The 57,671-nt window shown below is 45.6% G+C and carries 47 protein-coding genes and 1 riboswitch (1 of these 48 running past the window's edge); of the genes, 42 read left to right on the forward strand and 5 right to left on the reverse strand.

The window, feature by feature from the left end; all coding sequences use genetic code 11:
- From MHH50_RS03285 to ilvA, 17 genes are all read left to right on the forward strand, one after another.
- Nucleotides 1-982, forward strand: partial view of an MFS transporter gene (locus MHH50_RS03285; protein WP_339281646.1) — the 3' portion only. It extends 242 nt beyond the left edge of the window; 982 of the gene's 1,224 nt are visible here — the last part of the coding sequence; the start codon falls outside the window, past its left edge; it ends in the stop codon at nt 980-982.
- A gap of 91 nt (nt 983-1,073) precedes the next feature.
- Entirely contained in the window at nt 1,074-1,337 is a 264-nt protein-coding gene (locus MHH50_RS03290) for a DUF1294 domain-containing protein (RefSeq protein ID WP_036680925.1), read from the forward strand.
- Nucleotides 1,338-1,377: 40 nt separating this feature from the next.
- Nucleotides 1,378-1,812 carry a universal stress protein gene (locus MHH50_RS03295; RefSeq protein ID WP_036680923.1) on the forward strand — a complete coding sequence of 145 codons (435 nt, stop codon included), beginning with the start codon at nt 1,378-1,380 and terminating at the stop codon, nt 1,810-1,812.
- 233 nt (nt 1,813-2,045) lie between these two features.
- Nucleotides 2,046-2,147: riboswitch (purine riboswitch) on the forward strand.
- A 305-nt stretch (nt 2,148-2,452) separates the two neighbouring features.
- Complete coding sequence (gene purE, locus MHH50_RS03300; RefSeq protein WP_036680920.1) at nt 2,453-2,938, forward strand: 5-(carboxyamino)imidazole ribonucleotide mutase; 486 nt, start codon at nt 2,453-2,455, stop codon at nt 2,936-2,938.
- On the forward strand, nt 2,935-4,167 hold the full coding sequence (purK, locus tag MHH50_RS03305; protein ID WP_076309277.1) for a 5-(carboxyamino)imidazole ribonucleotide synthase: 1,233 nt from the start codon (nt 2,935-2,937) through the stop codon (nt 4,165-4,167). The genes purE and purK overlap by 4 nt, the downstream gene beginning before the upstream one ends.
- A gap of 5 nt (nt 4,168-4,172) precedes the next feature.
- Nucleotides 4,173-5,468, forward strand: coding sequence for an adenylosuccinate lyase (purB, locus tag MHH50_RS03310; protein WP_036680917.1), 1,296 nt, complete (start codon nt 4,173-4,175; stop codon nt 5,466-5,468).
- Between the two features lie 488 nt (nt 5,469-5,956).
- A complete protein-coding gene (locus tag MHH50_RS03315; RefSeq protein WP_076279486.1) occupies nt 5,957-6,847 on the forward strand; it encodes a phosphoribosylaminoimidazolesuccinocarboxamide synthase in 891 nt (296 codons plus the stop codon).
- A 124-nt stretch (nt 6,848-6,971) separates the two neighbouring features.
- Complete coding sequence (purS, locus tag MHH50_RS03320; RefSeq protein ID WP_340033929.1) at nt 6,972-7,217, forward strand: phosphoribosylformylglycinamidine synthase subunit PurS; 246 nt, start codon at nt 6,972-6,974, stop codon at nt 7,215-7,217.
- 5 nt (nt 7,218-7,222) lie between these two features.
- Nucleotides 7,223-7,912, forward strand: coding sequence for a phosphoribosylformylglycinamidine synthase subunit PurQ (purQ, locus tag MHH50_RS03325; protein WP_036680909.1), 690 nt, complete (start codon nt 7,223-7,225; stop codon nt 7,910-7,912).
- Complete coding sequence (gene purL, locus MHH50_RS03330; protein WP_076282750.1) at nt 7,890-10,136, forward strand: phosphoribosylformylglycinamidine synthase subunit PurL; 2,247 nt, start codon at nt 7,890-7,892, stop codon at nt 10,134-10,136. The genes purQ and purL overlap by 23 nt, the downstream gene beginning before the upstream one ends.
- A complete protein-coding gene (purF, locus tag MHH50_RS03335; RefSeq protein WP_036680905.1) occupies nt 10,121-11,617 on the forward strand; it encodes an amidophosphoribosyltransferase in 1,497 nt (498 codons plus the stop codon). The genes purL and purF overlap by 16 nt, the downstream gene beginning before the upstream one ends.
- Before the next feature lie 552 nt (nt 11,618-12,169).
- On the forward strand, nt 12,170-13,210 hold the full coding sequence (purM, locus tag MHH50_RS03340) for a phosphoribosylformylglycinamidine cyclo-ligase (RefSeq protein WP_340034578.1): 1,041 nt from the start codon (nt 12,170-12,172) through the stop codon (nt 13,208-13,210).
- Nucleotides 13,210-13,827 carry a phosphoribosylglycinamide formyltransferase gene (purN, locus tag MHH50_RS03345; protein WP_076128467.1) on the forward strand — a complete coding sequence of 206 codons (618 nt, stop codon included), beginning with the start codon at nt 13,210-13,212 and terminating at the stop codon, nt 13,825-13,827. Before purM ends, purN begins: the two co-directional genes overlap by 1 nt.
- A 206-nt stretch (nt 13,828-14,033) precedes the next feature.
- On the forward strand, nt 14,034-15,581 hold the full coding sequence (gene purH / locus MHH50_RS03350) for a bifunctional phosphoribosylaminoimidazolecarboxamide formyltransferase/IMP cyclohydrolase (protein ID WP_340033930.1): 1,548 nt from the start codon (nt 14,034-14,036) through the stop codon (nt 15,579-15,581).
- 23 nt (nt 15,582-15,604) lie between these two features.
- Nucleotides 15,605-16,870 (forward strand): phosphoribosylamine--glycine ligase, encoded by a 1,266-nt coding sequence (gene purD / locus MHH50_RS03355; protein ID WP_340033931.1) that lies wholly within the window; start codon nt 15,605-15,607, stop codon nt 16,868-16,870.
- Between the two features lie 287 nt (nt 16,871-17,157).
- Nucleotides 17,158-18,453: an SEC-C metal-binding domain-containing protein gene (locus tag MHH50_RS03360; RefSeq protein ID WP_076279484.1), complete on the forward strand. Its 1,296-nt coding sequence runs from the start codon at nt 17,158-17,160 to the stop codon at nt 18,451-18,453.
- A gap of 158 nt (nt 18,454-18,611) precedes the next feature.
- The gene (gene ilvA / locus MHH50_RS03365; protein ID WP_076104158.1) at nt 18,612-19,874 is read left to right on the forward strand and encodes a threonine ammonia-lyase IlvA; all 1,263 of its coding nucleotides are present in this window, start codon (nt 18,612-18,614) and stop codon (nt 19,872-19,874) included.
- A gap of 87 nt (nt 19,875-19,961) precedes the next feature.
- On the opposite strand, the gene MHH50_RS03370 is transcribed toward ilvA, so the two are convergent.
- Together MHH50_RS03370 and MHH50_RS03375 are read right to left on the reverse strand one after the other, a co-directional pair.
- Nucleotides 19,962-20,900, reverse strand: a complete 939-nt coding sequence (locus MHH50_RS03370) for a hypothetical protein (RefSeq protein WP_081383423.1) — start codon at nt 20,898-20,900, stop codon at nt 19,962-19,964.
- Between the two features lie 50 nt (nt 20,901-20,950).
- Nucleotides 20,951-21,613 (reverse strand): DUF1129 family protein, encoded by a 663-nt coding sequence (locus MHH50_RS03375; RefSeq protein WP_340033932.1) that lies wholly within the window; start codon nt 21,611-21,613, stop codon nt 20,951-20,953.
- Between the two features lie 183 nt (nt 21,614-21,796).
- On the opposite strand from MHH50_RS03375, the gene MHH50_RS03380 reads away from it, so the two are divergent.
- The 9 genes from MHH50_RS03380 (at nt 21,797) to corA (ending at nt 30,171) form a co-directional block, all read left to right on the forward strand.
- The gene (locus MHH50_RS03380) at nt 21,797-21,997 is read left to right on the forward strand and encodes a hypothetical protein (protein ID WP_036680885.1); all 201 of its coding nucleotides are present in this window, start codon (nt 21,797-21,799) and stop codon (nt 21,995-21,997) included.
- A gap of 327 nt (nt 21,998-22,324) precedes the next feature.
- A complete protein-coding gene (locus tag MHH50_RS03385) occupies nt 22,325-22,798 on the forward strand; it encodes a hypothetical protein (protein ID WP_340033933.1) in 474 nt (157 codons plus the stop codon).
- An 88-nt stretch (nt 22,799-22,886) separates the two neighbouring features.
- Entirely contained in the window at nt 22,887-23,717 is an 831-nt protein-coding gene (locus MHH50_RS03390; RefSeq protein WP_076195105.1) for an alpha/beta fold hydrolase, read from the forward strand.
- 85 nt (nt 23,718-23,802) lie between these two features.
- Nucleotides 23,803-24,579 carry a class III extradiol ring-cleavage dioxygenase gene (locus tag MHH50_RS03395; protein WP_038568677.1) on the forward strand — a complete coding sequence of 259 codons (777 nt, stop codon included), beginning with the start codon at nt 23,803-23,805 and terminating at the stop codon, nt 24,577-24,579.
- Between the two features lie 204 nt (nt 24,580-24,783).
- Nucleotides 24,784-25,881: a DUF3048 domain-containing protein gene (locus MHH50_RS03400; protein WP_076305709.1), complete on the forward strand. Its 1,098-nt coding sequence runs from the start codon at nt 24,784-24,786 to the stop codon at nt 25,879-25,881.
- A 202-nt stretch (nt 25,882-26,083) separates the two neighbouring features.
- Entirely contained in the window at nt 26,084-26,701 is a 618-nt protein-coding gene (locus tag MHH50_RS03405; RefSeq protein WP_036686871.1) for a DUF47 family protein, read from the forward strand.
- Between the two features lie 13 nt (nt 26,702-26,714).
- Nucleotides 26,715-27,707, forward strand: a complete 993-nt coding sequence (locus MHH50_RS03410; protein WP_036686873.1) for an inorganic phosphate transporter — start codon at nt 26,715-26,717, stop codon at nt 27,705-27,707.
- A gap of 81 nt (nt 27,708-27,788) precedes the next feature.
- Nucleotides 27,789-28,283, forward strand: coding sequence for a hypothetical protein (locus MHH50_RS03415; RefSeq protein WP_340033934.1), 495 nt, complete (start codon nt 27,789-27,791; stop codon nt 28,281-28,283).
- A 928-nt stretch (nt 28,284-29,211) separates the two neighbouring features.
- Nucleotides 29,212-30,171 carry a magnesium/cobalt transporter CorA gene (gene corA, locus MHH50_RS03420; protein ID WP_340033935.1) on the forward strand — a complete coding sequence of 320 codons (960 nt, stop codon included), beginning with the start codon at nt 29,212-29,214 and terminating at the stop codon, nt 30,169-30,171.
- A gap of 82 nt (nt 30,172-30,253) precedes the next feature.
- On the opposite strand, the gene MHH50_RS03425 is transcribed toward corA, so the two are convergent.
- The gene (locus MHH50_RS03425) at nt 30,254-30,814 is read right to left on the reverse strand and encodes a hypothetical protein (RefSeq protein WP_038568686.1); all 561 of its coding nucleotides are present in this window, start codon (nt 30,812-30,814) and stop codon (nt 30,254-30,256) included.
- A gap of 429 nt (nt 30,815-31,243) precedes the next feature.
- Here MHH50_RS03425 and MHH50_RS03430 point away from each other — a divergent pair, with 429 nt between their 5' ends.
- The 4 genes from MHH50_RS03430 to rlmD all read left to right on the forward strand — a co-directional run bounded on the left by MHH50_RS03430 (nt 31,244) and on the right by rlmD (nt 35,059).
- Entirely contained in the window at nt 31,244-31,534 is a 291-nt protein-coding gene (locus MHH50_RS03430) for a YerC/YecD family TrpR-related protein (RefSeq protein WP_019913624.1), read from the forward strand.
- A gap of 3 nt (nt 31,535-31,537) precedes the next feature.
- Complete coding sequence (locus tag MHH50_RS03435) at nt 31,538-32,308, forward strand: CbiX/SirB N-terminal domain-containing protein (RefSeq protein WP_076306661.1); 771 nt, start codon at nt 31,538-31,540, stop codon at nt 32,306-32,308.
- Between the two features lie 230 nt (nt 32,309-32,538).
- A complete protein-coding gene (locus MHH50_RS03440) occupies nt 32,539-33,429 on the forward strand; it encodes a diacylglycerol kinase (protein ID WP_036680719.1) in 891 nt (296 codons plus the stop codon).
- A 64-nt stretch (nt 33,430-33,493) separates the two neighbouring features.
- On the forward strand, nt 33,494-35,059 hold the full coding sequence (rlmD, locus tag MHH50_RS03445; RefSeq protein WP_340033936.1) for a 23S rRNA (uracil(1939)-C(5))-methyltransferase RlmD: 1,566 nt from the start codon (nt 33,494-33,496) through the stop codon (nt 35,057-35,059).
- An 834-nt stretch (nt 35,060-35,893) separates the two neighbouring features.
- On the opposite strand, the gene MHH50_RS03450 is transcribed toward rlmD, so the two are convergent.
- Entirely contained in the window at nt 35,894-37,684 is a 1,791-nt protein-coding gene (locus MHH50_RS03450; RefSeq protein ID WP_340033937.1) for a flavocytochrome c, read from the reverse strand.
- Between the two features lie 272 nt (nt 37,685-37,956).
- Between MHH50_RS03450 and MHH50_RS03455 the strand changes: the two genes are divergently transcribed.
- From MHH50_RS03455 to MHH50_RS03475, 5 genes are all read left to right on the forward strand, one after another.
- Nucleotides 37,957-39,543, forward strand: a complete 1,587-nt coding sequence (locus tag MHH50_RS03455; protein WP_340033938.1) for a histidine kinase — start codon at nt 37,957-37,959, stop codon at nt 39,541-39,543.
- Nucleotides 39,518-40,300: a response regulator gene (locus MHH50_RS03460; RefSeq protein ID WP_036684791.1), complete on the forward strand. Its 783-nt coding sequence runs from the start codon at nt 39,518-39,520 to the stop codon at nt 40,298-40,300. The genes MHH50_RS03455 and MHH50_RS03460 overlap by 26 nt, the downstream gene beginning before the upstream one ends.
- A 601-nt stretch (nt 40,301-40,901) precedes the next feature.
- The gene (scfA, locus tag MHH50_RS03465; protein WP_076098734.1) at nt 40,902-41,051 is read left to right on the forward strand and encodes a six-cysteine ranthipeptide SCIFF; all 150 of its coding nucleotides are present in this window, start codon (nt 40,902-40,904) and stop codon (nt 41,049-41,051) included.
- 122 nt (nt 41,052-41,173) lie between these two features.
- Nucleotides 41,174-42,568: a thioether cross-link-forming SCIFF peptide maturase gene (scfB, locus tag MHH50_RS03470; protein WP_340033939.1), complete on the forward strand. Its 1,395-nt coding sequence runs from the start codon at nt 41,174-41,176 to the stop codon at nt 42,566-42,568.
- Nucleotides 42,569-43,113: 545 nt separating this feature from the next.
- Entirely contained in the window at nt 43,114-44,616 is a 1,503-nt protein-coding gene (locus MHH50_RS03475; protein ID WP_340033940.1) for a limonene hydroxylase, read from the forward strand.
- Between the two features lie 419 nt (nt 44,617-45,035).
- On the opposite strand, the gene MHH50_RS03480 is transcribed toward MHH50_RS03475, so the two are convergent.
- Nucleotides 45,036-48,014 (reverse strand): AAA domain-containing protein, encoded by a 2,979-nt coding sequence (locus MHH50_RS03480; protein WP_340033941.1) that lies wholly within the window; start codon nt 48,012-48,014, stop codon nt 45,036-45,038.
- Between the two features lie 484 nt (nt 48,015-48,498).
- Between MHH50_RS03480 and MHH50_RS03485 the strand changes: the two genes are divergently transcribed.
- The 7 genes from MHH50_RS03485 (at nt 48,499) to MHH50_RS03515 (ending at nt 57,508) form a co-directional block, all read left to right on the forward strand.
- Complete coding sequence (locus MHH50_RS03485) at nt 48,499-49,650, forward strand: DNA cytosine methyltransferase (RefSeq protein WP_060626947.1); 1,152 nt, start codon at nt 48,499-48,501, stop codon at nt 49,648-49,650.
- The gene (locus MHH50_RS03490) at nt 49,628-50,716 is read left to right on the forward strand and encodes a hypothetical protein (protein WP_060626948.1); all 1,089 of its coding nucleotides are present in this window, start codon (nt 49,628-49,630) and stop codon (nt 50,714-50,716) included. The genes MHH50_RS03485 and MHH50_RS03490 overlap by 23 nt, the downstream gene beginning before the upstream one ends.
- Nucleotides 50,717-50,799: 83 nt before the next feature.
- A complete protein-coding gene (locus MHH50_RS03495) occupies nt 50,800-51,228 on the forward strand; it encodes a very short patch repair endonuclease (protein WP_060626949.1) in 429 nt (142 codons plus the stop codon).
- Nucleotides 51,229-51,433: 205 nt separating this feature from the next.
- Complete coding sequence (locus tag MHH50_RS03500; RefSeq protein WP_340033942.1) at nt 51,434-52,534, forward strand: DNA cytosine methyltransferase; 1,101 nt, start codon at nt 51,434-51,436, stop codon at nt 52,532-52,534.
- A complete protein-coding gene (locus MHH50_RS03505) occupies nt 52,531-55,068 on the forward strand; it encodes an ATP-binding protein (RefSeq protein ID WP_340033943.1) in 2,538 nt (845 codons plus the stop codon). Before MHH50_RS03500 ends, MHH50_RS03505 begins: the two co-directional genes overlap by 4 nt.
- The gene (locus tag MHH50_RS03510; protein WP_340033944.1) at nt 55,065-56,801 is read left to right on the forward strand and encodes a DEAD/DEAH box helicase family protein; all 1,737 of its coding nucleotides are present in this window, start codon (nt 55,065-55,067) and stop codon (nt 56,799-56,801) included. The genes MHH50_RS03505 and MHH50_RS03510 overlap by 4 nt, the downstream gene beginning before the upstream one ends.
- On the forward strand, nt 56,798-57,508 hold the full coding sequence (locus tag MHH50_RS03515; protein WP_340033945.1) for a hypothetical protein: 711 nt from the start codon (nt 56,798-56,800) through the stop codon (nt 57,506-57,508). Before MHH50_RS03510 ends, MHH50_RS03515 begins: the two co-directional genes overlap by 4 nt.
- The last annotated feature ends 163 nt before the right edge of the window (nt 57,509-57,671 follow it).

The following is a 57,671-nucleotide window of genomic DNA, read 5'->3' on the forward strand; positions in this document are numbered from 1 at the left end:
TTATTTAAATAGGCGGCGGCCGTTTATCTATCTGGGATTGATTGCGAGTGGAGTCAGCTGTTTTCTTTTTATGTGGGGAGCACAGCCGGGTTGGGCGTTGGCAGCACGTGCGGTATCCGGGATAGCAGCATCGGCATGGGTTGTGTACTCTGTGATGTTCGCAGGATATTTTCCAAAAGAGGAAGCTGGAAAAGCGATGGGCATGCTGCAATTCACTACAGTAATCGCCCAATTGACCAGCATGATGATCAGCGGCTATATGGTAGAGCATTGGGGCTGGAATGCCCCCTTCCTGATTGGTGGAATTGTAGCTATTGCGGCACTAATACTTGCGCTTCGGTTACCGGAACAAAAGCAGGAAAAACGGCAAAATGCCATACAGATCAAGGAGCTGGCTGGTGTCGTAAAGGAACCTTTGCTGGTAAAAGTATCACTGTTGTCTGTGCTGGCACACTGTGTGCTATTTATAACGATGTTCGGATATACTCCGAACCAGGCGCTGAATATCGGAGCAAGTAAAGAAAGCTTGGGCTGGCTAACACTCGCTTTTATGATTCCGCATGCCATCGCAACGCTCTACGGCTCACGTCTGTTTGGAGGGCTGCTGGGTGATAGAGGGAAGCTTATGCTAGGCTTTGCGGGAAGCGCACTGTTTACGCTGCTCATTCCTTCTATGCCGACGTTAGCGGCGCTTTGTCTGACTCAGGTGGGGAATGGTTTTATGCAGGGACTTATTTTTCCGCTGCTGTTGAGTAAATCCGTATCAGAAATAGATCCCTTTAAACGGGCTACAGCTATGGGTTTCTATCAGGCCGTTTATGCGATAGGGATGTCAGCAGGGCCATTCGTAGCAGGTTGGATGAGCTCTGTATATGGCTTGACCGGAGGATTCTGGTTAGGTGGGATTGCGGCGGCGTTGGCTACAATTTTATCCTGGGTATGGATGAAGGATACGAAGCAGAAGCAGCTAAAAGAAACTTAACAGACTCGGCAGAGCGTGTAAGGATGATTGGTTTTTTGTGCAAAAGGGGAATATAATAGAGATAGGAAGCAAGGAGGAGGAGCCCGGGAGAATGGTCAAGGTTGTAATGTTGTGGTTTGTGGTAATTAATATTATCGGGTATGTAGTGATGTCCGAGGACAAGAACAAAGCCCGCAAAAGGCGGGAACGTGTACCTGAGAAAACACTTTTTCTGCTGGCAGCCATGGGCGGTGCACTAGGTGTGCTGATTGCCATGTACCGTAAGCGCCACAAGACGCGTCATACATCCTTCAGGATCGGAATTCCGCTTCTGCTGCTGCTGAATATTTTTTTGTACAGCTATTTTTTAAGATAATAGTCTTTAGGATTACAAACTAGAAAAAGAGGTGGCGTACATGTTATTCTCTAAAATTTTGCTAGCCTATGACGGTTCAAAGGCTTCTAATCAAGCATTGGAGCGCGCAATTGAACTCGCTAAAGTCACACCAGGTTCTATATTGCATGTCGTACACGCATTTGAATTCCCAAGATTTTTTATCGGAGAAGCTCTTGCACCACTACCAGCTTCAGTAAATAAAGAATATTATGATTTGGCAGTGCAGACAACCGAGGAAGTGAAGGGACGCCTTGAGGCTGAAGGCCTGAATGCTGAGGTTGAGCTTTTACAAGGATCTCCTGCGGAAGTGATTTTGAAATATGCTAAGGAAAATGCTATAGACATCATAGTTATCGGCAGCCGCGGGCTTGGCGGTATACGTGAATTTGTTCTGGGCAGTGTCAGCCATAATGTAGTACAAAGCGCTCGTATTCCAGTGCTGGTTGTAAAATAATATAGAGTTCAAAGGGACGCTGATAGCGTTCCTTTTTTTCAATTTAAGGCTGTACAGGTCTTAATCTGGAGCTTAAACACCATAGAGCGCTAGAGGTAGGAGCGTACGGAAAGAAGTACTTCTTCACAAAATATAAGGTTATTGAGAATTTAAATTCGCCCAAAAGCGAACATTTATTATGGTGATTTTACCAATGTTCGTGTTTGAGTTGACATCATGTGTAGGGGATTGTTAAACTGATGTCATGAAGAGCTCGTATAAAACCGGGAATATGGCCCGGAAGTTTCTACCCGGGAACCGTAAATTACCGGACTACGAGGAAATAGGATGCTAGAATGCGATAATGCAGTCCAGATAATGGAGTGATGCATTGTGCAGCTTTCCGCGCTTAATGCCAGTTTGGTGAGAGGCAAGCGGGAGTGTTTTTTCCTAATTCCTTTACTAGTCCGATCCTCCCGCAGCAAAATGCGTCTGGACATCGGGCTTTTTTAATATAAGGAATAAGTTACACGTAATACATCAACCTTATATTATTAAGGAAAACGATAGTCATCCCTGAAGGACGAGAATGTAGTCTCTGCTTGTTCGGATTTACAAGATAAAGATATCTCATACTAGTGATTGGAAGGTAGGTCGAATCATGTCTGTGCAGGTAGCTGTCATCATGGGTAGTAAGTCGGATTGGGATACGATGGAGCACGCTTGTGGGGTGCTGGAAGAGCTGGGATTGTCTTATGAGAAGAAGGTAGTATCCGCGCACCGTACACCGGACTTGATGTTCCGCTATGCGGAGGAAGCCGCAGGCCGCGGCATTCGCGTGATTATTGCAGGAGCAGGCGGCGCCGCGCATTTGCCGGGTATGGTGGCTGCAAAGACAATCCTGCCAGTGATTGGAGTGCCCGTGCAGTCGAAAGCACTTAATGGGCTGGACTCGCTGCTCTCCATCGTGCAGATGCCTGGAGGCATACCGGTAGCAACGGTAGCTATTGGTAAAGCAGGCGCTGTAAATGCGGGCCTGCTGGCCGCACAGATCATCGGAGCGTTCGACCCTGAAGTGCAGCAGCGTGTGCAGCTGCGTCGGGATGCGATCCGCGATGAAGTATTGGAAAGCAGCGACAGCTTATGAGGCCGGAGGAGCTGAAGCTGCAGGAGGCTGGCGGCGCAGCTTCGCCAGCTGCACAAGCGTCCGGTGCGGACACCGTCCGGACGCTGCTGCCCGGCTCGACCGTCGGCGTGCTCGGCGGCGGGCAGCTCGGGCGCATGATGGCGCTGGCCGGCAGCGCCATGGGGTACCGCTTCGTGGCGCTGGATCCTGCGCCGGATGCGCCTAGCGGTCAAGTTACGCCGCAGATTACGGCGGCGTATAACGACCGGGACGCGGCGCGGGAGCTGGCCCGCCGCTCGGACGTCATCACGTACGAGTTCGAGAACGTCGACGCGGGCGTAGCAGCGCTGCTGGCGGAAGAATCGTACGTGCCGCAGGGCAGCGCGTTGCTGTATACCACGCAGCATCGGCTGCGCGAAAAAGCCGCTATCGAGGCGGCGGGCGTTCCGGTCGCCCCGTACCGGAAGGTGGACAGCCTTGCGGAGCTAAAAGAGGCGGCGGCTGAACTTGGACTACCTTGTGTGCTCAAGACAGCCACAGGCGGTTATGACGGCAAGGGTCAAGCTGTGATTCGTCAGGAAGAAGAGCTGGAAGAAGCTTTTCGGCAGGTTGCACCCGGTGAGGTGATTCCGGAGCTAGTGCTTGAGAAGTTTGTAGCTTTTCAATGCGAAATATCCGTTGTTGCTGCACGTAGTGCATCTGGGGAGGTCAAAAGCTTCCCGCCTTCTGAGAACATTCATGTAAACAATATTTTGCATCTGTCCATTGTGCCTGCAAGAGTGTCAGCGGACATTCAGCGCAGAGCTTGCGAGCTGGCTGAGACTTTAATCGCAGGCCTGAATGCGGTTGGACTGCTTGCCGTGGAAATGTTCGTCACAGCGGACGGTGAATTGTTCGTCAATGAGCTGGCACCAAGACCGCATAATTCCGGCCATTACACCATGGATGCTTGCGTGACCTCACAGTTCGAGCAGCATGTCCGGGCGATTTGTAATCTGCCGCTGGGCGATACAACGCTTTTGACACCTGTAGTTATGGTAAATGTATTAGGTCAGCATTTGGATGGTGCGATTAAAGCGACCTGTACACATGAGGAAAAAGATAATAAGCTGGGTATTGTACCTAAGCTTCATATATATGGCAAGACTGAGAGTAAGACTGGTCGTAAGATGGGTCATATCAATCTGCTGTGCAAGGATACCGGAGACGGCCTATCCTGGGTGGAGCAATCTAAACTTTGGAGGAACTAAAGAATATGATCGAACGTTACAGCAGACCCGAGATGCGGGCCATTTGGACTGAGGAGAATAAATTCAAAGCGTGGCTGGAAGTGGAAATTTGCGCTTGTGAAGCATGGGCGGAGCTGGGAGTCATCCCACATGAAGACGCTGCTAAGCTGCGTAAGGATGCTAAATTCGACATCGCACGTATTGATGAAATCGAACAGGAAACACGTCATGACGTAATCGCCTTTACTCGTGCGGTTTCCGAAAGCCTTGGCGCAGAACGCAAATGGGTACACTACGGCCTTACTTCCACAGATGTGGTGGATACAGCACTGGGTTACTTGTTGCGTCAAGCGAATGAGATTCTAGAGAAGGATATTATTAACTTCATTGAGATCCTTAAAGATAAAGCTATTGCTTATAAAGATACACCGATGATGGGCCGTACACATGGGGTTCATGCTGAGCCAACTACTTTTGGTCTGAAAATGGCATTGTGGTACGAAGAAATGAAACGTAACCTGGAGCGTTTCCGCCATGCTGCGAACGGTGTGCAATTTGGCAAAATCTCCGGAGCCGTGGGTACGTATGCCAACATCGATCCATTCGTAGAAGAATTTGTCTGCCGTAAGCTGGGTACAAGCCCTGCACCGATCTCGACACAAACTCTACAGCGCGACCGTCACGCTGAATATATGGCAGCTCTTGCTCTGGTAGCAACCTCGCTAGACAAATTCGCTACCGAAATCCGCGCTCTGCAAAAGAGTGAGATTCGCGAAGTAGAAGAAGCTTTTGCCAAAGGTCAAAAGGGTTCATCTGCTATGCCGCATAAACGGAATCCTATTGGCTGCGAGAATATTTCCGGTCTGTCCCGCGTGATTCGCGGACATATGGTTACAGCTTACGAGAACGTGCCGCTCTGGCATGAACGCGATATCTCGCACTCTTCAGTGGAGCGTATCATCCTTCCGGATGCAACAATGCTATTGAACTACATGCTGAACCGTTTCGGAAACATCGTGAAGAACCTGACTGTATTCCCAGAGAATATGAAGCGTAACATGAACCGTACCTTCGGCGTTCCTTTCTCTGGCCGGATCTTAACCAAGCTGATTGATAAAGGCTTCAGCCGCGAGCAAGCGTACGATACCGTCCAACCACGTGCGATGCAAGCTTGGGAAGAGCAAAAGCAGTTCCGTGATATCGTGGAAGCTACACCTGAAATCACTAATGTCCTCACCCCAGAAGAGATTGAAGATGCATTTAACCCTTCTTGGCACCTTAAGCATGTGGATACCATCTTCCGCAAGCTAGAACTTATCTAAGAAAAGATAAGTTAGTGGTGAACTAAGGAGCTAGGAATAGTACGAGCGGTTAAGGTTGTGCAGAATTGAAATGCAACTGGTCGATAAGGAACGGAGAGAAATTTTGGAACTGTAGAAGCGTTAGCGTTCGCCTTTATTCTCGGATTTCTACCACTGGCAGTGGTTCAATCAGGAAATCTGAGGATAACAGCGATCGGAATTCCAAACATTCCTCGGAGTTACGCCTTTGAGACTCTAAAAAAGATAAGTTAGTGGTGAACTAAGGAACGCTGTAATAAATGCAAAGCTGGATGGGGGAGCACTGTAGAGGAAGTTTGGAACTGTAGAAGCGTAGCGTTCGCCTTTATCCTCGGATTTCTACCGCGAGAAGCGGTTCAAATCAAGAAATCTGAGGATAACAGCGATCGGAAGTCCAAACATTCCTCGGAAGTGCTTCCTCCTAGACCAGCCCAACTTAGGAAGATCATTAGTTCAAGGGAGGAAAGGTCATGACATCATCGGCCGTATCCACAGCCGTGGAACTCATCAATGCGCCGCTGCTCTACAAAGGGAAGGTTCGTGAGCTATACGATTTAGGGGAAAATGTACTGATCGTAGTTACAGATCGGATATCTGCTTTTGACTATGTGCTGGACCCGGCAGTCCCTGAAAAGGGCAATGTGCTTAACCGTCTGAGCGCGTTCTGGTTCGGACAGACTAAAGAGCTGATGGAGAATCATGTCGTTCATATCGATGTGGATCTGCTCGGCGACGTAGTTAAGGACAAAGAGGCTCTCAGAAACCGTGTCATGGTGGTACGCAAAGCTGAGCGTATTGATATCGAATGCGTAGTGCGTGGATGCATCACTGGCGGCGGCTGGAGACAGTATCAAGAAACCGGCAAGGTAAATGGTATTGAACTTCCTGCTAACCTCCGCAAAAACGCGCTGCTGGCAGAACCGATTTTTACTCCTGCGGCTAAAAATGATGTAGGTCACGATGAGGATATTCCGTTTGAGAAAATGCAGGAATTAATCGGAGCTGATCTGGCGCTTGAGCTGCAGGAAAAGAGCTTAAAGCTGTTCGCTTTTGCTAGAGAGTATTGTGCTGAGCGTGGGATCATTCTTGCGGACTGCAAATTCGAATTCGGCTTGTTGGACGGTAAGGTGATTCTGATCGATGAGATTTTTACACCGGATGCTTCCCGCTTCTGGGCTAAGGATAAATACGCGCTTGATATTGAAATTGATAGTATGGATAAAGAGCCTGTTCGTACGTATCTATCTGCATCTTCCTGGGACAAGAATAGTAAACCTGATCCGCTCCCACTGGAAGTAGTAGAAGAAACTACACGGCGTTATCTGGACATTTATCATCGTCTTACTGGCAAGTCTTTATAGTTCAACATAGTGTGTGCACTCATGGGAATAAATTCAGTATATATTTTTGAAGCTAAATGTACTCATTGTAGAATTTCAGTTTCAGAGGGTATGCTCATTAAAATTTAGGAGGAACTACAAGCATATGTTAAAAGCGAAGGTATATGTCACCATAAAGAAAAGCGTTCTTGATCCACAAGGGGTAGCAGTACAAGGAGCACTTCATTCGGTAGGCTTCCAAGAAGTTGAAAGCTTGCGTATCGGGAAATATATGGAGCTGACTTTGGATACGGATAACCGTGCTGAAGCGGAAGTTCGTCTCAAGGAAATGTGCGAAAAGCTACTTGCCAACACGGTGATCGAGGATTACCGCTACGAATTGGAGGACTAAACGACATGAAATTTGCTGTACTTGTCTTCCCAGGCTCCAACTGTGATATTGATTGCTACAAGGCGGTAGAGGACAGTCTCGGCGAACCAGTCGATTATGTGTGGCATACAGCGACGGATTTGTCGGCGTATGATTGCATTTTGGTTCCAGGCGGATTCTCATATGGTGATTACCTGCGCTGTGGCGCGATTTCGAGATTTGCTCCTGTTATGGCGGAAGTTGCTAAAGCAGCAGAGCAAGGGAAATATGTGCTAGGCATTTGCAATGGGTTCCAAATTCTTACTGAGGCTGGTTTGCTGCCAGGTGCGCTTCGCCGCAACATGTCGATGAAGTTCCGCTGTCACGATACAGTGCTTAAGGTTGTTAATAATGAAACCCCATTTACTATTGACTATGCTAAAGATGAAGAAATCATCATCCCAATCGCACACGGTGAAGGCAACTACTACTGTGATGACGAGACTTTAGCAGAGCTGAAAGCTAACAATCAGATCGTGTTTACCTATAGCGATAATCCTAACGGCTCCGTAGCCGATATTGCGGGTGTTAGTAACGTACAAGGGAACGTGGTTGGCATGATGCCTCACCCTGAGCGTGCGGCTAATAGTTTACTTGGTTCAGAAGACGGCAAAAGAATGTTTACATCCATACTGAAGACTTGGAGGGATCGTCATGACGCAGCAAGTATCCGTTAAGGAACCGACCGCAGAACAGATTGCGGAGCAGAAAATTTACAGCCAGTTCGGTGTGTCGGACAGCGAATATGAGCTGATCAAGTCTTTTATGGGACGTTTGCCGAACTACACTGAAATCGGCGTATTCAGCGTAATGTGGTCCGAGCACTGTGCCTATAAGAACTCCAAACCCCTCCTGAAACGTTTCCCAATTTCCGGACCACGTGTCCTGATGGGACCTGGCGAGGGTGCAGGGATTGTAGATATCGGTGACAACCAAGCGGTTGTTTTCAAAATCGAAAGTCATAACCACCCTTCAGCGGTAGAACCTTTCCAAGGTGCGGCAACGGGTGTGGGCGGGATCATTCGTGATATTTTCTCCATGGGCTCCAGACCTATCGCAATCCTCAATTCACTACGTTTCGGGAAGCTGGAAAGTGATCGAGTGAAGTATTTGTTCGAGCATGTTGTGTCTGGTATTGCCGGTTATGGTAACTGTATCGGGATTCCAACGGTTGGCGGCGAAATCATGTTCGATGATAGCTATGACGGTAACCCGCTTGTTAACGCAATGTGTGTCGGTCTAATTGATCATGACAAAATCCAACGTGGTGTAGCTAAGGGTGTTGGCAACCCAGTCTTCTATGTAGGTCCTCCTACAGGTCGTGATGGAATTCATGGTGCCACTTTTGCATCGGTAGAGCTTAGTGAGGAATCAGAAGCTAAACGTACCGCTGTACAGGTCGGCGATCCATTTATGGAAAAGCTCGTAATGGAATCTTGTCTAGAACTGATCGACAGCGGCATCGTTATCGGGATTCAGGATATGGGTGCAGCGGGTCTTACATGCTCTAGTGCGGAGATGGCAAGTAAAGCAGGCAACGGTCTGGAGCTGTATCTTGATCAGGTGCCACAACGTGAAGAGGGCATGACGCCTTACGAAATGATGCTTTCAGAATCACAAGAACGGATGTTGTTCGTCGTTGAGCCGAAGGATGAGGCCCAGGCACAAGAGATTTTTGACCGCTGGGGTGTTATCTGCTGTAAAGTCGGTAAAGTTACGGATGATGGTCGCTTGAAATTGTATCATCACGGCGAGGTTGTTGGTGACATGCCAGTAACGGCGCTTGTGGATGAGTGTCCAGTATATAACAAACCTTCTGAGGTTCCTGCTTATTATATTGCGAATGAAAAGGTAGATACCCTTCGTTATGAGGAAGTTACGGATCTGGGCGGTGCATTGCGTACAGTACTTGGATCACCAACCGTAGCAAGTAAAGCATGGGTATACAATCAATACGATTACATGGTGCGGACGAGCACAGCTGTACGTCCTGGATCTGACGCGGCTGTAGTTACCATTCATGGTACTCGTAAAGGACTTGCGATGACTACAGACTGTAATGGCCGTTATGTTCATCTTGATCCTGAAGTGGGCGGACGTATTGCAGTCAGCGAAGCGGCACGTAACATCGTTTGTTCCGGTGCTGAACCGCTGGCTATCACGGATAATCTGAACTTTGGAAATCCTGAGAAGCCTGATGTGTTCTGGCAAATGGAGCGTGCGGTTGATGGTATGGCTGAAGCATGTCGTGTGCTGGATACTCCGGTTATCGGTGGTAATGTCAGTCTTTATAACGAAAATACTACGGGTTCCATCTATCCAACGCCGGTTGTCGGCATGGTTGGTTTAGTAGCGGACACGGATCATATTACGACTCAAGGGTTCAAGCAAGAAGGAGATTCTATTCTTCTGCTGGGAGTGACCAAGGCTGAGCTGGGCGGCAGTGAATTCCAATATGCTGTTCATGGTGTGACCGAGGGTCGTCCTCCGGCTTTGGATTTGGCTACTGAGAAAAAACTGCTGAACGCAGTCCTTACCTCAATTCGTGGCGGTCTGGTTCGTTCCGCACATGACTTGTCCGAAGGTGGACTTGCCGTAGCGCTTGCAGAGAGCTGTATCAGCGGCGGAATCGGAGCGAACGTTGAGCTTTCAGCTAACGCTCTTAGATCTGATGTAGCATTGTTCAGCGAAAGCCAATCACGCATTGTGCTGACAGCCGCTCCTGAACGTGCGGAAGAGCTGAAAGCAGCGATTGCAGCCAGCGGTGTTCCCGTGGAGATCATCGGAACTGTAGGTGGAGACAGACTGCGCGTAAATCTGGACGGTGTGTCCGCACTAGATGAAGCTGTAGCAGAATTGAAATTCGTTTGGGAGGATGCTATTCCATGTCTTATGAAATAAAGACCGGGAAAGAGCAGGAGACTCCTATCCTGTGGACTGGTGACTTTTACAATGAAGGAACGGGCTCGGGAGATATTTTTGACACATTAAAAGAAGAATGCGGCGTTTTCGGGGTCTTCGGACACCCGGAAGCGGCGTCCATGTCTTATTACGGCTTACACGCCTTACAACACCGTGGAGAAGAAAGTGCGGGAATCTGCGTAGCAGACGGTCGCGATTTCAACTATCACCGCGGGATGGGGTTAGTAAAAGAAGTATTCGACAAGGACAAAATTGCCTCATTGGTTGGAGACATGTCCATTGGGCATGTACGTTATTCCACTAGTGGAGACAGTCGCTTAACCAATGCGCAGCCACTGGTATTTAAATATCGTGACGGCGATTTGGCGATTGCTACGAACGGCAACATAGTAAATGAACCGTTGATCCGCAAACAGCTGGAGCAAAGCGGATCGATCTTTCAAACTACGAGTGATACAGAAGTGCTGGCGCATCTGATTGCCCGTTCGCCAAAGGATTTTGTTGAGGCGGCAAAAGATGCGCTGCAGCAGCTCGTTGGCGGGTTTGCTTTTCTGCTTATGACAAATGATAAGTTAATTGTCGCTTCAGATTCCCATGGCTTGCGTCCGCTAGTGATGGGACGGATTGGTGAAGCGTATATTTTTGCTTCCGAGTCCTGCGCATTAGAGGTCATTGGGGCACAGCTGGTTCGTGATATTGAGCCGGGCGAACTGCTAGTCCTCGACAAAAACGGTCTCTTGGAGGACCGTTTTACCGAACCCAAACGTAAAGCGCTGTGCGCGATGGAGTATATTTACTTCTCACGCCCAGACAGTGATATGAACGGCTCTAACCTGCACTCCGCCCGTAAGCGGATGGGTAGCCGCATGGCACTGGAAGCTTTTGTCGATGCTGATCTTGTAACCGGGGTGCCGGATTCCAGTATTTCAGCAGCCATCGGGTATGCCGAGCAAACGGGAATTCCTTATGAGCTTGGGCTCATTAAGAATAAGTACACTGGACGGACCTTCATCCAGCCGAGCCAAGAACTGCGTGAGCAAGGTGTGAAGATGAAGCTGAGCGCCGTGCGCAGCGTAGTTGATGGCAAACGTGTCGTTATGATCGATGATTCTATCGTTCGTGGCACGACCTCACGCCGAATCGTCAATCTGCTTAGGGAAGCGGGAGCTGTTGAAGTGCATGTGCGGATTACTTCGCCACCGTTCAAGAATCCTTGCTTCTACGGCATTGATACACCAGACCGCCGCGACCTCATCGCGTCCTACAAGACCATTGAGGAAATGTGCGAAGAGATCAACGCCGATTCCTTGGCATTTTTGTCGCCGGAAGGCTTAATCTCTTCCATTGGTGGACACAACAAAGATGACTATAAAGGCGGACTTTGCCTTTCTTGCTTTGATAATGATTACCCGACGCAGGTGGATTTTGGCGGGGCAGAGAAAGATGGCTGCTCGTGTTGACATCCCCCTAAGTCCCCCTTTCAAAGGGGGATTCCGAAGGGCTCTGCCCTCCGGCCACCCGAAAGCTCGGCGGTAGGAGTTAGGTTATAACTTGCTAAGAAGACTTGGGTACGAGTGCTCGCTTTGTCCCTGTGTGCTGCGCACGGACGGGACACGGCTCCGCCCCCCGCTGCATCCGCCGCCGGGACTGGCTCGCCAAGCTTCCCTCTGTTTGCTTCGCAAATACGAGGGCCGCTTGTCTCGCTTAAGGAGGTGCATGGCGCAGCTCATGCACCGAGGTCTTGAGGTCCGTGTGCAAGGCGCGCACTGCGGCTTGCAATAGGGACAAACCGGTGGTTGGAGGGAGTTATGGAGAGGAAGTTTGGAACTGTAGAAGCGTAGCGTTCGCCTTTATGGTTGGATTTCTACCGCGAAGAGCGGTTCGAATCAGGAAATCCAACCATAACAGCGATCGGAAGTCCAAACATTCCTCGCAGTAACTCCCCTACAACCACCCAAAAGCCGAATGCGCCCAAACGCGCTCTAAACTATTAAAAGATGAGGTGTCCAATAGTGTCGGAAGCTTATAAAAACGCCGGAGTGGATATTGCGGCTGGTAATGAAGCGGTAGAACGCATGAAAAAGCACGTAAAACGTACTTACCGTCCAGAAGTAATGACGGATCTTGGTGGGTTCGGAGCGCTGTTTGGCCTCAATAAAGATAAATATGAAGAGCCAGTGCTTGTATCGGGAACCGATGGTGTAGGCACAAAGCTCAAAATCGCGTTCGCGGCGGATCGCCATGATACGATTGGCATCGATGCTGTAGCTATGTGCGTGAACGACATTGTAGTGCAAGGCGCAGAGCCACTCTTTTTCCTCGACTATCTGGCTTGCGACAAAGTGGTGCCGGAGAAAATCGAGGCTATCGTAGCCGGAATCGCTGAAGGCTGTCACCAAGCGGGTTGTGCACTGATTGGCGGCGAAACGGCTGAGATGCCGGGTATGTATTCAGCAGGTGAATATGATATTGCTGGATTCACAGTGGGCGTAGCTGACAAAGCGAAGCTGGTAACAGGCGCTAACATCGCTGCTGGAGACACAGTGATTGGTCTGGCTTCCAGTGGTGTGCACAGCAATGGCTTCTCGCTGGTGCGCAAGCTTTTGCTTGAGCAAGAGGGTTATAGCCTGAATGACGTGCTTCCTGAGCTTGGTGCTCCGCTGGCGGATGTACTCCTTGCACCAACTAAGATTTATGTGAAGCCTTTGCTGGCACTGCTGGAGCAGCTTCCGGTAAAAGGTATGGCTCATATTACGGGTGGCGGATTCATCGAGAATATCCCACGCGTATTGCCTGATAATGTAGATGTGGAGATCAATTACGGATCGTGGCCGATTCTGCCAATCTTCGGGTTGATGCAGAACAAAGGTAACGTAAGCAACCGTGATATGTTCACTACTTTTAATATGGGAATTGGTCTTGTTCTGGTAGTTAGCGCTGCTGATGGAGAACGCGCTCTTGAACTGCTTAAAGCTAGCGGAGAAGAGGCGTATATCATTGGTAAAGTAACAGAAGGGGAACGCAAAGTAACCTTTACTGGAGCTGAAGTGTGATGCAATCAAGTCGAATCGCTGTTTTTGCTTCGGGGCAGGGCAGCAATTTTGCAGCACTGATCGAGGCACAGAAAGCAGGTTTGCTTGGAGACGGCAGGATTGAATTGCTTGTCTCGGACAAGCCGGAAGCGCCTGTAGCACAACGTGCGGAGGATGCGGGAATTCCCGCCCTCTTGCTGCGGCCAAAAGACTTCGCCAGCCGTGAACTCTACGAAGCAGAGATTGTAGCAGAGCTTCAGCGGCGGGAAATCGGGCTGGTTGTGTTGGCAGGGTATATGCGCCTCATTACACCAGTGCTTTTAACGCCGTATGCGGGTCGGATTATTAACATTCACCCATCGCTGCTGCCTGCTTTTGCTGGAAAGGATGCGATCGGACAAGCGCTGGATTATGGCGTGAAGCTGACGGGAGTCACTGTGCATTTTGTCGATGGAGGTATGGATACCGGGCCGGTTATTGCTCAGCGTAGCGTAGTTGTGTTGGATAACGACACGGCAGATTCATTGGCGGAACGGATTCATAAGGTTGAGTATGAGTTGTACCCTGAAGTGGTTGGCGCTTTTGCCAGCGGGAAAGTGGAACTGAGTGGAAGAAAGACGATTATCCGCGAAAAGTAAGCCACACTGTAGCCATTCGAAGTTTTGGATCGACATTTGGTGACAGGCGGAGAGATTTCAGGGTATTTCTCGGGAAATATTGCATAAGCGGCATTATGTGTCGTGTAGTAGGTAATAGAGTCAGATTCTTTCTTATAGTAATTTCCCAAGCTTTTAGATGTCATCACATTAAATCGCACGTACAACCCGAAGGAGGACTATTCAAAGTGAGTATCAAAAGAGCGCTAGTTAGCGTATCGGATAAACAAGGTATCGTGGATTTTTGCCGCGAGTTGTCTGCATTAGGCGTAGAGATTATTTCCACAGGTGGAACAAGCACGCTTTTGGCTAAGGAAGGTGTTCCAGTCATCGGTATTTCCGATGTTACAGGATTCCCGGAAATCATGGATGGACGTGTCAAAACCTTGCACCCGGCTGTACACAGCGGATTGCTAGCGGTTCGTGACAATGAGGAACACACGCGTCAAATGAAAGAGCTTGGTCTGGACTACATTGATCTGGTAGTAGTAAATCTGTATCCGTTCGCGGAAACCATTGTTAAACCGGATGTATCGTATGAAGAAGCCATCGAGAATATCGATATCGGCGGACCGACGATGCTGCGTTCTGCGGCGAAGAACCATGCTTTTGTAAGTGTAGTGGTAGATGCTAACGACTATGCTACAGTGCTTGAAGAGGTTCGCGCAGGTGGAGATACAACGCTGGAAACACGCAAACGTCTTGCGGCAAAAGTGTTCCGTCATACGGCGGCTTACGATGCCTTAATTTCCGATTATTTGGCTAATGTTACTGGCGAACCGCTTCCTGAGCGCTACACCGTGACTTATGAGAAAATTCAGGATCTGCGCTATGGCGAGAATCCGCATCAAAAAGCGGCTTTCTATCGCAAGCCTTTGGCTGCGGGGGATACTCTTACAGCAGCTGAGCAATTGCATGGCAAAGAATTATCCTACAACAATATCAACGATGCTAACGCAGCGCTGCAAATCGTGAAAGAATTTGAAGAACCTGCTGTCGTAGCCATTAAACATATGAATCCTTGTGGTGTAGGTGTCGGTGAAAGTGTATACGAAGCTTATCAAAAAGCTTACAACGCAGACCCAACCTCTATCTTTGGCGGAATTGTAGCCGCTAACCGGATTATCGATGCAGACACTGCTAATCTGCTGAAAGAGATTTTCCTCGAAATCGTATTGGCGCCAGGGTTTACGGATGAAGCACTGGAAATCCTTACGAAGAAAAAGAACCTGCGTTTGCTCAAAATCGGCAATCTTAGCACGGCTAGCGCGCGTAAGAGCAGCTTCGTAGTCACCTCTATTGATGGAGGAATGGTTGTACAGGAGAGCGATGTGCATTCTGTGAACCCGGATGATCTGCAAGTTGTTACGGACCGTAAGCCAACCGAAGAAGAATTGAAACAGCTGTTGTTCGGCTGGAAGGTAGTTAAGCATGTGAAATCTAATGCGATTGTATTAGCGGCGGATGATATGACAGTTGGCGTAGGTGCAGGGCAAATGAACCGCGTTGGCGCGGCAAAAATTGCGATTGAACAAGCTGGCGAGAAGTCCAAAGGATCAGTCCTTGCCTCTGACGCCTTCTTCCCAATGGGAGATACACTTGAAATGGCAGCTAAAGCAGGCATTACCGCAGTTATTCAGCCAGGCGGCTCCATTAAAGATGAAGAATCGATCAAGGTCGCGAATGAGTATGGAATTGCTATGGTCTTCACAGGCGTCCGTCATTTCAAACACTAGAACGCTGGGAGGATTTTATTCTAATGGATATTTTAGTGGTTGGCGGCGGCGGCCGGGAGCATGCGATTATTTGGAGCCTGTCCCAAAGCCCCAAGGTTGGTAAAATCTATTGCGCACCCGGCAACGCCGGGATCGCGCAGCTAGCAGAATGTGTGCCTATCGGTGTGTTTGAGTTCGACCGTCTGACGGCTTTTGCCAAAGAGAAGGAAGTAGGTCTTGTTGTAATCGGACCGGATGATCCGTTAGCAGGGGGCATTGTGGATGCTTTTGAAACACAGGCTATTCCTGTGTTTGGTCCACGTAAGAATGCAGCTGAGATCGAAGGCAGCAAAACCTTTATGAAGGATCTTTTGCACAAATATAATATTCCGACAGCAGCCTATGAAAAATTTGATGGCTATGAAGCTGCACTGGCTTACTTACGCGAGCAACCGCTGCCGATCGTAATCAAGGCAGATGGGCTTGCCGCAGGAAAAGGCGTGACCGTTGCCTATTCACGGGAAGAGGCAGAGCAGGCACTAGCTGATATTATGGTAACCAAAGTGTTTGGTGAGGCTGGTGCTCAGGTTGTCATTGAAGAGTTCCTAGCGGGTCAGGAAATGTCGATTTTGGCTTTTGTTGATGGAGAGACAGTTCGTCCGATGGCTGCCGCTCAGGATCATAAGCCCGCTTACGATGGAGATAAAGGTCCTAATACCGGTGGAATGGGTACCTATTCGCCTCTGCCGCATATCGACGAGGCGATTATCCAAGAAGCGATTGAGACCATCATTAAGCCAACAGCCAAGGCTATGGTAGCTGAAGGCCGTTCTTTCAGCGGCGTTTTGTTCGCAGGGCTGATGATTTCTCCAGAAGGTAAACCAAAGACCATCGAATTTAATGCCCGGTTTGGGGATCCGGAGACACAGGTCGTGCTGCCTAGATTGAAGAGCGACTTGTTAGAAATCTTTTTGGCAGTAACCGAGGGCAGACTTGCGGATATCGACATTGAATGGAGCGACGAAGCAGCGGTGTGCGTGGTTCTCGCTTCTGGAGGATATCCAGGCTCTTATCCTAAGGGAGTGCCGATCGAAGGGCTTGAGGACAGCCAAGGAGGGCTGATCTTCCATGCCGGTACAGCACGGGGGGCAGATGGCAGCTGGGTAACGAACGGCGGACGGGTCTTAGGCGTGGTAGGCCTGGGTGCTACGATTGCCGAAGCTCGTTCAGCAGCCTATGCTAGGGCTGAAGGAGTCTCTTTTTCCGGGAAACAGAATCGCAGCGACATCGCTATGAAGGCTCTGGTATAAGGATAAAGCACTGTATCTAGCAATTTTTTGCGCTTTAAGTCCTAAAAAAGGACTGACAAGTGATAGAAGAAGTGCTATAATACTACACGTACGGGGGAAAATGTGCGGATATATACAGATAAGGGCCTTTCCGATCATGGGAAGGCCCTTTTAAATCGGAGTCCTTCAGACTTTGTGCAGTAACCTTATAAAGGATGCCTCGTGCCTGAAAATGTTGATACTTATAGTGCATACTAGCGATACGCTTATGGCGAATGGCTACTCACAGATTTAAGGGGGAATTCGTTTTGAGTAAGATTGGAAGAAATGATATGTGTCCTTGCGGAAGCGGGAAAAAATATAAGAAATGCTGCCTAGGGAAAGAAACTTCTGCAGTGGAATCCATCATGCGACTGGTAACAACGGAAGAATCCGCTGCTACTGTGGCTGTGGCCGAGAAACCAGAAGCGGCAGCAATTCCTGAAGCTAAGCTTACCCTAACTACGCTCAAAAAAAAGGTGTCACGTGATCTGAAATGGGAGCATCCGGCGCATGAACAATTGGCTCTGCATCTTATTGAGACCATGAGAGACAGCTATGACCGGGAGCTAATCTGGGAAGGTCTGGTTCTATGGAATGGTTATTCCCGTCACATCAAGCCTGCAGTGAAGAAAATGGGCTCCTTCTGTGCAGCTATCGAGTTTATCTTGTCTGAGGAATATGGATTCCTTCAAACTCAAGCTGATCTAGCGATCAAACATGAGGTTACTGCACCTACCATCTCCAGAAAAGTTAAAGAGATGCTTAATTATATCGAACAGTACGGCATGGGCGGGGCAGAGGAAGAATTACTTTTGCTCAACGCTTCAGGCACTCCGAAGGATCAGGAACAGGCTTTGCTGCAAAAAGCAATGGAAACTAAAGCATCCAATCGCCGGATCCAGCTAGCAGAAGCGGCATTGGAAGTTTATCCGGACAGTCCGGACGCCTATCTCATTTTGGCTGAGGAAGCCGAGAATGAAGCAGATGCCCGTGCTTATCTGAAAGCAGGGATGGAAGCGGGTGCGCGTGAGCTTGGAGAAGCCTTTTTCACTGAGAACAAAGGACATTTCTGGGGTCTTTACGAGACACGTTCGTACATTCGAATCTGCAAAAGCTACGCTGACTCCTGCTGGTTTAGCGGAAACGCAGAAGAAGCTCAAAAGACGCTGGAGCACATTCTAGAATTGAACCCAGAAGATAACACAGGTGCACGTTACCTTCTAACGGCAACGTACCTTTACACTAATAAGCTTAAGAAGACCGAGAAGGTACTGGAGAAGTTCGGCAAGGATGCAGCAGCAACAGTAGCATATGACCGTATGGTTTTAGAATATAAGAAGAACGGGATTACTTCCCAGCTCAAAATGCTATACCGCGTGGCGAAGAATGTGAACAAGCATGTGCCAGATTATCTGTTAGGTATCAAAAGATTGCCGCATAACCTGCCTGATTTTGTAGGCGTGGGTGACGCTAACGAGGCTATCGAATATGTTATTGTACATTCACGTTTGTGGACAAGCTTACCAGACCTGGTGAAGTGGATGCTGAAGCAACAGGACTAGTAGGTTTCATAGCGTAGGGATAGCAAATATTAGTAAGAGACTATAGGGTTCCTTTAGTCTCTTTTTCTTTATCACTGATTAGGATGCTTGAAAAAATGTCCTCGGGAGAGTATGTTACAAGAAGTAGAATAACAGATAGATAGTGAGGCGAGAGGGTTATGAGAGAAGAGGAAGACCGAATCGTAGGAATGGAAGATATTGTGCGGGCTCATCACGTACTGCGTGAAGTCATAATCCGGACACCTCTACAACGTGATGCTGTATTGTCAGCCAAGTATGATTGTGATGTGTATTTGAAGCGCGAGGATTTGCAGATTGTACGTTCTTTCAAAATCCGCGGAGCTTATAATATGATTCGTAGTTTGTCAGCAGAAGATAGAGCAAAAGGGATTGTCTGTGCGAGTGCGGGCAACCATGCACAAGGCGTAGCCTATTCCTGTAAAGCGCTTGGAATTAAAGGCAAGGTCTATATGCCAAGCACTACGCCTAACCAGAAGGTTAAGCAGGTTCGGCGGTTCGGCGGTGAGTTTGTTGAGGTCATTCTGAAGGGCGATACCTTTGATGACGCTTATGATGAAGCACTGCAAGCTTGTATAGATCATGGGATGACGTTGATCCATCCCTTTGATGAGCCACGAATCATTGCGGGCAACGGCACCATTGCAATGGAAGTGATGGAGAGTCTGGACAACCCTGCAGACTTTATGTTCGTAACCATTGGTGGAGGCGGCCTGGCAGCGGGCATAGCCACCTATGTGAAGACAGTTAGTCCTTCTACCAAGTTGATTGGTGTGGAGCCACTCGGAGCAGCTTCTATGACGGAAGCGATTAAGCTTGGAGAAGTGGTGACTCTAAAGGAAATTAATAAGTTCGTGGACGGAGCGGCTGTAAAACGTGTTGGCGGATTGACGTACGATATTTGTTCCCGTCATCTGGATGACATCGTGATGGTGCCTGAAGGTAAAGCTTGTACCACGATTCTGGAACTATATAACGAGAATGCCATAGTGGTTGAGCCAGCAGGTTCGCTGCCTATCGCAGCGCTTGATCAATATCGTGATCAAATCCGCGGCAAAACAGTTGTCTGTATCATAAGCGGCGGCAACAACGATATTGACCGGATGCAGGAGATCAAAGAGCGTTCATTGATTTACGAAGGCTTAAAACACTATTTCATGGTGAACTTCCCGCAACGGGCAGGTGCGCTGCGTGAGTTCTTGGGCGAAATCCTTGGACCTCACGATGATATTACCCGTTTCGAGTATATCAAGAAGCATGATAAAGAAAATGGTCCCGCGCTTGTTGGCATTGAATTATTGTCAACGGATGCCTACGAACCTCTCATCGAACGGATGCAGCAGAAGGGCGTCGATTATGTAGAGATCAATAAGGATTCTAATCTCTTTAACATCCTTATTTAATTCTCGCATCCACTTCATAATCACGTTAATGAACATAAACAAGCCCGTCCCTATTCATTTCAGGGACGGGCTTTTGTGATTTCTTTATTAGAGAGGTAACGAAGTCTTACGATATTGCTCGACCTCATCGGTCAATTTATAGCTATTATCTTTCATTAATTTCATGAAGCTATCCAGCTTTTGTAGAAATGGGCTGTTGTCATTATTTTTGGTCAGAATACTGGAGTAAGCCTTTTGCGCCTCCAAATCCATTTCCAGATTGTCATAATGGAAGAGAGGAGTGTTATTCTGGCCGTAAAACGTATTATTCACGTACTTAGTATACAAGGCTTTTACAGCAGAAATTCGGTTTGATTTCGGATGATTTTGAATGAATTGCTCTTGAGATAAAGCTCTGGCTGCTACCTCAGTCCAGGCGATAACTAGCCCGTTGTCCTTGGAAGAGGGCAGGTCCGATTCGGTGGCCATAATGGTTATATAAGCGCTGATATCATTGGTGACGTATAGCTTATACTTGCGGTAAGCCCCATAATCGATCACCGGGAAAAAAGTACCCTCTGCGGTCTCCAGCTTATATCCGCTTTCGCTGGCACTTTTCAGCAGTGTACGCAGCTGGAGATCATCGGTAATAGCGGCAAGAGAAGACATGCTGGCGCCTGCTTTATAAATGGCGGTGAGCTTCCGCTGGACAGTGCTGGTACTGAATTTACTTTCCCAGGCTTGCAGCGCAGCTTTATGCAGATTCTCAAGCTTCAGCGTCATCATTGTTGCACGATACGAACCTACCGCATACATATTGGAGTTCAAATATTTTATGGCTTCGGGTAACTTGTCAGAGGTAGATAACAGCGGTAACGCAGCTTTATAGACAGCCTCTGCATGATTATTGCTAGCTGCTTGGGTTATTGCCTTAGCGCCTTCCCCAGGAGGGCTGGTAGCACCTTCGGCGTGAATAGCACTGGGCACTATGCCTAGCCCTAAGGCTATAGCTAGAACGGAGTAGAGAATATAATGCTTCTTAATCATGGAAGTTTCCCCCTATCTATCGGATGGAATAAAATTTTCAGCCTAGAACTTTATTTTTTGAAAAATATAAACTTCAGTCCCAACCCCCCAATGATGCACAGAATTAAGCTTACCCACGGGGATATTGTAATGACCGGAAATAACCGATCGAGGAACATACCGATAAATACAGCAGCTACTGCGATGCCAATATAGATGCCAAGGCTTTTTATATCAAAAGGTTTGGCACTGGGTGCATCGCTTTCCGACAAGGAAGACATCCATTTCATAATAAGTTCAATTAAGATAATAGAGCCTACTCCCACAGCGAGCAGGGTGAAAAGGCTGATCTGTCCGAACATTCCCGATGAACCGTCAGTCCATTGGAAGAAGAGTCCACCGATTGCCAATATCCCAAAAAGACAGGTCAGAGCTGCGCAGGGAATCATCAAGTAATAGTTCCATTTACTGCGCACCGGGCGCCCGGGAACACTGTCTATGATTTCTTTAAAATAATCGTGCGGATTCTCGCCGAATACTTGCTTGGCATTTTTCCCTTTACGTTGTTCCTTCAACATCAGCTTGGCCGCATCCAGCAAAAGTTCTTCTCCGCGCAGGGGTTCAATTCGACTGGCCCGCACCGCAAGAATCATATCTTCTAAATAGGAGCGATTGAAAGGCGTCAACTGCTCACGCAGGGCGTTATTTTCCTTAATCATATCTTTCACTTTCATAATTTGGATGTAAACCTCCAGTGTTGTTAATCGGTATAGTCTTTAACCTAGAGTATACGTTTGCATGACAGGTCTACGCAAGGACAACCATTTCTATGGCGATATGCATAATCCTTTTAGAAGAGTGAACACTGATAATGTTGTTGCTTGATCAATATAGCATTGGGAAAGGTTGGGAGCTTTATGGAACATGAGAACAAGAAAGAACAGGGAAGATCCATGGGCAACGGTTTCGAGCCTACGCCCAATAATTCAATGGGGGATTGGGGCGGCTCCGATGGATTCAGCATGTGGGATTCCGCGGAAGATGCTCCCGAGGGCTTGCTTAAGGATTGGGAAGGCAGCCATGAAACCCATGAGATGTTTAACGACAGCTACGATTGATTAACAACCCTGGTCATTCATCTCGAAAAAACAACAGAGCAGCGATCCTCCGATACTGGGGATCGCTGCTCTTTGTTTTTTGGTGGGGTTCTGAAACCCCGGAACCCAAACCCAAACCCAAACCCAAACCCAAACCCAAACCTCAAGCACCCCCAGACCCCCGGTTGTCGTAGCATCCATCTTTCGGACTCAGATGACGTTATTAGCCAAATTATCGCCTTTTCAGTACAGTTTCGGACCCCAGTGACGCTATTGCTCGAAAAGTAGCTCTTATTTGCTGTTTTACAGGGTGATAGCGACTATGGGGTCCGATAGAATTCAAAAAGTGTGCTAAATCTGCGAATAGGGTCTTCTGAGTCCGCTGGAGCTACTGAGTCCGCTGGAGCTACTGAGTCCGAAGGAGCTACTGAGTCCGCTGGAGCTACTGAGTCCGCTGGAGCTACTGAGTCCGAAGGAGCTACTGAGTCCGAAGGAGCTACTGAGTCCGATGAAGCTACTGAGTCCGAAGGAGCTGCTGAGTCCGATGTAGTTACTGAGTCCGAAGGAGCTACTGAGTCCGATGTAGTTTCTGAGTCCGAAGTAGCCGCTGAGTCCGATGAAGCTACTGAACTAGAGGGAGCTGCTGAATCCCGGATTGGCGGTTTCAATCCACTCGACGTGGGAGCCCTAGAGTCATGTTCATATCTTACGGGACACCCTGATTGTCGCGCAGACTCTAATGCCCAAATACTCCGTGCGTTTATTAAGAATTGTCCCCTTGCTGTTGACAATATGAACGAAATCTTTATAATTAGATTATAATTCATACTAAGTTAATCGGAATTCTAATAAATTAAAATAAATTAAATTATAAATATAAATATAAATATAATTATAGGAGGATGCGGCAATGGAACGGAATATTGTAATCCGGCATAACGGAGAAGAATTGACGGCGAGCATACATTACCCGAACAAAGAGAAGGGAACCTCTTCGCGTTGCAAGGATAGACTGCCATTAGCCGTGATCTGCCACGGATTTGTGGGGAATCGTATTGGCGTAGACCGGATTTTTGTGAAGGCTGCTCGTGAGCTGGCACAAGAGGGATATATGGTTATTCGTTTTGATTATGTGGGCTGCGGCGAGAGCAGCGGGAATTATGGCGGCGAAGACATGGAATCGATGATCGCTCAGACTAGAGCGGTGCTTGATTACGGAATTAGCTCTGCTGATGTGGACCCACAGCGCGTGACGCTGATTGGCCATAGCCTGGGTGGCGCGGTGGCGTTGCTGACAAGTATTCGCGATCGCCGCGTGAAGAATCTCGTGTTATGGGCCTCTGTTGGTTATCCTTTCAATGATATTGTGAAAATTGTAGGGCGGGAGGCGTATGATCGTGCTGTGAAGAATGGGTCAGCGGATTATGTGGGCTATTCGTTTACACCGGTATATTTTAATTCTTTGGCGGCTTTTCAGCCCTTCCAAGAAGCGAGCAAATTTAGCGGCGATGTACTCGTCATTCATGGCACCTCTGATGATGTCATTCCGGTGGATTACGCTTTTCTTTACCAGAAGCTGTTCTGGACACGTCCCGAAGGACGTTGCGACAAAGAGATCATTTTTCAAGGGGATCACACCTTTTCTTCTGGACCGGCGCAGCAGCAGCTGCTTAAGCGGACTATAGAATGGATGAACGAACAAGAGCATCTGCAGACAGAGTGGCAGAATTGGATGATTTAGGAGAAGGTTTTTATTCGCATTAACTTGCAATAAGCGGTAAAATAAAGATGCACACCATATACTGGGTTATGGAGGTTGGCATCCTATGAAATTACCGTCATTTTTTATTGCGCACGGTTCTCCGCTCCTCGCACTGGAGGATAACGAGTATACCCGTTTTCTGGAGCGGCTTGGTCAAGAACTTGAAGCGCCACGCGGTATAGTAGTTTTCTCAGCGCATTGGGATAGCCCTGAACAGCTACTTACCGTTGATGAACTGCACGAGACACAGCATGACTTCTACGGATTCCCTGAAGAAGTTTACACGCTGACCTATCCGGCCCCGGGCGATCCGGCCCTAACAAGACGGATTTCTGAGCTCTTCAAGGATAACAATCTATCACATCAGCCCGTTCTGGGGCGAGGACTCGATCATGGAGTCTGGGTGATACTGAAAAAAATGTTCCCGAACGCCGACATTCCGGTAGTTGCTTTATCCGTCGATTCCCTGCGCTCTCCCAAGGAGCAGTACAATATCGGGCGGATGTTAGCACCGCTTCGTGACGAAGGCATACTGCTGATTGGAAGCGGTGGACTTGTTCACAACTTGCGGATGCTAAGTGAAAGTGAGCAGCCTGAGGATTGGGCACTTGAATTCGATGCCTGGATTGCCAAGGGACTAGAAGCCTGGGATTTGCCTTCACTTTTTGCGTATGAGAAAAAAGCTCCACATGTACGCGATGCGGTTCCTTCTTATGGAAGAGAGCATTTTGCACCTCTCTTTTACGCGATGGGAACAGCGGATGGCAGCAGGAAGGCAGAGCGGATTTTTCAGGCTTATCAGTATGGGACATTAAGTCTTAATTGCTGGAAGCTAGACTAACTGAATGAATAAGAGACCCGCAGGGTGCAGCCCCAATGGCTGTACCCTTTTTTTTATATAAGAATTTATCTATTCCATGATATAAAATTTCCTTATGCTTGCTATGAAAAAAGGGAGAAGGTGATCAAGACAAATGGGACTGACTGTGATTAAATGGAAGGAATCAGTGAGTTTCATAAAACGTTTAGGAGGAACTACAAGCTTATGAAAGTAAATTGCTCTTCTTCCCGTCTATTATCTGCCATTGTATTGACCACCCTATTGCTCTCCGCTTGCGGAACACAGAGTGCAAATAATGAGATCACCCCGACACAGCAGCCTACCGCAGAGCCCACGCCTATCGAAACGATTCAACCCTCACCTACTATTGATCCCGCTGCTGAGCTCGTATCCGGATTAACAGGTCTTCCAGTTTCTGAAGACAGTCTTCCACGTCCCTTGGCCGTAATGATAAATAATGCTCCTGCCGCCCGGCCGCAATCGGGGGTTAGTGAAGCAGATATTTTGTATGAGATTCTTGCCGAAGGTGGCATCACACGTTTGATTGGTATTTTTCAGAGCCATACAGGTGTGGTGAAAATCGGACCGATTCGCAGCATCCGCCCCTATCTGCTGGATATTGGCGAGAGCTACGGCGGTGTGACGGTGCATGCCGGAGGGAGTCCGGCGGCTTATGCCATTTTGCAAAAAGAGAAAAAAGAAGATATGGACGAGATCGGCCGTGCCGGAGCTTATTTTTGGCGGGATAAAGCGCGAAAAGCACCACATAACCTGTACAGCAACGCAGCCAAACTGCGGGAAGGTGCCGAGAAGCTTGGGTTTGCGCAAAGTGTGAAGGTACCTGGGTATCTTTTTAACAATCCAGATTACATACCGGCGGACGGAGAGAAAGCCGCTGAATTTAGCATAAACTATCTGCTCAAAAGTTATAAAGTTGACTATAAATATGATCCTAAACGTCAGACCTATCAGCGTTATGTGAATGACAAACCTCATTTGGATCTAAATAACGATAATCCGGTGGAAGCGGCCAATGTGATGGTTATAGGAGCCGATCACAAAGTGCTTGATGATGTCGGAAGACTTCAGATTGATGTGGAGCTTGGCGGGGAAGCGTTGCTTTTTCAGCGGGGACAGGTCACCAAAGGCAGATGGTCGCGTGAACCAGAGGATGTGATCCGCTTTGTGAGGGATGGAAAAGAAGAGCTGATGTATCAAGGAATTACCCATATTTTGGTGGTCCCTAATGCGCCTTCATTTAGCAGTCATGTGGTATATGGCGGGGCGGATGGTACAACATAAGAAAGTCGGAATATCCAGTGTTATACAGATTTGTGTTCGGAATAATGGGTATGTGTTAATAGAGTGTAAAAAAGTTCATTTCTATAGCTTCTATACCTTGTACGGATATGATAAGATAACAAGGGTTGTCATTCATTTTCATGCTTTTTACATATGAATGGCTCTGTATTCACGGTAATTTTATGTAAAGGGGTTTAAAACAATGAAGTTGAGAAAAAAGGACATATTCTTTGAGACGCTGGAAAATATGGCCGATACTATTGTCCAAGCTGCAGATTATTTTGCTCAGAATATCACTGATCTCCGGAATAATGTCGATAATTTCGCTGCAGAGATGAAAAAGTACGAATCCCAATGTGATACTTACACGCACACCGTCATCAAAGAATTGAACAAGACGTTTATTACGCCGCTTGAACGTGACGACATTATGGACTTGATCACAAGCATGGATGATGTCATCGATGGTCTGGAGGCATCCGCCTCACGTTTCTATATGTACAACCTTCTTGACCCGGATGAATACATTGTGCAATTCGCCGAAATTCTTCGCCAGTGTGCTTATGAAATCCAAAAAGCGGTTCATTTGCTCTCCCAGAAGAAATTGTTGGCGATCCGTGAATATACAATCCGTCTGAATGACCTTGAGAATCAAGGGGACGAAGTGCTGCGTATTTGTACTAAGGTCCTGTTCGAAACTGTAAAAGACCCGATTGAGCTGATTAAACGCAAGGAACTGTATGAGCGGCTCGAGACCACTACAGACAAATGTGAAGATGTAGCCAACATGTTGGAATCGATCATCATGCGCAACTCATAAGGGGTACTAGAATATGGAAACATCTATATGGATTCTTGGAATTGTTATATTTCTCGCGCTTGCGTTTGACTTTATCAATGGATTCCATGATACGGCCAACGCAATTGCTACCTCTGTCTCAACACGTGCCTTAAAACCGCGAACAGCAATTATTATGGCAGCACTGATGAACTTTGTTGGGGCCTTGATGTTTACAGGTGTGGCCAAAAAAATCGGCGGAAGTATCACCGACCCGACCTTGCTTGAAAATGGGTTGGATATCATAATAGCCACGCTGATTGCTTCGATTATTTGGAATTTGATCACTTGGTGGCTCGGGATTCCATCCTCATCGTCTCATGCACTGATCGGCGCTTTAGCGGGTGCAGTATACGTGGGGGCAGGCTCAGCACACATCAATTGGGGCGGGTTTGTGGAAATTGTCGAAGGACTGATTTTCTCCCCAATCATTGCGTTTGTTATCGGTTATATTATCATGACCATCCTGAAATGGATCTTTGCTAAGCGTAGTCCGCATACGGTCAACAAGGGCTTCCGCTCTATGCAGGTCCTTACGGCAGCGTTACAGTCGTTCACACATGGTACGAATGATGCGCAAAAAGCGATGGGGATCATTACTTTTGCACTCGTTACCTCAGGACGTCAAGAAACTATGGATGTTATCCCTTTGTGGGTTAAGATAGCTGCAGCTACGGCTATGGCGCTCGGTACCTCCATCGGTGGTTGGAAGATTATTAAGACTATGGGTACGAAGATTTTCAAAATCGAACCTATTAACGGTTTCGCGGCTGATATTTCCGCGGCATCTGTTATTTTCTCAGCAACGCTGCTGCATTTGCCAGTAAGCTCAACGCATGCGATCACATCAGCGATCCTTGGGGTAGGCTCTGCCAAACGTTTCTCTGCAGTGAAATGGGGAGTAGCCGGACGTATTGTGGTCACTTGGTTCATCACGATTCCAATCAGTGCGGTATTAGCAGGTCTGATTTTCAAAATCATTTTTTAAACACCCTTTAATAAAGATGTCAGTTAGCCATTGGGCTGCGGACATCTTTTTTTGTTGTGTGGACATGAGGATGGGTGAAGAATGTACGGTATAAATCCCGTAGAAATGACGAAGTTTGGCGCTAGAGGGGGAATGTACGGTATAAATCCCGTAGAAATGATGGAGTTTGGCGCTGGAGGGGGAATGTACGTTATAAATCCCGTAGAAATGACGAAGTTTGGCGCTGGAGGGGGAATGTACGGTATAAATCCCGTAGAAGTGACGAAGTTTGGCGTCGGAGGGAGAATGTGCGGTATAAATCCCGCAGAAGTGGCGGAGTTTGGCGTTGGAGGGGGAATGTACGGTATAAATCCCGTAGAAGTGACGAAGTTTGGCTATGGATGGGGATTGTGCGGTATATATCCCGTAGAAATGACGAAGTTTGGCGTTGGAGGGGGAATGTACGGTATAAATCCCGTAGAATTTACGAAATTCGAGGATGGTGACAAAAAGAAGAGCATAATTGCCCTAGAATTGGAGACACTTCGTCGAAGAAGCAGAAAGAAAGGCATAAATGCCTTAGAATTGGTGAACTAACGTCGAAGAAGCAAAAATAAAGACATAAATGCCTTAGAATTAGTAGAATAGGGTCGAAGAAGTAAAAGGAAGGGCATATATGTCTTAGAACGATGGAACCTGACTTGTATGAGGTTGGACCAGCCCAACTTAACACATTTCAAGGGAACCCAGCGCACCTAAATCCAGTCCATCGTAACGTAACCTAGCCCAAATTAAATCAGCACTGTCCAACTTGTCTCATTTCAGCAGAATCGAGCACATCGAAGTCCAGCCCTGCACAAAGTAACCTAACACAAATTAACTCAACAGCCTAACGTAATACATTTCAACGGAATCCAGTGCACCCAACCCAACCCAACCCAACCCAACCCAACCCAACCCAACCCAACCCAACCCAACCCAACCCAACCCAACCCAACCCAACCCAACCCTTACCTTTCTCCCTGCTTTTCTGCCGTCGAAGAATATCGCCTTATTTCCATTATCCCGCCCGCACTCAACTTGAACTTTACAGTCAAGAATTGCATCCCTATCCCACGGTCACTATCAGCCCAAAGTAAAACATATGTTACTTACGGTAAATGAACGCGAGGCGATGAACTTAATCTTTTGCGAAATCAAGGTCCGTCTGCTTACGATCGAAGGGTTGTTTACCATTCCTAATGAGCACCTTTTCACCAACTAATTAGTGAAAATAGCGATAGTAATTCACAGCTATGAATTCATCTCACTCATAAACCCGATACCGACAGCAGAGAATAAGGATAGCTCGCCCCCCGCACAACTAACCTTACACAAATGAATGGAGCATTAACGAACGACGAAGCACCAAATGTTTCTTAGTCTAGCTTGAGCGGTGCTGCTGGCTATGTTTTTTGCTTTTTGGAAGAGTTGTCTTCTTGCTGTACAATAGAGGCGTGGAAGAAGATGAAGCGGAGGAACATTTATGATACGTACACTTGTTGTCACACATAAAGGTGAGGTGCTGACAGAGATCCCTCTGCAAAATATCCGGCTGGAGGATTATGCTTGGATATGGGCAGACTTTGCTACGCCTACGCCAGAAGAGACGCTTTTGCTGGATCAATATTTTCATTTTCACCCCTTGGCGATAGAGGACTGTATGCATGTATTGCAGCGGCCAAAGCTGGATCATTATGAGAATGTGCAGTTTTTTGTGCTGCATGCGCTGAATGAGCGGACGTTGGATGCTGAGGAGGTTGACCTATTTTTAAGCGCGAACTTTCTTGTCTCCTATCACCATCAGGAAAAAGCAGAGATGAATGAAGCGTGGGAACAAGTGAAAAGCGAAATACATAGTCGAAAAGGCTGGTCGGGTGGGCCGATGGCAGCTGCATATACGGTGATGGACAAGCTGGTGGACAAGTATTTTCCATGTCTCTACAGTTTAGAGGACGAGCTTGCGGATCTGGAGAGCAGCGGCAGCAGTGAGTCGGTGGAGGAATTGATGAGCCAGGTGTTTGGCGTGCGCGGAAGGCTGCTCAAAATGCGGCGGACGATTGTGCCGATGCGCGACTTGATGTACCGGATCGTGAATTCACAGCATGTCCAGAGCAACGGCGAGGAACGGATTTATTTTGGCGACATTTATGACCATCTGCTAAAACTCTCCGATATGATTGAGGCTGATCGGGAAATGACAGCGGATTTGCGTGACAGCTACATTTCACTCAATTCCAACCGGATGAATTCGATTATGAAAACACTAACGGTAATCACCACTGTATTCATGCCGCTGACGCTTATCGCCGGGATCTACGGGATGAACTTTGTGAAGATGCCTGAACTAGAGTGGAAGTATGGTTATTTTGGTGTGCTGCTGTTTATGGTGGTGGTTGGTTTTGGGATGTTCCGATGGTTCCGACGGAGTGGCTGGTTTAAGTGAAAATAGAGCAGAAGCGCCAACAGCAAATCTCTTTCCCGCGAGAATTGCTGTTTTTCTGATACATAGCTAGAAAACGTCACCGCTATTTGCGGCGACGTTTTCCGGTGGAAGAAGTAGAGCGCCGGCGAGTAGTTGTAGTAGATTTGCGACGGGGTGAGGTGGAGCGCTTTTTTTTGCGGCGATTAGGACTGTACAGGGCGGCATCCTCTTCGGCGGCTAGTGCGCCTGCTGCGCCTTTGTTTTTACCGAAGCTACCCATGAACAGCTTAACCATTGGAGCCATCTGCTGGAAGCCGGACATCACCTTTTGTACTTTACCCATAGAGTTTACGATCCCGTCAATGCCGCCCATACGATCGATGATACCTTTGATTTGCTCCATATTCCCACCAATTCCGCCACCGCCGCCTAAGCCGCTGAGCAGTCCGGCAAGCCCGCCGCTTGCCTTTGTTGCAGCTTCAGCTGCAGGGAGCGCTAGCGCAGTTTCGGTGGCAGCTTCTGCTCCTAAAGCAGGAAGGATTCCGGTCTCACCTGGGAGAGCTGAGGGCGCATATGAGCTGAGGCCAGGATAGGCAGAGGCATTATACGAATCGCTCAGTGAACGCTGATTCCGGCGGGAATGATTATAGTAATGATCAGGCATAATATCACATTCCTTTGTTAGTGGTCTGCTATACTGTATGTCATGGGCGAACATACGGTATAGACGAATGCCCGGGTAATAGGGATAGGAGCGGAAAAGGGCGTATGCCTATAAACAGGTTAAAGTAGTGAAGAAACCGTGTACGAGCTTGATTTTCGGCGCTTTTGTAGTACTATAGTGTAGGCGATAATTCTTATGTAGAGAAAAATACTTGTATTGGGGTACATAAATGGTGTGCGCGTGGGGTGGACGTTTGTCCATCATTTTCGTTCTTTACAGCGTGAAATCGTTAATGCTTGAAAAATGCGCTCCAGTGCAATATAGTAAAGGCAGGATAGTGACATTAGGTTGATGTTTCCGGAGCTAGTTTTGTACGGAGCTTAATCAGAGAAACTAATGCTGATAGAACTTTTAGGGGATGAAAAATTGATGCAACTTAAGAAGTTAAATGATAAAAGTATAGACCAATTATTTGAAGCCATTTTAACATTAAAGAATATGGAAGAATGTTATGTTTTCTTTGATGATTTGTGCACCGTGAACGAGATTCAATCGCTGTCGCAACGACTGGAAGTAGCGCGTATGCTTGGCAAAGGTTCGACCTACAATCAGATCGAAGCAGAGACAGGAGCAAGTACAGCTACTATTTCCCGTGTAAAACGTTGCCTGAACTACGGAAATGATGGTTATAAATTAACGCTGGAACGTTTGGGACGCTAATTTATGGTACCGGGCGTACTTATTATCAGTCACGGCTCCCGCGACGAGGTTTGGGTGTCGATCGTGGAAGAGGCCGTAAGCGAATTATCGCTAGATGAAGAGATGCCAGTGGTGATCTCTTTTTTAGAGCTGGTAGAGGGCCGTCTGATTCAAGATGGAATAAATGAACTGGAACATGCAGGGGTCACAGATATAATTGTGATCCCATTGTTCGTTTCCTCGGGAAGCACACATGTCGATGAAATAGAATATGCACTAGGGGCTAAACCTGCACCTGAACGTGAGACCGATTTAGAGCCGTTCCACGTGAAGGCTAAGGTTCACTATGGTTATCCTGTCGACGATGACCCGGACATCGCTGTGATGATCTGGGACAAGCTCCGTAAGCTGTCTACGGAACCTGAACGTGAGACGATTCTGTTGGTAGGTCACGGCAGCATTTATGATGGCTTCCGCCAGCGTTGGCAGCAGGGCATCTCTTCACTGGCAGGACGTGTACGTGAGGTGAGCGGCGTAGCGGCGGCCGATTATGGTCTGCTGAATCCGGACAGTGTAAGAAGCAAAGTGGAGTATTGGCAGGAGCAGGGTCACGAGGTATTGGTGGCGCCGCTTTTTTTGAGTGAAGGTTATTTCACTAAACATGTGGTTCCGAACAGACTTAAAGGGTTAACCTATAAGTATTCTGGCCAGACGCTTTTGCCGCACCCGCTACTTGCGCATTGGATTGAGAGACAGGTAGAGACACTCCTCGAACAGATTCGAAAAAAGAGTTAAAAAGTTTCCTTTTTAGCCCACTTAATCATGAAAAATAGTGCCCATTTCCGTGGATAATACGGGATTTGCTGCATAGACATATATATAGTTATTTTTGCCTAATAAGGTGTCGTGAATTGTTTTATAATGGAATATTTACGATAAATGTCCTCTGACATTGATTGTAGTGGTCCGAATTAGGTATAATCAATTAGGTTATTCTATTATAAAAAACAGGTGGCGTTCCGGTAATGAAAACTGCGAGATTGATTTATAATCCCACTTCTGGACGGGAAGAAATGAAGAAGCGGCTCGCCGACATTTTGGACCGGCTGGATACGGGTGGCATTGAAGCCTCCTGCCATGCAACGACCGGAGAAGGCGATGCTATGTTAGCTGCTGCGGATGCAGTAGAGCGCGGTTATGATCTAATCATAGCAGCCGGTGGGGATGGCACTTTAAATGAGGTTATCAATGGTATGGCGGAGAAACCTAATCTCCCCCCGCTTGGCGTATTGCCACTTGGGACTACCAATGATTTTGCACGTGCGATGGGGATCCCGAAGAATTGGGAAGATTCCGTTGATTTGATCCTTCGTCAAGAGTCGCGTCCGATTGATATCGGTAAAGCCAATGATCGTTATTTCATTAATATAGCAGGCGGTGGCAGTCTAACCGAACTGACCTATGAAGTTCCCAGTAAGCTGAAGACCATGATAGGGCAGCTTGCGTACTATTTAAAAGGTATTGAAAAAATGGTCAGCCTATCTCCTCAGGAACTAATCATTCGTGCCAATGGGCAGGAGGTTATTCATGATGAGTTTATGCTGTTCCTGATTGCAAATACGAATTCTGTTGGCGGCTTTGAAAAGCTTGCTCCCGGCGCTCGAATCGATGACGGTCTGTTAGATGTTATTGCGGTTAAAAAATGCAACTTGGCAGAGTTTGTCCGTTTGGTTAGATTGGCCCTTCGTGGCGAGCATTTGCAGGATAAAAAGGTTGTGTATTTCCGTACGGATGCAATGGATGTAATCTCTCCAGGGCATGTCCAATTGAACTTGGATGGAGAACTTGGCGGAGAGCTGCCGGGTCGTTTTCGGATTTTGCCGCAGCATCTGCGGATTTTTGCTCAGAATAATTAGGTTGATTGAAAGCAAGAGTGTGGGATTATACAGCGATGATAATGAAAGAAGTGAACTATAAATAATGAGTAAACACCGCAGTGGACGCAGCACCAGCCGCCCAGCCGGCAAGGCGCCTGTCGCCGGACTGCCTGTGAATAAAAATGATGAGGTTATGCTCGATATTATCGGCATGACCCATGAAGGTGAAGGGGTAGGCCGCGTAGAAGGCTTTACCCTTTTTGTGCAGGGAGCCCTTCCCGGAGAGAAAGTCCGGGCAAGGGTGCTCAAGACCAAAAAGCAGTATGGCTACGCCAAACTGCTGAATATAGTAGAAGCGAGCAGCGCCCGCATCGCGGCGCCTTGCGAGATCTATGACCAATGCGGCGGCTGCCAACTGCAGCATATGGACTACACTGCTCAGCTGGCGTGGAAACGGCAGCTGGTGGTGGACAACCTGGAGCGGATTGGGAAGCTTCGGGTGAGTGGTGGCGGGGATAGCGGAAAGAGCAAAGAGAATGAAGCTGTTGAGAGTCAGATAGATAGTGCTAACGATGGTGGCATCGTGGATGGTACGACTGATGGCGCTGGAGTAGCTCAGACAGATGGCATTCTTGTTCGCCCTACACTCGGCATGGACGAACCTTGGCGTTACCGCAACAAGGCTCAGGTACCAATTGGCGTAACCGAAGGTGGCCTTGTAGGCGGTTTTTACGCACGGGGAAGTCACCGTATCATCGATATGGAGACGTGCTTAATCCAGCACGAAGATAATGATGACGTTGTGCGCAAGGTGAAAGACATTGGCAGAGAACTTGGCATCTCTGCTTATAGTGAAGAAACCGGTCGTGGCCTGCTGCGTCATGTCGTCGTGAAGAAAGCTTTCCGCACCGGTGAAATGATGGTCGTCCTCGTAACCAACGGCCGCGACATCCCGCATCTGGACGCCTGGATTGGCAGCATCCGCGAACAGCTGCCGCATGTAGTCAGCATGTGCCAGAACGTCAACACTCAGCGTACGAATTTCATCTTCGGTGGCGAAACCCGCGTCCTGTGGGGCAGAGACGTCATCTATGACTACATCGGCGATGTACAGTTCGCTATCTCAGCGCGTTCGTTCTATCAAGTGAACCCGGCACAGACTGAGGTGCTGTACGGAAAAACCGTAGAATACGCCGGACTGACTGGCAATGAAACGGTTATCGATGCCTATTGCGGCATCGGTACGATCTCCCTCTTCCTGGCACAGCACGCAGCCAAGGTATATGGAGTAGAGATTGTGCCTGAGGCAATTGAGGATGCTCGGGCGAATGCGAAGTTAAATGAGATGAAGAATGTAGTGTTCGAGGTTGGTGCCTCTGAGGATGTAATCCCTAACTGGAAAGAGCAGGGGATTACGGCGGATGTTATTGTGGTCGATCCTCCGCGAAAGGGTTGCGATCCGCGACTTTTGGAGACGATCCTGGCTATGAAGCCGGAGCGTGTGGTGTATGTGTCGTGTAATCCGTCGACACTGGCAAGAGACTTGCGGGTGCTCGAAGATGGAGGGTACAAGACAGTGGAGGTAACTCCGGTGGACATGTTCCCGCATACGGTGCATGTGGAGTCGGTGGCTTTGTTGGTCAGGGATGTAACAGAAGAATGTAAATGAAAACAAGGCGAAGTCGAGAGCGCAGCTGCAGCAAGAGTATGCAATGACCAGTCATATTCGCCCGGAAACTTCGGACACTGAAGTATTACGAAACGCCGAGCAGAGGATAATATCATAAAATATATTTGTAAAAACTTTGGCGAGTAACATAAAACGTCTATTTTTTGTGGACGAGCACGGGGAATTAAATTTTATCAGGGATTTCCCTGAATATTAATATCCGATTATATATTAGATTCATTGGTTGGCTATATGCTTTTCCATTATATCTGGCCATTAATTAGAAGCGTTCGCCAACCACATATCTGCATAATAAAGCTCTTACGAAGTAGGTCTATGCCTATTATCCGTGAGGGCTCTTTCTCATTTATTAATGATCCTGCAAAAAGTCAGCCCCATATGGAACCTTCGAGGGTACCATATGGGGCTTTTTTTGTTTCCGCATATTGCGGAAGCATGGCGCAGGGACAAGTTCCTGCGCTTTTTCACATTCAGTTAAAGGAGAGAAATGCAATGAAAGTAAAAACAAAGTGGAATAATATTCCTTTTTTTGGAACGATAAAAGAGCAGCGAGTTAGACGAGCGTAGCCCCTAGGCTCCACCATAAAAAAATCGTGAAGATCATCGTGGTCACACTTTTGATCACAGTGCTTATTTTTTTCATGCCGATGACACGAATACATAGCAAACCGCCCTGTTCGCATTGTTGCTAACAGGGCGGTTTGCTATGTCATAGAGGGCAGCTTGAAAGTTAGAGTCAACCTGCACTTTACGAACTATCTTGCACGTTTTTAAGGCTAACTTATTAATAGAGCAGTTACACAAAAAATAAGATTACTCTGCTACAACTTGTTTGCCTGCAATCCGGCCGAATGTGAAGATATCAGCGATGGCATTACCGCCAAGACGGTTTGTACCATGAATGACCCCTGTTACTTCACCTGCAGCGAACAACCCAGGGATGACTTCGCCTTTTTCATTCAAAACGCGAGTCTTCTCGTCGATCACCAAGCCGCCCATTGTATGGTGAACGGAGGGTACAGCTTTTTCGATGTAGTAAGGGCCTTTTTCAAGAGATTTCAATCCACCGCGATGTTTGAAATCAAGGTCTTTACCTGTTTTCGCATAATCATTTACTTTATTAATCGTTTCTTTCAAAGTGTTCACGTCAATTTTAAAGAAATCAGCGGCCTCTTCAATCGTATCGGCTTTAAAGAGCAAGCCTTGTTTAACGAGTTGATCGTATTCGTCTTGATGAACTTCGATCGTTTTACCGATATCCTCAATGCCTTGATTCCATAATTGATACGTATATCCACCCGTTTGGGCAAGAATTGCTTTAGAAATAACGTCACGACGTTCTAATTCCTCAACGAAGCGCTTGCCTTCTTGGTTAATCAGGATTGCACCATCGAAGCGGGAGTCTGCAACCAGAGAAATAACACCTGTCTCGGGATTACAGATTGGATACGTTTGAATACTCTCCATGTTTGTCAGTTTGGCGCCAATCGTTTCTGCCATAACGATACCGTCACCTGTAGATCCTGGTGTATCGGTAGTCATATATTTTTCATCCATTGTAGGGTTATACTTCTTACGCATCTCTACATTGGATCCAAAACCACCGGTAGTGATGATGACGCCTTTGTTCGCATGGAATGTGATCTTGTCGCCAGTACCCGAAGTCGCAGTTACACCTGTTACTTTGCCGCTTTCGTCCTTCAGCAAGGTTTCGGCTTTCATATTCGTTTTGATCGTGATTTGATCAGCGTCTGTTTTGGCTTTTAACTTAGTAATCAATTCAACACCTGTATGACCTACAGGAATCAACGCACGTTTTCTGGAATGGCCACCAAATTGGAACAGATGATCAGGTAAGAACTCTACCTTGATATCATCGCGCAGCCATTCGGCAGATGCTAGAGCATTGTCGGCAAGAATACGAACCATCTTTGGATCCCCGAGATTGTCTCCGCCTTTCATCGTATCATTATAGAACAAGTCAGCCGTGTCATCTGTGATGCCAAGAGCACGTTCAACCCAGTTGTCAGGCGCATTCATCTCACCACCGGAGATCAATGTGTTGCCGCCAACAGCTGGCATTTTCTCGAGCAGAACTACATTAGCTCCAGCGCTCTTCGCTTCGATAGCCGCACTAAAGCCAGCACCCCCGGCACCGATGACGACAACATCATAGGTTTGCTCGACTTCTTCTTTGTCTTTGCTTCCACTGACTGCAGCGCCAGCGACAAGGGTAAGTCCAGACTTCGTAATTGCATCTTGAATGGCTTCGAGATATCCTTTGCTTGTAACTGTAGATCCGCTAATGGCATCAACTTTTGCGCTGTTAGTTGCCATGACCTCTTGCTTGAGCTGCGTATAAACAGGTTCTGCAAGTACTTCATTTTCCTTATGCTCTGTCACTTTAATGTCAGTGATCTTGTTATCTAATAAGGAGACTTGTACTTTAATATCGCCATGTTTACCTTGCCCAACTCCTTCAAAGACTTGCACTCCGTTTGCATCTGCAGCGGGTTCTGCATCTTTACTGCCGCAGGCAGCAAGCGTGAACATAAGACTGAGGACTAGTAGAATAGATAACAGCTTTTTCGTGTGAGTTCGCATAATATCTCCTTCATTCTGTTGTGGATTGGTTACATACACTAGGGAGAGGAAGATTTGCTAGGCAAATCCTTTATCTCTAGCCTAGACATGAATGTTATTTCATGTGAAAATATGCACAAGACCTATTATAGATTTAGTACAGCATTATGTATTTGCACAGATTAGTGTTTTTTTGTCTTTTTCGGGCATGTAAGAAACGGATATTGTGAAGGGCTATGATTACAATGAAATCAATTCACTTAAAAATTACGTTAATCGCAGGAGGCTGCTTCTTGCTGCTGTTCGTTGCATTGCTTGTAACAATATATTTGGAGATGAACCATACGGTTGTCCCTTTGAATAAGAACTTAACGCAGCAAGTGGTTACTGCACGCAGCGACCAGATTGATTATTGGTTTAATCAGCGCATTGGAGAGATAGACATGCTTGCTTCTCTAGCTTCGGACCATCAGTGGACACGAGATGAATTGCTGCAAGAGTTCGATAAGTTCGAGGCGAAGAAGAAAGTAGAGTACGAATCCATACGCGTGGTGGATATTCACGGAAATTCCTGGTCAGCAAGGGACAAGCCTTTTTCGATACTAAACCGACCCTACTATCGAAAACTGCTGAATTCAGATTCCAATTATGTGGTAAGCAATCCGATCGTATCCAAAGCGAATGCAGCCGAAATCGTTGTCATTCTTTATCGCGTGAATCCATCGGTGAATGATGAGGTAGCTTATATTGCCGCAGCCGTCTCCGTCAAGAAGATGAGGGAGATTGCTCAAGATGTAATGCTATATGACCAGTCAGGCCAGCTTATCGTCGATTGCAGAGAGCTGGGTGAAGAAGATGGAGCGGAGGATACAGCAGATAAGAAGAACATGAGTGTATTTGAGGCTCCAATTCAAAATGTGGAAGGCTGGAAGTTAGTACTCAAAGTACCGAATTCAAGTCTATCGTTAGCGGTGATCAAAACCCAGCGGACTGCATTGCTGGTAGGCGTTCTTATCGGTAGTGCGTTTATCGTCTTTCTGGTGCTGCTTGCTTCTTCCATTATTCGTCCAATTCAGTCGCTTCGCCAGGTAATGGAAAATGTGCAGAACGGCAACCAAACCATACGAGCAGATGTTACGCGCTCGGATGAGATCGGCGATCTTGGACGAAGCTTCAATGACATGCTTGTTCAATTATACGCTGTGGAGCAGGACCGAAAGGAGATGGAACTCAGACTGATTCATGAGCAGATCAAGCCGCATTTTTTATACAACACATTGGATACGATCCAGTGGATGGCAACGGAACATGGAGCAGACAATGTGGTGGAGATGGTGGAAGCGCTTAGCGCGTATTTCCGATTAGGGCTTGGCACAGGCAGTCCCTACATTCTGCTTGATCAGGAGTTGTACCATGTCGAGAGTTATCTTCATATTCAAGGTGTGCGATATGAGGAGATTCTGGACTACGAGCTTCGATATGATGAAAAGCTTGCTCAGTGCCAAGTTGTTCGCTTCATACTGCAGCCTTTGGTGGAAAATGCGATTTATCACGGGATTAAGCCACTTGGGTATCAAAAGTGCAAAATTTCGATTACAGCATATAAACAGGCCGATTATTTGGTCATTAAGGTTGAAAATAATGGGGTTATGATTCCGGAAGAGAAGCTTGAGCAGATAAATCAAGCCCTTCTTGATGATACATATGATCGTTCTGCCACAGGCTTTGGGCTATACAGTGTAAACCATCGCATTCGACTAGCTTACGGAGTGCCATATGGCCTTGCAGTGAAGAGCGAAGATGGCATTACCGTTATGGTCATTCGAATACCTTTGGACGGGGAGTGGAATGAAGATGTGGAAGATTGTCATCGTCGATGATGAAACGATCATTCGCAAAGGCTTGCGACAATACATTGAGGAGAGTCCGTATCTTTTTGAGGTTGCAGGAGAAGCGAAAAGTGCAAACGAAGCATTGAATATGGTGGAGGAAGCCCCACCACATGTATGTCTTGTGGACATCAACATGCCGAATATGAATGGGCTCGATCTGATGAATATATTGCGCGAACGCTGCCCGTCGGTTCTGGTTGTCATCATCAGCGGGTACGATAACTTTGAATATGCGCGTCAAGCCGTGCAACTGCAAGCATTCGATTATGTATTGAAACCTGTGCCGAAGAGTGATCTGAACAAGCTGCTTCATCGGATCGATGAGCATCTTCAGGTAAAATATCCTTTGCATTCACATGAAGGCAGGGTGGATAAGGAGCGGGAGCTTCCCGGGTATACAGGGGATGGAACAGTGCTTATCCAAAAAGTGACCGAGTATATTGACAGTCATTATCAGGATCCGGAGCTGTCTATTACTCGAGTAGCAGCACTATTTCATATCAACCAAACCTATCTTAGCAAGCGTATGAAGCAAGAAATCGGTGCTTCATTCCTTGACTATGTCACTGAGCTTCGGATATCGAAGGCGAAGGAGATTCTGGATGACGTAATGCCGAATATCAAAATCGGGGATCTGGCCGTGAAGGTAGGGTATAAGAGCCAGTACTATTTTAGTCGTGTGTTCAAAAATAGAGTCGGCTCAAGCCCCTTAGAGTACAAAAAGCATCCGTTCGGTTATGGATAGGAGGGCCATTCTCGTCCCTCTGCAGCACGCCATAGATGCTATGCTCGGAGCCGCCTTCTATCAAAACGGTTGGATTTTAAACATGAGCGAGAAGATGAAGTTAAAGCATCCAATAGTGCAATATTTTTATGAACTAAGGCGTAGTACATTATAAAAATAAATAACTTCATTGAATATTCAAGAGCAGATAAACTGTCTGGAAGTGTCTTAGGGCTCCTCATATAAGTTTGTTCACATTGTCCACCCACGTATGTGGAGAGTGTCGCTCTACTGGTAAGGAAGGATACAGTGCTATGAAATCCTTATATTTATTGGACTTTACGGACAAGTATGAGAAAAAATGTTGTTAAAGAGATGGCATCATTGCCGTCTCTTTTTTGTTTCACTTTTTTAGCATTGCTCTGACTCTGGTTCCCGCTGCCGCATCCTACGATCACAAGCATGAAAGACTGCACGAAAATTAGTGTTGATGCTTATGTTTAACCCCTCTCTGCTCTGCTAGGTGACAGGCATCATAGACGTACCTGCGTGATGTTGCTACGATGTTCCATGGAAATTAAGTGAAAGTGATCACAAGAAATTACAGAAGGAGTTATTTATCGTGAAAAGAATCGTAACACTGAGCACCCGCAAACTGATGGATACCGCAAAACACGGCGGATGCGGCGCATGCCAGACCTCTTGCCAGTCCGCTTGTAAAACTTCCTGCGGCGTTGCAAACCAGAAGTGTGAAAATGCAATGAACAGATAGGATTCGGAATTTTACCGCCCATTGCTCTGCTGATGGGCGGCTATTTTTAAGAAATGGACGCTTCCTCTAAAGGATGGCAAAGCCGTTTCTACTTGTGTGCAAAAGGAGCTTGATTAGTAAGTATGATTCATCAATATAAACTAAATGGATACAATATCGTGCTCGACACTTACAGTGGCTCAGTACATGTTGTTGATGACCTAGCATATGAAATTATAGCGCTTTATGAGAAAACTTCTGTCGACCAAATCGTGACAATGATGTTAGAGAAATATAAGCATGATTCCAGCATTTCTGAGAGTGACATTCGAGAAACCATCGTGGATATCGAGGAGCTTATAAATGATGGTCAGCTTTTTACAAAAGATGAGTATGAGAACCTCTCGCTTGATTTAAAAAAACGGAAAACTTATGTTAAGGCACTCTGCCTCAATGTTGCGCATACCTGTAATCTATCATGCGACTATTGCTTCGCTAGCCAAGGGAAATACAACGGAGATCGAGCAATCATGAGCTATGAGGTTGGACAAAAAGCTATCGATTACCTGCTTGAAAATTCGGGTCATCATCGAAACCTGGACATCGACTTTTTTGGCGGGGAACCGCTCTTGGCTTGGAAAGTGGTTAAACAGATCGTAGCTTATGCAAGAAGCAAAGAACAAGAATACAAAAAGAAGTTCCGCTTCACCTTCACGACGAACGGGATGCTGCTGAACGATGAGGTCACCGAGTTTTTAAATCAGGAAATGTACAATGTCGTATTAAGCCTGGATGGAAGAAAAGAGGTTCATGACCGGCTTCGCCAAACGGTTAACGGAAAAGGCAGCTATGATCATATTCTTCCGAAGTTCCAGGAATTCGTTCGTAAGCGCGGAGACCAAGAGTACTATGTACGAGGAACCTATACCCGTAACAATGTTGATTTCACCAATGATATATTTCATATCGCAGATCTTGGTTTTGACAAAATCTCGATGGAACCGGTCATTTGTGATCCAAGGGAACCCTATGCACTTACCGAGGAGGACCTCCCGGAGATATACAACCAGTACGAAATTCTCGCCAAGGAAATGATCGGGCGCGGTGAACAAGGCAAGGGATTTACCTTTTATCACTACATGCTTGACCTCTCGGAAGGACCTTGCATCCAGAAGAGAATCACTGGCTGTGGTTCGGGAACCGAATATCTTGCTGTCACCCCTTGGGGAGAGCTTTTTCCTTGCCACCAGTTCGTAGGGGATGAAGAGTACAGCATGGGAAATCTCTGGGATGGCATCACACAACCTGAGCTGCAATGTCAATTTAAAGAGAGTAACTGCTACTCGAAGCCGGAATGTAAGGACTGCTGGGCGAAACTCTACTGCAGCGGCGGTTGTCCTGCCAATGCGCTGCACGCGACGGGTTCCCTGGTCGGAACCTATGACTTCAGCTGTGACATCTTCCGCAAAAGAGTCGAATGTTCCATGATGGTGAAGGTTGATGAATCTATTAGAGCGATGGAAGAGCAACCTAACTAGTTAACGTAACTGCTTGATAAACTGTAACCGAGAAATAGACACTTTTAAATAAAGTGACCTTTCTCGGTTTTTGTATGATTTAGAGAAGGAGGACCGTAAAACAAGAAAGGGATCGGTTTCTGTAAAGGGCAGATCACTAATCGTTTTTTAATCTGAATCTATGGAATAAATTCTGTGCGTTGCTCGATAAATTTGGAAGCAAGGAGCAGGGCGGGGCTAAAGAAGTGAAGAGATTGAGGATCGGATGTATGGAGAAGGGGCAAACCCGGAGCCAACAAGCCTGTCCTCTGTTTTGTTATTGAAGGCGGAATTACATGTTCTAGAGCAAATTGCAGCAACAACTGGAGGGCTTTCTCAGTCCAACGCTAGAGGAATTGGATAAAATGTGAAAATATATACCCATTTGTAATACTTTCGCCATGTTCATTACTCCCAAAATAAGCAAATATAGATACAGAAGCTGATACGATAATGCAGCCGTTTAAAAAATCATCGAGCTGTTCTGATTGTTATTGAAGGAATTATAGGAAGAGGTGTTGTGAACGATGGTTATTTTCTTCGATAGAGCTAAACGGCCGCTTTGGGAGGGCAGGCCCTCCATTTACTCCCATATTCAGGTACAAGGAGAATCCGTGGATGGATCGCTGCCGGATGACGAAGAATTCTGGTCCGGTGATAAAATCAGATGGGTAGCGGGCGGTTTGGATGGAGCTTTTGGACATCATGCCGGACCTGCTAAGATGACGGATGAGGCAAGAGAGTTGGTTCGCCTGCTGGCGAAGCAATCCAGAAAGTCTAAGAATTCAACAAGAAAGGCCCTATATGCTAAGCTTGTGAAGACAGATATAGGGGGAATGATGGATGTTGTTCTGGATGAGGTACGCAAGCAGCCCGGGATACAGCCGGACTCCGTATTCCATGAAGCGAAATGGTTAGCGGAGAATGCGGCGCACCGAAATGTCGTCAAATTCGGGATTGCCTTACTGGGCCTTTTTCAAAACGAGCAAGTTAAGGATTTGCTTCTAACGTTGGGGAGACATGAGGAATTTACGCTTTATGCTGTGGTTGCGATTCATAATGGAATGGAAGACAGCAATCAAGTTCTATTTGAATTGGCTCAACAGGTTCATGGATGGGGGAAAATACATATCGTCGAGAGACTTGACCCTGCTAGTCAGGAGATAAAAGATTGGCTGCTGCGGCAAGGATGCCACAACAACGTCATGAACGAATATTTAGCCTGTATTTGTGCTAGAAATGGTGGCTTGAGGGAGGCACTTTCTGCTGACCAGGTAGATAGTGCATTATTGGATGAGGCAGTCGATATCATTGAAGCGCTATTGAATGGCGGGCCTGCTGAGGACATAGATGATTATGAGCATGCTCCACAGGTGTTATTTGATTACGTGAGGCTCACTGGGAAGATAGGGGGAACTCCAAAGCATCTGTCAGCTATATCTAGCATTTACGATTTTCTTGCTGAGGATGAGGAGAAATGGGACGTTCGGATGTCTGCAGGCTGGAGCGAGCAGTTAAGAAGCGATATCAGCGATGCTTGCCAATCGATTATGGCCAACATCAAGTGGATGAGCATCGTTATGGATGCTGTTAGCAGCGGTGATTCGCCGGACCGTTACTATGGCGTAGCTTGTGCCGAAAAGCTTGGCATTGATATTTGGGACACTCTCTACAATCAGTTTGCAGCTAACCCGCTACAGGATTTCTATTACTATCAGCTCATGAAATCGAATGATCCAAACGGAATTCATAGGTTCGTTCAATTCGCCATCGAACACCTTCCTTTGCAACAAATCGCAACTGGACCAGGGAATGAGATGGGATTCGGCGAAGAATATGCAGCACATAGGAAATTGGGAGCTATCTTGCAGAGCCTGGACCGGTTCGAGGGGATAGGGGCAGAGTTGATCCTCACTGGCCTGAATAGTCCAGTGACCTCCAACCGGAACATGGCGATAAGACATTGGAGAGCTGGGACGTTTCATCATGGGGGGAGAAGCTGGTTCACGCAGTCTCTAATTTATCAGTAGTCGAGCCTGACGACTCGGTAAAAGAACGGCTAGACCAACTCCGTGAGGCAAAGGGGTTGTAAGTATGAGGAATATTCATGATGGAGGAGCTGAATGGTTGTATGGCTTATATAAAAAGAACGTACTATTGTATTGAATATTCTGGCTTTGGTGGACAGAAGAGTTGGTGAGAAGCGGTTTTTGAGCATGGCTGAGAAGATAGTGTTGAAGCAACCGGTTGTGTGATGTTTTTATGAGTTGCGGGGTGGGACGTTAAGCAATAAGAGTGAAGTTAAGGACGTGGTATGCTTTCACGCCCTTTTTATTTTAGAGTGAGTATGTTAAACGAAATTGAATAGACGATGTGTTTTTCTTATTTTCGGTAATACAACTTTAACCTACTGTGGAATTCAGATTAAATTAAACACAAGGCGATTATGTCAGCCAATAGATTGTAAATACCCCTTTAGTTCCTCCCATCCCCCGGTTTCATCATTAGATTTGATGCGGATCAACTTGAATTCAGTGTATGAACATAAATCATCTTTCATTTTGTCATTCAAAATTGTTTTTGGATCCCGGCGATGATAACTTCCGTCGTATTCAATAGAGCAGAGCGGCTGCAAAGATTCCCTTTCGTAAATAACAAAGTCCATGTGACTCGAAAAGTAGAAGTTTTTTAAAGAATAGTCTAATGGTAGATTGATTGATAATACATCTTTTATGGGGACTTTAGGAAAGACAAGCAAAGGCATACCGCCAAGGAATATTAGCAGTTTATTATAAATCATCCGCTCACCTTCATGCATGAGCTTAATACGGTTTTCTTGCCGGATAATCTGGTTAAATGCAATGGATAATTCAATTGAGGGGCGATGAAAATTGCTTGCTTCAATTGTATAAATATAACGGCTCAATTTCGTTAAATAACCTTGCCCGTTATCAATTTGTGCAAGATTTCCGACAAGCATGAAATAATCAAGTGCACGGGTAAGGGCTACATTAATTAACCGGTAGCTGTTCTGTACAAAGTTAATCTGAAAAGATGTTGAACCTTGTGAAATCACTGTGCTGAAAATAATAGCCTTACATTCACCGCCTTGAAACGTATGAACAGTTCCTATTTTTATATTAGGTTTTCCGCTGAACATTTTTATGAGATGTTCTTTCTGAGCTGAGAAAGGTGTTACGATACCGATCTGATCAATGCCATTTTGTTCAAGTTTATTCACGATTGTATGGATTTCATTTAATTCATGATGATTGATCGTTCCTGATACAGAACCGTATACATTAGTAGAATATATTCCGGCTGTATAGGGTTGTCTCTCTGGTTCATGACGCATCATCCGTAAGCGGTTATGGTAAAATTGCTGATTGCTGAAGGACGCAATGGATGGAATGCAGCGATAGTGGTAGTTGAGGAGGTGTGTACCCCCTTCGCTTAGTTGGCACGCCTGTTCAGCTCTTTCGAATGCAGAATTATTCAGATAACAATAAGGTTCAGGGTCTATTCCTGGCGCATGTGTTTCAAACAAGTTTCTGCTAAAAGTATCCTCAATCGAAACAATATGACTCAATTGATTGGTATCCCCGAATAAACAGGCCTTACGTGCAGACTGGAGCAAGCAAAAAATACTTGGAATCGAACACTGGGATGATTCATCTATGATAGCAAGATCTAAGGACATTCCGGCTGGAATACAGTTGCGTGCAGATAGACTGCTAACGAGGAGTACAGGGAACAGTTTAAGGAAAGAAGGAAAAGCAGACGAGCTGTTTCTAATATTTCCTTTCTCACGCAGCTCTTGAATAAGCCCTTTGATTTTTTGGAGCTCTTTCATATCTTTGAGAACAGGACTGGCACTGTGAAGCCACTGGTACTGCAAAAGGTGCAGGTCAATTTCATTTTTCTTCTTATATAAATTCTTCAGGTCAACTGAGGCATCCTGTTGTTGTTTCTTTATCGAAGCCAGCTCTTCTACAAGTTGAGAGCAGCGTAATTCAAGGTTGATAACTTTGATAATCTCCTCACAGAAGGCCAGGGATTGAACCGGGGTGCTGCTGTCAATATGCTCCCAGAGCTGTATTGCACCAATGGACCTTAGCTGCTTTTTCATACGGAATTTCAAATAGGTATGTATTCTTCCGGCTATGTATGAACGAAACCTTCTGAATATATCATTGCCGTACAGTTGCAGCGGTTTATCTAACAGTTCACGTAAACGAAACTCTATTTTTTCATTGGCGATTGAAATGGACTTTAAATCATTTTTCATAGGGATCAAGTGATTCAGACGTAATCTGTCATTTAGAACATTAATTAGGTCTTGAAGCTGATTAATTGTGCTGGTCATATCAATAATTTGGTTCTCTATTTGTTCAGCACGAGTTATTTCATCCATTAAGGCTTGGCTCTTATTTTTATAATCTGAGTAAGTCTCTGCAGAAAGCACATTATATTGATTGTTGTTCACTATCTCTATCATACGGTCTAAAGCAGACTGAAGCGGTACTGCAGCTTCTTTGTTTTTTGCAATATTTCCTAAACGGACGTAGCCAAAGAAATACTTGCTTATTCCGTTAGCATCGAGTTTCTCCACAATATTATCTACGGCCTGGTTATTTGTACTTGCAATGACACAAGTTTCTTGATGATTGACCTGATTGGCGATTAAGTTCAGAATAGTCTGTGTTTTGCCGGTGCCTGGAGGTCCTTTAACAATATTAATCGTATGATTTATATCATGCAGAACAGTATTTTGAGGGAGATTACCAGGTACAATATGAATTAGCATTTGATCGTCAGACATATTTGGTACAGCATAGCTATGGTTTAGATAACTCTTTAAAACGGGACTCGGTTCAAACTTATCATTCAAGATCCCCTGAATCTCTTGTGAGATATGGTAATTACTAAAGTTAGAATTCTTTGCCTGGAATACAGTATAGGCTGTTACGATTCTTGTTTCTTCGAGATCTGCAATCTCAAGCAGTTGTGTAATCATAGTATTGTCATCCAAAAAACAGGTAGGATTTGAGGAGAATTGTTCTTTTAGGTTAGTGAGGATGTTTAGAGACTGCTTATCAGCCAATGATTTATACACTTCCTGATGAAATCCGCATTGATCAGCTTTATAAAGATTATGATCTGATAGGAATGTTGAATTACTCCACAGAATTAATGGGAGATAAATAAAGCCGCCTTTCTTATTTACTCTCAATAGAGGGTAGCCAAACATAATTGTTTGATCGTCTTTTAAATCATGGCTTAGTTTTTCATACCGTTCAACGACAAACTCTATGTTTAATGGATCTATTTGAGCCTGGTTTAGATCGGAAGGTTTGAGTTGGGTTGAATAATAGCTTTCATATTTTAAGCATTCTAAATAATACTGGAGCAGGTTCTTGGTAATCATTTAGTTCTCCTTATGGGAAATAAAGTATGTATATTTATATTATCCTATAAAAGTAATGAATTTGATATGGGGTAATCAACATACAGATTAGGAGTTGCGTGTACTACAGGTGATTTTAGAGATAATTGGCGGGAGTTGCCCAGTACGTTATTCTGATAATCTGATGATACCTGTGCCGATATAAAAAGCTGGTGAGTAGCGGGAACAGGATAGTGGAAATTATTCCGATAAAGACCTTCCTGGATTATATTATAGGTGAGGTGAGCTTAGCTTAGCGTAAGCGATTGAAATACAATAATGGGCGTTACTCCTAAAATGTGCAGTTATCTTTTTTGGTACTTTGATAGTAATACAACAGGTGGAAAAGCTTTATAGAACAGCGTAACTTATTCATGCTGGTTAACGCTGTTCTATTTTGTTATTATAAATATACGAACATTAGTTTTTATTAAGGTTAAAATTTGATTGAGGCAGGGTAACAATAATGAATAAAGCACCAACTATTTTTTCATTTTTTTCGGGAGCGGGATTTTTGGATCTTGGCTTTGAAAAAAGTGGATTTAATGTTGCATTTGTGAACGAATATCATCTGCCATTTATGGAGACATATCAGTATTCCCGTAATCACATGGGGATGTCACAGCCGGAGTACGGGTATCACTTAGGAGATATCACCGAGTTTGAGCGTAATCCTAAAAGTGAGCTCTTGTCAAAATTGATTAACCAAACCAAAAGTGAGGATCGGCTTGTTGGATTCATTGGCGGACCTCCATGCCCCGACTTTTCAGTAGGCGGTAAGAACAAAGGGCATGAAGGGGAGAATGGGAAGCTGTCTGCAACTTATATTGACTTAATTTGTAAACAATCCCCTGACTTTTTTTTATTTGAGAATGTTAAAGGGTTATGGCGTACCAAAAAACATAGGGCTTTCTATGAACTGATGAAAGATAAGCTACATTCCCACGACTATGTTACAACTGAACGGTTAATTAATTCCATTGAATATGGTGCACCTCAACTCAGGGAACGTATTATATTAATCGGCTTTAAGAAAAGCTTGTTGAATAAGCTCGGGATTGAGTTAGAAGCAGGTCAGACACTCACTGATGTGTTCCCATGGGAAGATCATCTTAAGTATCACATTGAAGAAATTAATGCAATGCCATGGCCGGGAATGGAACCGTTCGCTGAGAATGGAAAACGTGAAAGACCAGCCGGCATCAGTGAAGAATTAACCGTTGATTTCTGGTTTGAGAAAAATGATGTCGGGAATCATCCTAATGCCCACCAGCATTTTACCCCACAGGCTGGATTGGCCAGGTTTTTAACCATTCCGGAAGGGGATGATTTGAAGAAGTCTTATAAGCGGCTGCATAGATGGAGACCTTCTCCGACTGTGGCTTACGGTAATAATGAAGTACACCTTCATCCCTATAAAGCCCGCAGATTATCTGTTGCTGAAGCATTGGCACTGCAAAGTTTACCAAAGGAATTTCAATTACCTCAAAACATCACGTTATCCAACGCATTCAAAACAGTAGGTAATGGGGTTCCTTATGAAGCATCTAAAGGAATTGCTGTAACTATTCTGGATTTTTTGAAGGTGGGAGAGTATGGAGAAGCTAACCGCAGCTAATCTTGTACATGAAATTGGTATGTTACCAAGGGATGGTATTTTTAATTATATTAATAGCAAAACACCAACTTTGGTTAAGATCATTAATATTGTAAGACCGCAAGGGCCGATTAAAATTCAAAGAATTAGGCCTAACAAAGGTGAAACTTGGGAAAAGGCGAAAGTTCAGTCTATATCTGTTCCAATGATTTGGAGACTAGCTAATGCCTTAATGCCAGATCATCCGATAAATGTAGACAGGATATTTGGCGGCAGCTACAATACCCGGTCTGCTCTAGAAGCTCTACTGGTGCATACACCGCAATTTTATTATTGTTATCCTGGACGCATAGAGAGTATTAGTTCAAAAAATAAGATCAAACCTGGTCATAAACACTTGATGTGGTGTCCGGATCACCCTCATGCTCCCAATATGCTGGTAAAAGCAGAAGTTGAGATGGTTATCTCGGAGGTACCAAGTACTGAGATTGTTTATGATGCTCTAGTTCTTCCGGATGAATATCATAGTCCCGGACTAGACATAGAACTGAAACGCAGACACTCCCAAATGCAAATTGCACTTATAGAAATCGGGCAGCACCTTGGCTTTAAAACATGGGTTGCCCAGAACGATAAAGGAATAATATATAAAAATCAGAAGCTTGGTGAAATGGAAGGCGTAATTGGATCATTGAGAAGAGAAGAAAATTTGATGTCGTCTTTTAATGAAGCTCAAAAAGCGGCTTTACTTATTGATTGTATCTGGTTTAAAAATGGCAGACTAATGCCAGCGGTAATGGAAGTTGAGCATAGTACAGGCGTGACGAGCGGCTTAACCCGTATGAAGGGGTTACAGGATGCACTTCCGCCGTTTCCTACCCGTTATGTTATCATTGCACCGGACGAGGACAGGGAGAAGGTTTTTAGAGAAGCATCACGCCCGCAGTTCCAGTCACTAAATGCAAGGTTCTTTCCTTACAGCGCAGTTGAAGAGATGTATGCCCTTTTTAAACGGCGTAATATTAAAGGTGTTACAGAAGAATTCCTGGATAGTTACATGGAGCCAATTCTGGTCCAGTTAGCTTGATATTGAACAAGCAATGTAAATACTCAGTAAAGTTTTCCCGGGTTTAAGTTTGGATCCATATCCATCATGATGGAAGTGATATTATGGCTGACAAAATAAGCAAGGAAAAACGAAGTGAAAATATGAGGGCAATCCGCTCTGTGTCAATGCTGGAAAATTTGGTTACAAGAGCAGTTTGGGCAAAAGGGTTACGCTTCAGGAAAAATGTTAAAGGTATGCCTGGGAAACCGGATATTGTTATAAAAAAGTATAAAACAGTTATTTTCATAGACTCGTGTTTTTGGCATAACTGTCCTATACATGGAACGATACCTAAGAGCAATACTGAGTTCTGGATTGAAAAACTTATGAAGAATAAACAAAGGGATATTAATATTAGTAACTATTACACTGGAGAAGGCTGGAGTATTCTTCGTGTGTGGGAACATGAAATCAGATCTGATTTTAACACGGCTATAGAAAAAATTACAGACTTTATAAACTTGGCTAAATCAAAGGAGTCCTTTCTGTAGGGACTCTTTTTTATTTATAAAAGAACATGAATTTTAATGTCGATAGAGAACTTATGTTCCTGTATAATCGAATTATTAATAATATCTATTTCATGTATTTAACATGTATTAATAGTAATTAGAGGGAAAACCCGAAAAAATGTCGAAGAATAAATATGGGATTTATGAAAGGGAGCACAAGAATATGCGGATAGATTTTACAATCATGAAACCGGAAATTCCGGTGTTATCCTTTTTTAGCGGTGCAGGCTTTTTAGACATCGGCTTCATGCAAGCTGGCTTTAAGACTGTCTGGTCTAATGAATATGACCGCAATTTTGTGAAGGGATTCGAATATGGTCTTAGCTCTATGACGGGACAACATCACAGAATAATAAATAATACATCAATTATCGGAATTGGGCCCAATCAAATTATGCGGGAAGCATTTCATAATACTGCAGTTCCTGATATTTTTGGAATAATAGGCGGTCCACCTTGCCCGGATTTTTCAATAGGAGGAAAGAACAAAGGGCGTACCGGAGAGAATGGTGTTCTTTCTAAGATCTATGTTGATAAAATAATGGATCTTCAGCCAACCTTTTTTTTATTTGAAAATGTGAAAGGGCTCTTTAAGACAGCAAGGCACCGTGAATTTTTCGATGATTTGAGAAGGCAGTTTTCGGAACACTATATGACTGATGTACGTATTTTGAATGCTCTGGATTTTGGAGTACCGCAGGACAGGGAACGTGTATTTATGGTGGGGTTAAAAAAGAAATGGTTAAAGAAAAAACTCGGTGTCAGAAATATTCCCAAGGATTATGAGTGGTTTCAATGGCCCGAGGATAAACATTTTGCAGGTGCAAAACAGCGGTTTGCATGGCCGCGGGAAGTGCCGTTTGGAATTACTCCTGAGAAGCCTGCCGATATTCCGGAACAATTAATGGTGGGGCCAATTATATGTGATCTGGATGAAACGGCTCTTTTGCCCAATGGTCTTGAAGGCCTAAGGCCTATGAGCGATAAATATCATGTTATACGTGAAGGTGACGTATCACGGAAAAGTTTTAAACGGCTGCACCGCTGGCGCTATAGCCCCACTGCAGCTTATGGGCATAATGAGGTTCATTTGCATCCGACACAACCGAGAAGGCTGACAGTCCGGGAAGCTCTCCGGATTCAAAGTGTTCCTGATACGTACATATTGCCTGCGGAAATGCCTCTAACATATAAGTTCAAAACAATTAGTAACGGTGTACCTGTAAAACTGGCTCATGCAATGGCGGTTGCGATCAGAAGAATGATAGAGGAGGAACCTAGATGACGCCAACAGTTAAGTTTTTTGATTTTACACCAGATCCCAAAGTGCTGATAGCTCTGACTCATACCCCAATGCTTCCATTAGATGCATTATGCGAATTAATTGATAATGCGATAGATTCGTTTCAGGCTGCCAGACTCACAGGTATAAGGATAGAAAATCCTCTAATTTCCATTGAGCTGCCAAGAAATTCAGATCTTAATAAAAATACCGGAATAATACGTATCCGTGACAACGGACCGGGCATGACGGCTGAAATGGCTGAAAAGTCAATCAGGGCGGGATTCTCCGGTAATAATTCATATGATAGTCTCGGGTTATTTGGTATGGGTTTTAATATTTCTACAGGTAAGTTCGGCAGAGTTACCAGGCTGCTGACAGTCCGGGAAAATGAAGAGCAGGCTATAGAGGTAGTAATTGATCTTGAAAGTATTAATCAGTCTAAAAATTATCAGCTGCCTGTAAATCCCGTTGATAAACCAAGGGGAATTAGTCACGGGACAGTTATTGAAATAAGCCAATGGTGGCCTGAGGGAAATGCAAACAGCCAGTTTGTCAAACGTCTCATTCATTACGGACTTCCAAAAGTGCGTTCTGAGCTCGGCCGGCGCTATGCCACAGTTTTATCCAAGCGGGAAATCAGAATAATGGTAAACGGAGAACCCTGCGAAGCATTTGAGCATTGTGTCTGGGGCTCTAACAGATATGTTGAACGGAAAGGGCATGGACAGATTCATGCCAGATATGACTTCGACCATATTATTGGGGTGCAGAGAAGATGCGGTAATTGTACAGCTTTAATTCCGGATGAAATGATTGAATGTCCATCATGTAAATCTTCAAACATCCGGAGTGTTGAGGAAAAGGTGAAAGGCTGGGTCGGTATCCAAAGATTCGACGACAGCACTGAATACGGAATTGATTTAATCAGGAATGGCAGGGCGATCCGGATAGCTGAAAAAACAGCTTTTTTTGAATTTGTAGATGAATTTAAGAAAACAATTATGGATTATCCTATTGACGGGCCATTCGGAAGAATATCAGGTGAAGTACATCTAAACCATGTCCCGGTAGACTTTCTAAAACAGGATTTTCAGCGCAGCAGCTCTGAATGGCAACGTGCCATCTCTTATTTAAGAGGGGAGAGCTCATTGCAGCCTAGTCAGCCGGGTGCGGATCAAAACAAAAGCTATATCTACAAACTGTATCAGGGGTACCGCAGAGTCAGAAAGCCGGGGAAGGCCGACTTATATATGGGATATTGGGATAGGGATTCCAATGAACCTAAGCGTATATCAAGGGATGTAGAAAAAGAATATTATCAAAAATTCTTAGAAAAATTGCCCGGATACTATGATGATTCAGAATGGTGGAAGCTGGTAGAACAAGCTGATTCCCCGCCGCTTGAAGAATTGGTTGATTGTCCGGAATGCAGCGCGCAGAATCTGAAGGAACATGATACATGCAATGTTTGCGGCTACATATTAATAGGGAAGCCATGTATTAATCCGGATTGTAAACATGAGATCCCCAAGTCAGCGTATTCTTGCCCGGAGTGTGGCATGTCCCAGGTGCCAAAAATTGAAGAACCATGGACCTGCCATGTTTGCGGTACCAAAAACAGGGCTGCTGAAAAGAGCTGTACATCATGCAGTGAGAAGAAAGGCACTGAGAATACTCTTTCAAAGGAATTCCTCTCACAGAATGCCAACAAATCTGATGATTTATCTATACCAGGCTGTTCAATTATGCTGGCTGACGGTGTTTACAGTTCACCTGTGAATGTAAATGTTTTTATTACTCAATTACCGATAAAGTCAAATCAGCAAACTGACGGGATTCCGCTGATTGTTTTTAAGGAAGAAGAAATAGATGTCTACCTGGACAAAACCCACAAATTGTTTAAATCGTTCCAGATCCGGCCTGAACAGATGATAGCTGCTGAAGTTGCACTTTACATTTATGATATGAACCGGAGACTTTCCGGAAAACAATATCACGGAAGACACGCCCTCTCAACAATTGAATGGCAGATTCTAAACAGCCGATGGTCTGATAAACTTGAGGATAGCCCGGACAAAATCCGGGAAGAAGTTTATAGATTCTTTACCCAGTTAAAAGAGAAACTTCCGGAGCTTTTAAAAGAAACAGCCACCGATATATTTGACGAGATGGACGAAGAACAGAAAAGAGCAATGGTTGATAACATGCTTAATCAAAATGCTGATATCAGCCGGCTTGGAGAGATGAAGGAGACCGGTTTATTTCTATTGTATATTGATGAGGCAGTTATTACTGATATTTTTAAAAAGTATTCGCATGTATTTTTTGATGGAGGGATATGGGAAGTTGCATACTCAAGTCCGGCGGAATTAAACGATACAATATTACACAAAGCGCAAATAAGGATCAGGAATATTTATCTTAACTGTTTAAATGATATGGTGAACTATATTAAATATCGTTCAACTGAGACAGGAATCTCTCAAAAAACAAGACTGTCATTGGAGTTTCTCCAGCAAAAGGTGATAAAGTGAGTACTTTCATCAGTGAAATAATTTTAAAGTCCGGCACATGGCAGGCATTTGAAAGAGTAGTCTCACGTTTACTGGCACATGAAGGATTTGAAGGCATAAGGCTAGTGGGCCAATCCGGTGACCGCGGGGCTGATGTTCTAGCGCACCGGGCTGGTAAACGGTGGCTGTTCCAAATGAAACACTGGAAAAACAGGGTTGGTGTTGATGTTGCTGACCAGACGCTGGAGGCTATGAGAATTTACAGAGCTCAGGTTCCAGTAATTGTAGCTTTAAACGGATTTGATGAAAGGCTGAAGGAGCATCAAAGAACTCTGATGAGCAGAGGAATTCCGCTACAGCTGTGGGATACAAAGGCGCTTATCACCAGGGCGGAAAAACTTCCGGAAATGCCCGTACTTAACAGAAATCCGCGTGAGTATCAGGAGGAGGCCATTCGATCTGCAATACAAACATTTAACGAAAAGAATAAAAAGGCCCTGATTGTGATGGCTACAGGACTAGGTAAGACTTTTGTTGCATGTGAATCTGTCAGGCGGATTAACGCAATATCTCCACTGAAATTTCTTGTAATAGCCCATACGAATGAGCTTGTTTATCAGATAGAGAAAGCTTTCTGGCCGTTTCTGTCTAAGGAACAGGAAACAACGGTATGGAACGGATATGAGCAGCCTGGCGAAGAGCGTCTTGAAAAAAGTAATGCCGTTTTCGCATGTTTAAATACAGTTGCTGATTATGTCCAGAGAGGGAAAGAACTGCCGTTTTTTGATCTCATTATTATAGATGAATGCCACCATGTTGGGGGACAAATGTATAACGCCGTATTACAAGAGACTCTGGCTGGTACGGATTGCGGACCATTTCTTCTGGGGTTGACAGCAACACCGTGGCGTCCGGATGATGTTGATCTTTCAGAATATTTTGGTGAACCTCTTGTTAGTGTGGATATTGTTACCGGTTTACGTAACGGCTTTTTATCTGATGTCGATTACAGAATGTATACTGACAATATAAACTGGGAATCTCTAGGAGAGTTAAAAGGAAGGAAATTTTCGCCGCGGCATATTAACAGGACTCTGTTTATCACTGAGTGGGACGATGCTGTTGTATTTGAGCTGAAAAGGGTGTGGCAGGAACAAAGTAAACCAAGGGCAATTGTTTTCTGCGGTACGATAGATCATGCAGCTACAATGAGAGACCGTATTAATTCACTCGGTTTCTGTAACGCGTCGGCAATATATTCACAGACTACTGCCGGCCGTTCAATGGATTCTGCAGAACGTAACCGTATACTCTGCGACTTTCAAGACGGTGTAATTGATGTTTTATGTGCAGTTGATATTTTAAACGAGGGTGTTGACGTGCCGGATGTGAACATTATTGTATTTCAGAGAGTGACCCACAGCCGGAGAATATTTATTCAGCAGCTGGGCAGAGGTTTAAGGTTGTCAAAAAATAAGGAGAAAGTTATTGTTCTTGATTTCGTATCTGATATACGCAGATTTGCAGCAGGCATTAATTTGAAAGATGGCCTCGCTGAAGATGGGCCGGCTCCGGGGAATCCGGTAAGAATTAGCCTGCCGCATAAAGTGACATTCAGAAAAGCAGGCGGTGAGGACCCGCAAACGGAGTCCTTTTTAAGACAATGGCTTGAGGATGTGGCTGCGGTAGAAGGAGCGGGCGAGGATACAAGCATACTTAAATTTCCGCCGGAATTACGGGGAGGACGAAAATGACATTTGATGAAGTCATCAATGATATTGAGAAGATGATCGGGTTAGAACTGGAAAGTATTAAGGCTGGTGCTAACATTACGCTTACCGGGATAGACAAAAGAGCTAAGAGGATCGAATTAATGACCTCGGCGGGCAAACTTAAAACAAGGCCCTTTAGTGAACTTGAAAAAATATGGAATAAACTCTGTTCTTCACCAGCTGCTCATGTAGATAGTGTTCTTGGAGGCTCCGGATCAAGCCGGAACCAGCCCGAGACTGTGATAGCTAACCTGCCGTATGTTGAATGGTTTTTTATAGATGGTAAAAAGCATCTGGCTTTAGTAAAGGAGCCGGCGCATGGTTACGGGACGCTTTTAAAGATGGATGAATTAGCTGCAATTGAAATAAAAGATAAATTATTGAACGTAGCAAATACTGCATGCGAAGTGGTTGTTATTACTGAAGACATTAGGGAAACTGCTTATGCTTATGAGAAGGTTACAGGAATACCATTATACCCGGTTTCTCCCGGCGTTTATGAGCAATATAAAGATAAAGTCAGATTTATTATTGTGTCCAAAAGCAATTTGGATAATCAAGTTAAGCCGGGAACTTATATAGTGGTTTCTGGGGGGGACAACATGAGTTCTGAGCCGAAAATACATTTAGACGGGCGGGAATTTCAAGTGTTTTCTGAGAGCGGGATTGAGGTTTTCATTTCATTATAATCATTATAACTAGCATTTAGACGCGAAATACACCCGAATTTAGGGTGTATTTTTATTATGGCTTTAGCCAGTTGAGTGCGTGAAACGCGCGAAACAAAAAACCACCCGCTATGCGGGTGGAGGGAACGAGGGTTTGACCACCAAGACCATTCCGATAGAATTG

This window comes from Paenibacillus sp. FSL H3-0302 (genome assembly GCF_037982245.1).
In the GTDB taxonomy this organism is placed as follows: Bacteria; Bacillota; Bacilli; order Paenibacillales; family Paenibacillaceae; genus Paenibacillus_AQ; species Paenibacillus_AQ odorifer.

Coding starts and splice junctions, on each gene's coding strand:
- purL (WP_076282750.1), top strand. CDS start 7,890: ATGACGCAGCAAGTATCCGTTAAGGAACCGACCGCAGAACAGATTGCG.
- MHH50_RS03495 (WP_060626949.1), top strand. CDS start 50,800: ATGGCTGACAAAATAAGCAAGGAAAAACGAAGTGAAAATATGAGGGCA.
- MHH50_RS03390 (WP_076195105.1), top strand. CDS start 22,887: ATGGAACGGAATATTGTAATCCGGCATAACGGAGAAGAATTGACGGCG.
- MHH50_RS03375 (WP_340033932.1), bottom strand. CDS start 21,613: ATGAAAGTGAAAGATATGATTAAGGAAAATAACGCCCTGCGTGAGCAG.
- MHH50_RS03505 (WP_340033943.1), top strand. CDS start 52,531: ATGACGCCAACAGTTAAGTTTTTTGATTTTACACCAGATCCCAAAGTG.
- MHH50_RS03415 (WP_340033934.1), top strand. CDS start 27,789: ATGTACGGTATAAATCCCGTAGAAATGACGAAGTTTGGCGCTAGAGGG.
- purD (WP_340033931.1), top strand. CDS start 15,605: ATGGATATTTTAGTGGTTGGCGGCGGCGGCCGGGAGCATGCGATTATT.
- MHH50_RS03295 (WP_036680923.1), top strand. CDS start 1,378: ATGTTATTCTCTAAAATTTTGCTAGCCTATGACGGTTCAAAGGCTTCT.
- MHH50_RS03425 (WP_038568686.1), bottom strand. CDS start 30,814: ATGCCTGATCATTACTATAATCATTCCCGCCGGAATCAGCGTTCACTG.
- purF (WP_036680905.1), top strand. CDS start 10,121: ATGTCTTATGAAATAAAGACCGGGAAAGAGCAGGAGACTCCTATCCTG.
- MHH50_RS03435 (WP_076306661.1), top strand. CDS start 31,538: ATGGTACCGGGCGTACTTATTATCAGTCACGGCTCCCGCGACGAGGTT.
- purN (WP_076128467.1), top strand. CDS start 13,210: ATGCAATCAAGTCGAATCGCTGTTTTTGCTTCGGGGCAGGGCAGCAAT.
- MHH50_RS03400 (WP_076305709.1), top strand. CDS start 24,784: ATGAAAGTAAATTGCTCTTCTTCCCGTCTATTATCTGCCATTGTATTG.
- MHH50_RS03395 (WP_038568677.1), top strand. CDS start 23,803: ATGAAATTACCGTCATTTTTTATTGCGCACGGTTCTCCGCTCCTCGCA.
- purE (WP_036680920.1), top strand. CDS start 2,453: ATGTCTGTGCAGGTAGCTGTCATCATGGGTAGTAAGTCGGATTGGGAT.
- rlmD (WP_340033936.1), top strand. CDS start 33,494: ATGAGTAAACACCGCAGTGGACGCAGCACCAGCCGCCCAGCCGGCAAG.
- scfB (WP_340033939.1), top strand. CDS start 41,174: ATGATTCATCAATATAAACTAAATGGATACAATATCGTGCTCGACACT.
- MHH50_RS03405 (WP_036686871.1), top strand. CDS start 26,084: ATGAAGTTGAGAAAAAAGGACATATTCTTTGAGACGCTGGAAAATATG.
- MHH50_RS03490 (WP_060626948.1), top strand. CDS start 49,628: ATGGAGAAGCTAACCGCAGCTAATCTTGTACATGAAATTGGTATGTTA.
- corA (WP_340033935.1), top strand. CDS start 29,212: ATGATACGTACACTTGTTGTCACACATAAAGGTGAGGTGCTGACAGAG.
- MHH50_RS03430 (WP_019913624.1), top strand. CDS start 31,244: ATGCAACTTAAGAAGTTAAATGATAAAAGTATAGACCAATTATTTGAA.
- MHH50_RS03370 (WP_081383423.1), bottom strand. CDS start 20,900: ATGATTAAGAAGCATTATATTCTCTACTCCGTTCTAGCTATAGCCTTA.
- MHH50_RS03290 (WP_036680925.1), top strand. CDS start 1,074: ATGGTCAAGGTTGTAATGTTGTGGTTTGTGGTAATTAATATTATCGGG.
- MHH50_RS03410 (WP_036686873.1), top strand. CDS start 26,715: ATGGAAACATCTATATGGATTCTTGGAATTGTTATATTTCTCGCGCTT.
- MHH50_RS03380 (WP_036680885.1), top strand. CDS start 21,797: ATGGAACATGAGAACAAGAAAGAACAGGGAAGATCCATGGGCAACGGT.
- MHH50_RS03515 (WP_340033945.1), top strand. CDS start 56,798: ATGACATTTGATGAAGTCATCAATGATATTGAGAAGATGATCGGGTTA.
- MHH50_RS03315 (WP_076279486.1), top strand. CDS start 5,957: ATGACATCATCGGCCGTATCCACAGCCGTGGAACTCATCAATGCGCCG.
- MHH50_RS03480 (WP_340033941.1), bottom strand. CDS start 48,014: ATGATTACCAAGAACCTGCTCCAGTATTATTTAGAATGCTTAAAATAT.
- purQ (WP_036680909.1), top strand. CDS start 7,223: ATGAAATTTGCTGTACTTGTCTTCCCAGGCTCCAACTGTGATATTGAT.
- purB (WP_036680917.1), top strand. CDS start 4,173: ATGATCGAACGTTACAGCAGACCCGAGATGCGGGCCATTTGGACTGAG.
- MHH50_RS03440 (WP_036680719.1), top strand. CDS start 32,539: ATGAAAACTGCGAGATTGATTTATAATCCCACTTCTGGACGGGAAGAA.
- MHH50_RS03460 (WP_036684791.1), top strand. CDS start 39,518: ATGTGGAAGATTGTCATCGTCGATGATGAAACGATCATTCGCAAAGGC.
- MHH50_RS03450 (WP_340033937.1), bottom strand. CDS start 37,684: ATGCGAACTCACACGAAAAAGCTGTTATCTATTCTACTAGTCCTCAGT.
- MHH50_RS03475 (WP_340033940.1), top strand. CDS start 43,114: ATGGTTATTTTCTTCGATAGAGCTAAACGGCCGCTTTGGGAGGGCAGG.
- purK (WP_076309277.1), top strand. CDS start 2,935: ATGAGGCCGGAGGAGCTGAAGCTGCAGGAGGCTGGCGGCGCAGCTTCG.
- ilvA (WP_076104158.1), top strand. CDS start 18,612: ATGAGAGAAGAGGAAGACCGAATCGTAGGAATGGAAGATATTGTGCGG.
- MHH50_RS03485 (WP_060626947.1), top strand. CDS start 48,499: ATGAATAAAGCACCAACTATTTTTTCATTTTTTTCGGGAGCGGGATTT.
- MHH50_RS03500 (WP_340033942.1), top strand. CDS start 51,434: ATGAAACCGGAAATTCCGGTGTTATCCTTTTTTAGCGGTGCAGGCTTT.
- purS (WP_340033929.1), top strand. CDS start 6,972: ATGTTAAAAGCGAAGGTATATGTCACCATAAAGAAAAGCGTTCTTGAT.